The organism is Pantoea sp. WMus005, assembly GCF_013415305.1.
Classification (GTDB): Bacteria; Pseudomonadota; Gammaproteobacteria; order Enterobacterales; family Enterobacteriaceae; genus Pantoea; species Pantoea rara.
Map to the genome: position 1 here is coordinate 1 of NZ_JACBXU010000007.1, position 57671 is coordinate 57671.

53 protein-coding genes and 2 pseudogenes (1 of these 55 running past the window's edge) are annotated in these 57671 nt (G+C 48.7%); 35 read left to right on the forward strand and 20 right to left on the reverse strand.

Going from position 1 to position 57671, the window contains the following annotated elements:
• The first annotated feature begins 515 nt into the window (after nucleotides 1–515).
• From HZZ01_RS19305 to HZZ01_RS19330, 7 genes and pseudogenes are all read left to right on the forward strand, one after another.
• Nucleotides 516–797: a DUF1471 domain-containing protein gene (locus tag HZZ01_RS19305; protein ID WP_179899060.1), complete on the forward strand. Its 282-nt coding sequence runs from the start codon at nucleotides 516–518 to the stop codon at nucleotides 795–797.
• Nucleotides 797–1267: an SgcJ/EcaC family oxidoreductase gene (locus tag HZZ01_RS19310; protein ID WP_179899061.1), complete on the forward strand. Its 471-nt coding sequence runs from the start codon at nucleotides 797–799 to the stop codon at nucleotides 1265–1267. Before HZZ01_RS19305 ends, HZZ01_RS19310 begins: the two co-directional genes overlap by 1 nt.
• Before the next feature lie 289 nt (nucleotides 1268–1556).
• A pseudogene (locus tag HZZ01_RS21050) lies at nucleotides 1557–1655 on the forward strand (antitoxin); the annotation flags it as partial.
• A 47-nt stretch (nucleotides 1656–1702) separates the two neighbouring features.
• Nucleotides 1703–1939, forward strand: a pseudogene (locus HZZ01_RS19315) (type II toxin-antitoxin system RelE/ParE family toxin).
• Between the two features lie 510 nt (nucleotides 1940–2449).
• Nucleotides 2450–5752, forward strand: a complete 3303-nt coding sequence (locus HZZ01_RS19320) for a hypothetical protein (RefSeq protein ID WP_255434346.1) — start codon at nucleotides 2450–2452, stop codon at nucleotides 5750–5752.
• Nucleotides 5742–6200: a response regulator gene (locus HZZ01_RS19325; RefSeq protein WP_179899063.1), complete on the forward strand. Its 459-nt coding sequence runs from the start codon at nucleotides 5742–5744 to the stop codon at nucleotides 6198–6200. The genes HZZ01_RS19320 and HZZ01_RS19325 overlap by 11 nt, the downstream gene beginning before the upstream one ends.
• On the forward strand, nucleotides 6197–7366 hold the full coding sequence (locus HZZ01_RS19330) for a response regulator (RefSeq protein WP_179899064.1): 1170 nt from the start codon (nucleotides 6197–6199) through the stop codon (nucleotides 7364–7366). The genes HZZ01_RS19325 and HZZ01_RS19330 overlap by 4 nt, the downstream gene beginning before the upstream one ends.
• Before the next feature lie 629 nt (nucleotides 7367–7995).
• Here HZZ01_RS19330 and HZZ01_RS19340 read toward each other — a convergent pair.
• On the reverse strand, nucleotides 7996–8325 hold the full coding sequence (locus HZZ01_RS19340) for a hypothetical protein (protein WP_255434352.1): 330 nt from the start codon (nucleotides 8323–8325) through the stop codon (nucleotides 7996–7998).
• 397 nt (nucleotides 8326–8722) lie between these two features.
• Here HZZ01_RS19340 and HZZ01_RS19345 point away from each other — a divergent pair, with 397 nt between their 5' ends.
• The gene (locus HZZ01_RS19345; RefSeq protein ID WP_179899065.1) at nucleotides 8723–9418 is read left to right on the forward strand and encodes a haloacid dehalogenase type II; all 696 of its coding nucleotides are present in this window, start codon (nucleotides 8723–8725) and stop codon (nucleotides 9416–9418) included.
• Nucleotides 9419–9515: 97 nt separating this feature from the next.
• Here the strand turns inward: HZZ01_RS19345 and arnF are convergent, their stop codons facing one another.
• From arnF to arnB, 7 genes are read right to left on the reverse strand one after another with little or no spacing between them, the layout of a single operon-like run.
• Entirely contained in the window at nucleotides 9516–9881 is a 366-nt protein-coding gene (gene arnF / locus HZZ01_RS19350; RefSeq protein ID WP_179899066.1) for a 4-amino-4-deoxy-L-arabinose-phosphoundecaprenol flippase subunit ArnF, read from the reverse strand.
• Nucleotides 9878–10198 carry a 4-amino-4-deoxy-L-arabinose-phosphoundecaprenol flippase subunit ArnE gene (arnE, locus tag HZZ01_RS19355; RefSeq protein WP_179899067.1) on the reverse strand — a complete coding sequence of 107 codons (321 nt, stop codon included), beginning with the start codon at nucleotides 10196–10198 and terminating at the stop codon, nucleotides 9878–9880. The genes arnF and arnE overlap by 4 nt, the downstream gene beginning before the upstream one ends.
• The gene (gene arnT, locus HZZ01_RS19360) at nucleotides 10199–11866 is read right to left on the reverse strand and encodes a lipid IV(A) 4-amino-4-deoxy-L-arabinosyltransferase (protein ID WP_179899068.1); all 1668 of its coding nucleotides are present in this window, start codon (nucleotides 11864–11866) and stop codon (nucleotides 10199–10201) included. It lies immediately after the preceding gene.
• Nucleotides 11866–12768, reverse strand: coding sequence for a 4-deoxy-4-formamido-L-arabinose-phosphoundecaprenol deformylase (gene arnD, locus HZZ01_RS19365; protein ID WP_179899069.1), 903 nt, complete (start codon nucleotides 12766–12768; stop codon nucleotides 11866–11868). Before arnD ends, arnT begins: the two co-directional genes overlap by 1 nt.
• Nucleotides 12768–14747 (reverse strand): bifunctional UDP-4-amino-4-deoxy-L-arabinose formyltransferase/UDP-glucuronic acid oxidase ArnA, encoded by a 1980-nt coding sequence (arnA, locus tag HZZ01_RS19370; RefSeq protein ID WP_179899070.1) that lies wholly within the window; start codon nucleotides 14745–14747, stop codon nucleotides 12768–12770. Before arnA ends, arnD begins: the two co-directional genes overlap by 1 nt.
• Nucleotides 14744–15727: an undecaprenyl-phosphate 4-deoxy-4-formamido-L-arabinose transferase gene (gene arnC, locus HZZ01_RS19375; RefSeq protein WP_179899071.1), complete on the reverse strand. Its 984-nt coding sequence runs from the start codon at nucleotides 15725–15727 to the stop codon at nucleotides 14744–14746. Before arnC ends, arnA begins: the two co-directional genes overlap by 4 nt.
• Before the next feature lies 1 nt (nucleotide 15728).
• A complete protein-coding gene (gene arnB, locus HZZ01_RS19380) occupies nucleotides 15729–16865 on the reverse strand; it encodes a UDP-4-amino-4-deoxy-L-arabinose aminotransferase (RefSeq protein WP_179899072.1) in 1137 nt (378 codons plus the stop codon).
• 709 nt (nucleotides 16866–17574) lie between these two features.
• On the opposite strand from arnB, the gene HZZ01_RS19385 reads away from it, so the two are divergent.
• Entirely contained in the window at nucleotides 17575–18144 is a 570-nt protein-coding gene (locus tag HZZ01_RS19385) for a YceI family protein (protein ID WP_179899176.1), read from the forward strand.
• A gap of 33 nt (nucleotides 18145–18177) precedes the next feature.
• On the opposite strand, the gene HZZ01_RS19390 is transcribed toward HZZ01_RS19385, so the two are convergent.
• From HZZ01_RS19390 to HZZ01_RS19405, 4 genes are all read right to left on the reverse strand, one after another.
• Entirely contained in the window at nucleotides 18178–18963 is a 786-nt protein-coding gene (locus HZZ01_RS19390) for an anti-sigma factor (protein ID WP_179899073.1), read from the reverse strand.
• The gene (locus HZZ01_RS19395; RefSeq protein ID WP_179899177.1) at nucleotides 18960–19460 is read right to left on the reverse strand and encodes an RNA polymerase sigma factor; all 501 of its coding nucleotides are present in this window, start codon (nucleotides 19458–19460) and stop codon (nucleotides 18960–18962) included. The genes HZZ01_RS19390 and HZZ01_RS19395 overlap by 4 nt, the downstream gene beginning before the upstream one ends.
• A gap of 36 nt (nucleotides 19461–19496) precedes the next feature.
• Nucleotides 19497–20039, reverse strand: a complete 543-nt coding sequence (locus HZZ01_RS19400; protein WP_179899074.1) for a tetratricopeptide repeat protein — start codon at nucleotides 20037–20039, stop codon at nucleotides 19497–19499.
• A 142-nt stretch (nucleotides 20040–20181) separates the two neighbouring features.
• Entirely contained in the window at nucleotides 20182–21195 is a 1014-nt protein-coding gene (locus tag HZZ01_RS19405) for a Gfo/Idh/MocA family oxidoreductase (RefSeq protein WP_179899075.1), read from the reverse strand.
• A gap of 108 nt (nucleotides 21196–21303) precedes the next feature.
• Here HZZ01_RS19405 and HZZ01_RS19410 point away from each other — a divergent pair, with 108 nt between their 5' ends.
• The 3 genes from HZZ01_RS19410 to HZZ01_RS19420 all read left to right on the forward strand — a co-directional run bounded on the left by HZZ01_RS19410 (nucleotide 21304) and on the right by HZZ01_RS19420 (nucleotide 23630).
• The gene (locus HZZ01_RS19410; RefSeq protein WP_179899076.1) at nucleotides 21304–22314 is read left to right on the forward strand and encodes a LacI family DNA-binding transcriptional regulator; all 1011 of its coding nucleotides are present in this window, start codon (nucleotides 21304–21306) and stop codon (nucleotides 22312–22314) included.
• Between the two features lie 437 nt (nucleotides 22315–22751).
• Complete coding sequence (locus tag HZZ01_RS19415; protein ID WP_179899077.1) at nucleotides 22752–23189, forward strand: PACE efflux transporter; 438 nt, start codon at nucleotides 22752–22754, stop codon at nucleotides 23187–23189.
• A 237-nt stretch (nucleotides 23190–23426) separates the two neighbouring features.
• Nucleotides 23427–23630, forward strand: a complete 204-nt coding sequence (locus tag HZZ01_RS19420) for an Hha/YmoA family nucleoid-associated regulatory protein (protein ID WP_179899078.1) — start codon at nucleotides 23427–23429, stop codon at nucleotides 23628–23630.
• Between the two features lie 180 nt (nucleotides 23631–23810).
• Here HZZ01_RS19420 and HZZ01_RS19425 read toward each other — a convergent pair whose 3' ends face one another.
• On the reverse strand, nucleotides 23811–28037 hold the full coding sequence (locus HZZ01_RS19425) for a S6 family peptidase (protein ID WP_255434358.1): 4227 nt from the start codon (nucleotides 28035–28037) through the stop codon (nucleotides 23811–23813).
• Between the two features lie 659 nt (nucleotides 28038–28696).
• Between HZZ01_RS19425 and HZZ01_RS19430 the strand changes: the two genes are divergently transcribed.
• Nucleotides 28697–28876, forward strand: a complete 180-nt coding sequence (locus HZZ01_RS19430) for a hypothetical protein (protein ID WP_179899080.1) — start codon at nucleotides 28697–28699, stop codon at nucleotides 28874–28876.
• Nucleotides 28877–29465: 589 nt separating this feature from the next.
• Here HZZ01_RS19430 and HZZ01_RS19435 read toward each other — a convergent pair.
• Nucleotides 29466–30101 carry a LuxR family transcriptional regulator gene (locus tag HZZ01_RS19435; protein ID WP_179899081.1) on the reverse strand — a complete coding sequence of 212 codons (636 nt, stop codon included), beginning with the start codon at nucleotides 30099–30101 and terminating at the stop codon, nucleotides 29466–29468.
• 36 nt (nucleotides 30102–30137) lie between these two features.
• Complete coding sequence (locus HZZ01_RS19440; protein WP_179899082.1) at nucleotides 30138–30728, reverse strand: helix-turn-helix domain-containing protein; 591 nt, start codon at nucleotides 30726–30728, stop codon at nucleotides 30138–30140.
• A 1029-nt stretch (nucleotides 30729–31757) separates the two neighbouring features.
• Between HZZ01_RS19440 and HZZ01_RS19445 the strand changes: the two genes are divergently transcribed.
• From HZZ01_RS19445 to HZZ01_RS19495, 11 genes are all read left to right on the forward strand, one after another.
• Complete coding sequence (locus HZZ01_RS19445) at nucleotides 31758–32075, forward strand: hypothetical protein (protein ID WP_179899083.1); 318 nt, start codon at nucleotides 31758–31760, stop codon at nucleotides 32073–32075.
• A gap of 9 nt (nucleotides 32076–32084) precedes the next feature.
• Nucleotides 32085–32312 carry a hypothetical protein gene (locus tag HZZ01_RS19450; protein ID WP_179899084.1) on the forward strand — a complete coding sequence of 76 codons (228 nt, stop codon included), beginning with the start codon at nucleotides 32085–32087 and terminating at the stop codon, nucleotides 32310–32312.
• A gap of 103 nt (nucleotides 32313–32415) precedes the next feature.
• Nucleotides 32416–32946, forward strand: coding sequence for a fimbrial protein (locus tag HZZ01_RS19455; protein ID WP_179899085.1), 531 nt, complete (start codon nucleotides 32416–32418; stop codon nucleotides 32944–32946).
• An 18-nt stretch (nucleotides 32947–32964) separates the two neighbouring features.
• The gene (locus HZZ01_RS19460) at nucleotides 32965–33744 is read left to right on the forward strand and encodes a molecular chaperone (RefSeq protein WP_255434359.1); all 780 of its coding nucleotides are present in this window, start codon (nucleotides 32965–32967) and stop codon (nucleotides 33742–33744) included.
• A gap of 26 nt (nucleotides 33745–33770) precedes the next feature.
• Nucleotides 33771–36356 (forward strand): fimbria/pilus outer membrane usher protein, encoded by a 2586-nt coding sequence (locus tag HZZ01_RS19465; RefSeq protein ID WP_179899086.1) that lies wholly within the window; start codon nucleotides 33771–33773, stop codon nucleotides 36354–36356.
• A 39-nt stretch (nucleotides 36357–36395) separates the two neighbouring features.
• Nucleotides 36396–37430, forward strand: a complete 1035-nt coding sequence (locus tag HZZ01_RS19470; RefSeq protein ID WP_255434360.1) for a fimbrial protein — start codon at nucleotides 36396–36398, stop codon at nucleotides 37428–37430.
• Nucleotides 37431–37486: 56 nt separating this feature from the next.
• Nucleotides 37487–38143, forward strand: coding sequence for a response regulator transcription factor (locus HZZ01_RS19475; protein WP_179899088.1), 657 nt, complete (start codon nucleotides 37487–37489; stop codon nucleotides 38141–38143).
• A 37-nt stretch (nucleotides 38144–38180) separates the two neighbouring features.
• On the forward strand, nucleotides 38181–39503 hold the full coding sequence (locus HZZ01_RS19480) for a TolC family outer membrane protein (protein ID WP_179899089.1): 1323 nt from the start codon (nucleotides 38181–38183) through the stop codon (nucleotides 39501–39503).
• 25 nt (nucleotides 39504–39528) lie between these two features.
• Complete coding sequence (locus tag HZZ01_RS19485) at nucleotides 39529–40788, forward strand: HlyD family secretion protein (protein ID WP_179899090.1); 1260 nt, start codon at nucleotides 39529–39531, stop codon at nucleotides 40786–40788.
• A 17-nt stretch (nucleotides 40789–40805) separates the two neighbouring features.
• Nucleotides 40806–42968, forward strand: a complete 2163-nt coding sequence (locus HZZ01_RS19490) for a peptidase domain-containing ABC transporter (protein WP_179899091.1) — start codon at nucleotides 40806–40808, stop codon at nucleotides 42966–42968.
• A gap of 13 nt (nucleotides 42969–42981) precedes the next feature.
• Nucleotides 42982–43413: a DcrB-related protein gene (locus tag HZZ01_RS19495; protein ID WP_179899092.1), complete on the forward strand. Its 432-nt coding sequence runs from the start codon at nucleotides 42982–42984 to the stop codon at nucleotides 43411–43413.
• A gap of 75 nt (nucleotides 43414–43488) precedes the next feature.
• On the opposite strand, the gene HZZ01_RS19500 is transcribed toward HZZ01_RS19495, so the two are convergent.
• Together HZZ01_RS19500 and HZZ01_RS19505 are read right to left on the reverse strand one after the other, a co-directional pair.
• On the reverse strand, nucleotides 43489–43986 hold the full coding sequence (locus HZZ01_RS19500) for a FidL-like protein (RefSeq protein WP_179899093.1): 498 nt from the start codon (nucleotides 43984–43986) through the stop codon (nucleotides 43489–43491).
• A complete protein-coding gene (locus tag HZZ01_RS19505; RefSeq protein WP_179899094.1) occupies nucleotides 43983–44816 on the reverse strand; it encodes a transcriptional regulator in 834 nt (277 codons plus the stop codon). The genes HZZ01_RS19500 and HZZ01_RS19505 overlap by 4 nt, the downstream gene beginning before the upstream one ends.
• A 396-nt stretch (nucleotides 44817–45212) precedes the next feature.
• Here HZZ01_RS19505 and HZZ01_RS19510 point away from each other — a divergent pair, with 396 nt between their 5' ends.
• The 3 genes from HZZ01_RS19510 to HZZ01_RS19520 all read left to right on the forward strand — a co-directional run bounded on the left by HZZ01_RS19510 (nucleotide 45213) and on the right by HZZ01_RS19520 (nucleotide 48452).
• A complete protein-coding gene (locus HZZ01_RS19510; protein ID WP_179899095.1) occupies nucleotides 45213–45827 on the forward strand; it encodes a TetR/AcrR family transcriptional regulator in 615 nt (204 codons plus the stop codon).
• Between the two features lie 237 nt (nucleotides 45828–46064).
• A complete protein-coding gene (fabF, locus tag HZZ01_RS19515) occupies nucleotides 46065–47348 on the forward strand; it encodes a beta-ketoacyl-ACP synthase II (protein WP_179899096.1) in 1284 nt (427 codons plus the stop codon).
• Between the two features lie 219 nt (nucleotides 47349–47567).
• Nucleotides 47568–48452, forward strand: a complete 885-nt coding sequence (locus tag HZZ01_RS19520; RefSeq protein WP_179899097.1) for an ROK family protein — start codon at nucleotides 47568–47570, stop codon at nucleotides 48450–48452.
• A gap of 12 nt (nucleotides 48453–48464) precedes the next feature.
• Here HZZ01_RS19520 and HZZ01_RS19525 read toward each other — a convergent pair whose 3' ends face one another.
• The gene (locus HZZ01_RS19525; protein ID WP_179899098.1) at nucleotides 48465–49418 is read right to left on the reverse strand and encodes a LacI family DNA-binding transcriptional regulator; all 954 of its coding nucleotides are present in this window, start codon (nucleotides 49416–49418) and stop codon (nucleotides 48465–48467) included.
• 284 nt (nucleotides 49419–49702) lie between these two features.
• Here HZZ01_RS19525 and HZZ01_RS19530 point away from each other — a divergent pair, with 284 nt between their 5' ends.
• From HZZ01_RS19530 to HZZ01_RS19545, 4 genes are read left to right on the forward strand one after another with little or no spacing between them, the layout of a single operon-like run.
• Nucleotides 49703–50032 carry a PTS sugar transporter subunit IIB gene (locus tag HZZ01_RS19530; RefSeq protein WP_179899179.1) on the forward strand — a complete coding sequence of 110 codons (330 nt, stop codon included), beginning with the start codon at nucleotides 49703–49705 and terminating at the stop codon, nucleotides 50030–50032.
• On the forward strand, nucleotides 50029–51357 hold the full coding sequence (locus tag HZZ01_RS19535) for a PTS sugar transporter subunit IIC (RefSeq protein WP_179899099.1): 1329 nt from the start codon (nucleotides 50029–50031) through the stop codon (nucleotides 51355–51357). The genes HZZ01_RS19530 and HZZ01_RS19535 overlap by 4 nt, the downstream gene beginning before the upstream one ends.
• A 20-nt stretch (nucleotides 51358–51377) precedes the next feature.
• Complete coding sequence (locus tag HZZ01_RS19540) at nucleotides 51378–52778, forward strand: glycoside hydrolase family 1 protein (protein ID WP_179899100.1); 1401 nt, start codon at nucleotides 51378–51380, stop codon at nucleotides 52776–52778.
• Nucleotides 52775–53089 (forward strand): PTS lactose/cellobiose transporter subunit IIA, encoded by a 315-nt coding sequence (locus HZZ01_RS19545; protein WP_179899101.1) that lies wholly within the window; start codon nucleotides 52775–52777, stop codon nucleotides 53087–53089. The genes HZZ01_RS19540 and HZZ01_RS19545 overlap by 4 nt, the downstream gene beginning before the upstream one ends.
• Nucleotides 53090–53164: 75 nt before the next feature.
• Here the strand turns inward: HZZ01_RS19545 and HZZ01_RS21060 are convergent, their stop codons facing one another.
• Both HZZ01_RS21060 and HZZ01_RS19550 read right to left on the reverse strand, forming a co-directional pair.
• Entirely contained in the window at nucleotides 53165–53287 is a 123-nt protein-coding gene (locus HZZ01_RS21060) for a hypothetical protein (protein WP_255434364.1), read from the reverse strand.
• Between the two features lie 8 nt (nucleotides 53288–53295).
• Nucleotides 53296–54084 carry a MipA/OmpV family protein gene (locus HZZ01_RS19550; protein ID WP_179899180.1) on the reverse strand — a complete coding sequence of 263 codons (789 nt, stop codon included), beginning with the start codon at nucleotides 54082–54084 and terminating at the stop codon, nucleotides 53296–53298.
• A 129-nt stretch (nucleotides 54085–54213) separates the two neighbouring features.
• On the opposite strand from HZZ01_RS19550, the gene HZZ01_RS19555 reads away from it, so the two are divergent.
• From HZZ01_RS19555 to HZZ01_RS19570, 4 genes are all read left to right on the forward strand, one after another.
• Nucleotides 54214–54909 carry a response regulator gene (locus tag HZZ01_RS19555; RefSeq protein WP_179899102.1) on the forward strand — a complete coding sequence of 232 codons (696 nt, stop codon included), beginning with the start codon at nucleotides 54214–54216 and terminating at the stop codon, nucleotides 54907–54909.
• Nucleotides 54906–56075, forward strand: coding sequence for a cell wall metabolism sensor histidine kinase WalK (locus tag HZZ01_RS19560; RefSeq protein ID WP_179899103.1), 1170 nt, complete (start codon nucleotides 54906–54908; stop codon nucleotides 56073–56075). Before HZZ01_RS19555 ends, HZZ01_RS19560 begins: the two co-directional genes overlap by 4 nt.
• Before the next feature lie 93 nt (nucleotides 56076–56168).
• Entirely contained in the window at nucleotides 56169–57302 is a 1134-nt protein-coding gene (locus HZZ01_RS19565) for an efflux RND transporter periplasmic adaptor subunit (protein WP_179899104.1), read from the forward strand.
• Nucleotides 57299–57671, forward strand: the 5' portion of a protein-coding gene (locus tag HZZ01_RS19570) for an efflux RND transporter permease subunit (protein WP_179899105.1). 2672 nt of this gene lie beyond the right edge of the window; 373 of the gene's 3045 nt are visible here — the first part of the coding sequence; the start codon lies at nucleotides 57299–57301; the stop codon falls past the right edge of the window. The genes HZZ01_RS19565 and HZZ01_RS19570 overlap by 4 nt, the downstream gene beginning before the upstream one ends.

Sequence of the window (57671 nt, forward strand, 5' to 3'; positions counted from 1 at the left end):
GGTGGGATACCAGGGTCTGCATTCCCTTATAGCTCTGTAAATCTGATATTCACTTAAGAAATCTCAGATGCATCAGGTATGCGGTGTGATTTGATGGCTGTAATTAACCTTAATGAATACCCTGTAATCCCGGATATATAATTAATAAACCCATGCGTCCTCATCAGGCACATTTCATCAAATCCAGAATAAAAACATATTACTACTTTGCTATTAAGTGATTTATTTAATCATTAAATTTTTTATTTCTGTACCAAAGTGTCAAATGGCCATACTTCTCTCTACCCGGATATCTTTATTTACTGAATGTTAAAAACAATGAAACTCATTAAATTTATTATTTTTACGGCAGTTTTAAATTTTTATGGAACCTGACATTATCACGCATGCCAGTATAAAAACCTAATTATGTACATTTTGCAGATTTAAGTTTGGCTACAACTGTTTTTTCGCTATTTTGTTCATCAGTTCTTATCAGGCATTTAATCATCCTTACTGATGTCGAGGTTCAATCCATGAAAAAAGCAATCTTATTACTCTCATTACTTGCACTAACAGGGTCGTCATTTGCTGCCACACAGGTTCAGCGTGCTGAATTGGGTAATTATTCGATTAAAGATCGTATATCAATTTCGGGCGTTCGTGGTGGAAAATCTCATGCCGTTAATGCCATGAGTCATGCAGCAGATAAAAAAGGTGCAGGATATTTCTTTATTACCTCGCTCAGCACAGGTGGTGACTCCAGCCAATGGCGTGGTACAGCGATTACGCTGGAAAAAAATGAGGTGTCAAAATAATGAAAAAAAGTTTACTCGCACTGTGCCTTTTTGGCCTTTTCACCGCACCCGTGATTACGTTAGCACAGCAACCGGTTACCTGTGTAAAAGTGTCTGAACAGGATGTCGCCAGCCTGTTTGAAACCTGGAATAATTCTCTGGCAACCGGTGACGCGACTAAAGTCTCTGAGTTATACGTCAGCGATGCCGTTTTGCTGCCAACAATTTCAAATAAGGTGCGCCTGACCGACGAGGAACGTATTGATTACTTCAGAGACTTCCTGAAAAAAGGCCCAAGCGGTAAAATCGACTCTCGCACTATTCGCATAGGTTGTAATAAAGCGATTGATACCGGTGTTTATACGTTTACCTTTAAAGATAATTCGCACGTCACAGCACGTTATACTTTCACCTATGTCTGGGATGGCAAAGGCTGGAAAATCTCTACTCACCACTCCTCAGCCATGCCAGAGCCTGTCAGCAAGCCATAACAGTATTATTCATGCAGAGTGAAAGCCAGCGTCATGCTAAGACGCTGGCTTTGTTACATTCCATATTTAGTGACTCAATTAATATCAACGCTGGATTACATCTGCTGCATTTCGAAATGCATTTATCTCACGAGCATATGTATATCATTGAGTCTCGTCATTCGGGAAACAGACAAGGTATGGCATCCATTTTTTTATTAGCTAAGCTTCGAACATTGTCTTACTAAACGTTTCTACAGTTGCTGGTCATAGTGCGCTGACAATAACCAGAGCAGGCGATGTTTATTAACAGATGCATGATGCCGTTGACGATCAGGAACTGGTTAAGCTGGCCCACGAACGAAGTAACCAGTCTCTGCCTGATGTGGATCTGGATGCGCTTTTGTAACTTATACCGTCAAATTCAGAGAAGAGGCCTTTAAAGAGTGGCAGACGCTGCAAAAATCTCTCCAGCAGCAGTCTGCCTGAAAGATGAAGTAATGTTGTGACATTCCCCATATTCCTTCTGCCAGACTTCGTGATATTAATGATTACCATAAAATCACACTCAGAGTGTCCATGTTTTGCCTGGTTTATCATGTGATAGACGGTCAGCTGCTGATTGCCGTTGTGGCTGTCGGTAAACGCGAGCGCAGCGATGTTTATCATCTTGCCAGCGAGAGGGTGCTGTAGTGAGTAAAGACACGGCGGTATGAACAAACATGGTAGAGAAGACCATCAAACGCCTACAGGATCTATCTCTATTTTTTGTCTTTATTTAGATAAAAATAAGGATTTTTTATCTTAAGGTTGCTTAATCTTATCTTTAGAGTTAAATAATGATAATTATATAAGATTAAAATTCTCAGTAAGTACCAAGTCAGTAGATGAGTACTAGGCCTCTCTCTTCTTAAAGCTTATTAAATTATGTAAGTGTCTTAGCCTAAGCGCTATCGTAAACAGGGGAAGGGTACGCAGAGGTGGTTGATAAAGTGTTTGAACTAGCTATAGGAATAAAAAACAGCGAAGGCTTGGTCTGCCACATACTTTTGAAACTCAAATCCTGATCACAATAAAAAAATTAGAAAAAAAATTAATTTCATTAATGAAATGTGCTATAAATATTAATCATGAATCCCCCCCCCACTTCTCCTTGTAAAATCAACCAGTTAAAATTATTTAGCTAAAAATATGGGAAACAAAATGATTGGAAATAGAATTAGAGACCGAGCAAAAAAAACTCATGAAGTAGTTGCAAGCGTATTAAATCCTATAAATTTCAAAGTCTCGAAAAAAGAGGCAAAAGTAAAAGCGTTCAGTGATTTTGTATATAATGCACCAAAAATAAATTTCGACAAATCAATCGATATAATTTTAAAAGATAATGATATTTTTGAAACACTAAATCAATCAAAATGTGAAACCAATATAATTCTTAGCAAACAAATATTTTCAACAAGAAGCATATCTAAAGAAAGATTATTAACTCTTTTCAATGCAATTTTTCATAGAGAACGCGATAAATTAAAATGCTATCTGGAAAGAAAGGAAATAATCGAAGAACTATTCCTTAAAGGAATTTATACTCAAGTTGAGAGTATGCTGGATGAAATAGTGCAAACCGCTGGGAACTCATTGTGGGAAGTTAATTTGAGAGTTGCCGTGTTAACAGCAAGGAAAGATTACAAACAAATCGATGAACAATTAGAGCAAGCAAAAATAAATAATGCGTCAGAATTATTTCTAGAAATTCATAGAGTCACAGCATGGAAATCGCATAGTGTCGACCCCAATTTAGTTATTGAAACTATGGTAAGGCGCCCTAACAAAGAATATATTGAAGGCGGTGCACTCGATTTAGCAGCGTTCCACTGCATCACTTCCCTACAATGCTCTATTTATGACGATGTCGATCTACAATTATCACTAGGTTGGTTGCAAACACTCCCTCTTATAGATCTCTATGAGAGCCTAAAGAAAATCGCCGTACACGGAATATGCAAAAAAAACCTCGATCCAAAAGTATCACTTGGACTACTTGAGATATTTATAACGGTCAGAAACTCATATAAATGTGACAATTTAGATTTAATCATTAATTCTTTGAAGCAAGGAACTCCTCTTGAGAAAAAATCAATAACTGACAATGACATTGAAGATTATACAAAAGGAAACTATAACACGTTACTAGATCGCTTTGAGGCAGATTTTGCAAGTTGCAAAAATTTGGTAACTAAGGTGAATATGATTGCAAAGGCTTATGTATACACTAATAGGAAACCGACTTCCTTACCTGCATTACTAGCTAGTGTAATTGATAATCTAATATCGATTTATTCCTTAAAAAACACTAATCAAAACATCTTACAACAAATAAACCTGGCATTAACTTACTCATCCCTTGAGTTATCTGATCATTTGATAATAAGTATTATAAAATCGGCACCCTTCTATTTCAGCAATGAAAAATCTAAAGATATAACTTATCGATCAAATTACTTAAGTTTTTCCCTAACACCTCTTTCTCATAGCTTACATACCCCTCCCTCAATATTCGTATATGAGAAAAACTACACTCTACCCGAGCATAGGGAAGTTAAGAACAAAGCCATAAAATACCTCCTGAACAATTATGAAGAAAGCTGGGACTTAATCGAGAAATATGGGGCATTGACACCAATAAAAAAGGATGTAATTGAGCTAAAAGTAGAATATTTCATTTCAAATGAAGATCTGGATGGTTTAACCGACTTTGCATCAAATGAATTAATATTAAACTCAAACGCAAATATTTGCCTACCCTTGTCTGAAATATCTAAGTTTATAGAACAAGAAAGCCTTTACTCTTTAAATGCGGTCATATGTAGCTACTACTTTAATAAATTCTCTATGAATGATGAAACTGAAATACTCAATGAAGTTTTCGAGGAATATATAGTCTCTCAAGGGGTGAAAAGGCCTAGTGAATTAGTAACAAGCAACTTAAACATTAAGGAATTATTCTTTTTAAAAGAGATAGCGAAAATTGACGTTATGGATTACTTAGGATGCTTTGAAGATGATAAAGATCTCAAGATAGAAAGAATAAATATTTTAAATAAACTTGTATCCTCAGAATACTTAAAACAGAATTCAATTGACAGTGAGTGCAAGTATATAGTTGATGATATACTTATTGAGAGCGAAGCAGCTAAATTTAATAATGCAAAAATATTTGTTGACACTAAATTTATTTTAGAAAAAACAAAATTTGATTTAGACTCTCTCCTTGCTAAATATTTTATCGATCAAGAAACAGATGATTCCAGTAAAGAAATGCAATATGAAATCGAGTCGATGACCATTTTAAAGGGTGATAAAAATATATTGGTCACTAGATTTTTCAATACTTTGTTACTTGAGTTCATAAATAACATTGAAGTTGGCTTGGATATTAATCTTAGCTCTGAAATTAGACATGGGTTCTTTGGTAACTTGATCTGCTCCGGACCTCAAAATAGAAATTTGTTAACTGAACTTGATGAGCATGGTAATTATAAATCCAATGAATATTGGATGAGCTACTACAGTATAATAAGCTCAGGAATCATGGAAAAAATAGACAGTCTTTTGATGGATTTTAGTAAGGAGTTCAACAATCTAATCGACTCAGCTGAACATTGGATGAAAACAGCATTAAATAAAGACGATGATGATGATGATAGAATTTTCATTATAGACATTTCTTTAGATGATTTCAATCAAGTTAAATACCTAATCGAGTCTTATCATTCAACAGATGAAGTAGCAAGTTATGTATTCAAAATATTCAACGATAAGCTTGAAGTATGCTTATCGGAAATGAAGAGTAAATTAAATATTGAGTTCGTTACTAAAATGGATGATATGTTTTCCCTATTAATTGAAAACATAAATATATCAAAGGGAGGGACATCCATGAGCCATTTGATTGAAGAATTACAAATGGCCAATACTGAAGTAAAAGAATGCATCAGAACTGTATGCGAATGGTTTTCTTTCAAGAAGTCTACTCATTTCGAGTCAATTGAAGTCAAAAAGCTGATTATGCTTGCTGACCGATGCTTCAAGCAAATCAATAATTGCGATATTCGTATTAATGTATCTTCAGAAATCACTCAGATGATTGAAGGAAAGCATCTTTATGCTCTAGTATTCACGATGATAAACTGCTTTAACAATAGCTTCAAATATATGGATGGTTCAAAGACAATTTGGGTGAGTATTACAGGCAACACTAAAGGTAGCTACTCTATTGAAATATCAAATATAATGAACGTCATTTCCAAACACCAGTTAGATGGTGGTAAATTTGATGAAATTCTAAGTACATTAGCAGAGATGAGCAAAAACGAACTACTGACAAACGAGGGTGGTTCTGGGCTTTATAAATCACTTCATTCACTTAAGCTAGCTTCAAGCAAATTTAGCCTAACACCAAAAATTGATGGGAATAATTTTTTAGTGGAAATAAATTATGCCAATTGAAATTCTAGTAGTTGAAGATAATGAGTTCAAAAGGAAGCGTATCGTCGAGGTTCTTAGCAATGAATTTGAAAGCGCTAAAATATCGGAATGTTATTCTTTTACCTCAGCATGGCAACTAATTCCGGAAAGAAAATATGATTTGATTGTTCTTGATATGAGTTTGCCGACTTTTGACAAAAAGGAATCAGATTCCAGTGGTAATTTTAGAGTTTTTGGTGGTAAAGAATTAGCAAGAAAGCTTACCAAACGAAAAATAACATCTCAATTTATATTCATCAGTCAATATAAGAATTTTAGTGATGATGTTAACTCTTATACATTCGAATCTCTTAAAAATGAATTAATTGAAAAGTATAAATCAAAATGTTTGGGATTTCTATATTATAGCAATACCAAAAGTGAATGGCGAGATGAGTTAATATTAATTGTAAAAGGGATTTCAAAATGAAATTACTGTTAGTTGATGATAATGAGAAGAGATCCTTAGAGATTACTAGACTCTTAAATGAAGTAGTTGGTTTAACTGATGCAGAGATATTTGCAGTAGACAATACCCAAAAAGCCAAAGATTTACTAAGGTTACATCACTTTGATTTTCTAATTCTCGATGTGGTTCTTCCCAAAAGGGATGAAACACCTCATGCCCGTTTTGGTTTGAGCCTTTTAAACGATATTAAGAAAAGACCAACTCTTAGTAAACCTTCTAAAATAGTTGGTATTACTGCACATTTCGAGGACATTGAGTTCTTCCGACATAGTTTCGAGCAACACTGTGAAGTGGTAATTGAAGCTTCAAGTCGAAACGTATACTGGAAGAAAAGAATAGTTGATGCTATAAAGTTTGAGTTTTCCAAAAATATTTCTAAAAGCACTTCTGATAAAAGCGTAACATGTATCACTGTTCATGGAATAAGGACTCGAGGTACATGGCAAGAAGATCTAAACAAAATAATCAATACTGCATCTAATTCCGTAAGCTTCGAGAGTTATAAGTATGGATATTTTGCAATTATTTCCTTTATGATACCATTTTTAAGAAACCTAAGAGTAAAGTATTTTTTTGAAGAATTAAAAAGTTTGAACCTAGAGGGCCGAGATGTCTATATATTCTCTCATAGCTTTGGAACATACATAGTCGTAAAAGCACTTGAAAAAATAATTAAAAATAAAATTAAATTCAATTTAAAACTCCTTGTGCTTTCTGGAAGTGTGCTGCCTTCTAACTATTCATTTAAAAAAATACTAGATAATTTTGAATCAACTGTAGTTAACGATTGTGGGTGTAATGATCGAATATTACTACTTTCCGAAGCTTTGGTGCCTAATACAGGGATGGCAGGACGAGTAGGATTTCATGGCCTAAACAATGATCGTTTCGTTAATAGATTTTTCAAAGGGGGACACAGCCACTATTTTGACAAGAGTAATTCCTTCATGGAAAAACACTGGCTGCCGTTATTCTCAACTCCTTCGAGCCTTAATGCAATAGACGAACGAACCGATAGAGTTTTAGTCTCAGGAATAGGCGAAAAATTAATTTCTTTACTGGGGAAAACTAAAGAAGTCATTTATCTTACATTAATATTCTTATTGATTTTTAAATGTTTCATCTAACACGTGGACAGAATCAATATCAGAGCTCTTGATGATCTCATTGCCATTTATTTTGGTCAGGACTATGACCTCTTTGACGACACTGAAGTGATCGAGCCTAAAATAGATGCCTTCTTCACTGCATCACACAAGGCTTGCAACAAGCGGTCATCGATAACATGGACTTGTTCCTGAGGGAGTGTGACGACCTGGAGGCAGATTTTAGAGCACATTACCGTGACACGTTCGTGCCTTAAAACTGGAGAACAACGCCGGCTAAATTTCTGGATTTAGTTAAAGCCCGAATTCGCGAACATCTGTAGGCTTCCGGACTTTTGATTTGAATGTTTAAAAGCATTTTCGATGTTACAGAAAGCAAATGAAACAGCTAAGCATCTTGATGGGCACATCTAAAAAAATGCCTTCCGTATGGGGGCATATCAGAGGACGATGGTCATTTTTGGCACCCATTGATGCTAGGGATTTGGCATCTTCCTGTTGATGAGCATTAGATGAAACTGCAGATAAGGTAAAGCAGGTCTAAGCTGCAATCAGACATGATATTGGCCAGATTTATGCCTGAGTCCTCCTGACTGTATCGTTCATTGCGGGCGCGCCTCTGAGTCAGGCGGGTTGTATACTTGGGCCCGTTATTCGAAGATGTTGCTGCCTTGGTTCGCCTCATCTCTGTGATTCCAAAGATCGTCCAATGCGTCCTGCATGCTCTCAAACGGGCCTGCAATACGCGATTCCTCAGAATCAGTGACATCCAGCTCCGTGTGGATTTCATCGTCAATGATGATAATTCTGCCGATGCTGATGGGACCGTGTGTCAGTTCGCCAGTGTTTTCGTCGATGTTGAAGTAGCCGTCAACATACTCGACTACCTCTTCAAACACTTCTTCGCCGCTATCCAGTCGGTTCTGATATTCCGCGTAATCTTCGTATTCGCTCTCGTGTTCTTCATCTTTGTTGCTCATGAGAATCCCTCTGAATAGGCCAGTTACATAGATAGCAATAAATCGGTAATTGCACATCATCCTTTAAGAAATTCTTTTTCTAGCTTTCCATTGATGCTTATTAGAACTAAAGCCACATATGAAGTTGTTAACAGTGATGGGCAATTGAAACATGCTGGCAGACAAGACCGTAGAGAACAGGTGATAACAATAAACAGCCACTGGAACGCATTCAGGTACATTATTTAACATAATAAGTATTTTGCGCACAATGAACACTCCCAGCATAGCTTCACTTTCCGTAGTTCAGTTTTAACTACCAAAGCCCCAATCTTGAGCAATCCTCTGCAGTATTCTACTTTCAGTCAGCGACCTTAACGCTTCACCAGTCACATTCATTAAACTAACCGGAGGCACGATGACCGACAGCTATTATCCCGCACCTTATAGCGGCACCCTGTTTTTCGATGTCAACGAAACCCTGCTGGATACAAAAGAACTGAACAAGGTGGTCGCGCAGCGTTTCGGCGACAGACCGGAGCGCGCCGAGGCCTGGTTTACTTCGCTTTTGCATCATTCACTGGTCGAGTCAGTGACGGGCAGCTGGCATAGCTTTGGTGAAATCGCCGAAGCCGTACTGGAGATGACGGCCACGAGGTACGGCGTCACTCTGCCAGCAGACGCGGCACCACTGTCTGACATTATTGCGGCCATGCCCGCTCACCCTGACGTAGCCCCTGGCTTGTCTGCATTGCAGCAGCAGGGTTTTACACTGGTTGCGCTGACCAACTCCTCTGCCGCCCTGGCTGAAAAGCAGCTCAGTTCTGCCGGGCTGGCTCCGCTTTTCAGCCGTATTCTCAGCGTGGAGCAGCCTCAGGTGTATAAACCCGATCTCAAAGTCTATCAATGGGCCATGAAAGAGATGGGTAAGCCGGTCGCTGAGTGCATGATGGTGGCGGCGCATGGCTGGGATGTCGGCGGAGCAAAACGTGCAGGAATGAAGACTGCATTTGTCAGCCGTAAGGGACAGGCGCTGTATCCGCTGGCGCCTGCGCCGGATCTGGTTGTCAGCGACATCAGTGCGTTAGCCACTAAGATCAAACCGCTCTGCTAACCAGCAGTTATCTGTTAATACCAGTACGCCTCTTATTAGCGTTAATCGCTGCCCAAAAACGCTAATAAGAGGTAAGTTTTATGGGAAAATACTCATTTCAGGGCTTAACCACAATGCACAGCAGACCGATTACAATAATCACCACACCCGACAGGCTATGCCAGCTGAATGCCTCATGGAATACTGGCACACAGACCGCCACCAGCCAGACCAGTACGTAACTCAGACTAAGCAGCGGATAGACCCGGTTGAGCGGAAAATAGTGCAGCGCCCGAATCCAGCAGAGCATGGAAATGCCATAGGCGCCCAGCCCGGCCAGCAACAGCAAAGCGGGCAGTATGGCGAAGGCGGGCAGCGACGTCAGGCTACTGACATCGGGCAGACGTGGCATTGCCCAGCGCATCATTAACTGTGCCGCTGAAACCAGCAGCACGCTGCATGCGACCCACCCGTACCCTTTCATAGCTGACTCGCCATCAGCGCCACACCCGTCACCACCAGCAGCGTGCCCGCAATCTGTCGCAGCGTCAGCCGTTCACGCCAGAGGATGCGTCCGGCCAGCGCAACGAAGATGAAGTTCAGGCTCAGCATCGGATAGGCCTGGCTGACAGGCACCCGCTGCAGCACCAGCAGCCAGAGGAGCATCGCTATACCCAACAGCAGCACACTCACACCAATCCAGCTCAGGCGAACCCGCCGCGTTGCCGCGTGGGTCGCCTGTTTCTGGCACAGTTGTGCGCTGCAGCTAAGCAGGCTCACCAATATAATCAGCAGCAGCATTTACTTCATCTGACTGTAATAGAGGCAGACCAGCCTGCCCTGCCGATAGACGGCGTCCGGCACCGGAACATCCTCGCCTATATCACTGTGTGGCGAATCAAACAGCAACAGCAATGACACACTTCCCGTGCGGCGATGTTCGGCAAGCCAGCCGCTAAAGTCCGCCTGAGAGACAAAGCGGGATTGCGCGTCCGGGTAGCTCAGCCCATATTCCAGCTCGCCTTTGGTGTCATAGAAACCGATGTCGCTGCGCTGCAGATGCCAGGCTGCGGCAGAGGCTACGCCAGGATTGTCCGCCAGGATAAAGCGGCTGGAGGCCAGACGCTCGCTGATCGTCGAGACAAAGTGCTGCGGCTGTTTGGCATCACGGATTTTGTCCGGAATCGCCGTGCCAATAAACAGCGCGACGCCCAGCGGGCAAAGCGCAGCCGCCAGCCAGCGGCGTTGTGAAGAGCGGCAGCTGTAGGCACCCACCAGGCCCCAGATGAGAAACGCCAGTGCACCCAGCGCCAGTTTCAGCATCTCGTGTGTGGCAAACAGCGGATGATGCGTCACGCTCCAGGGCGCGAGCACCAGCGCAACCGTTGCCAGAGTGAGAATGCCGAAAATCAGGTTAAGCCAGCCATTCACTTTTAATGCGCGACCAGTACGCTGCGCGGCGTTCAGACCATAGTGTGCCATCAGCAGCGACAGCGGGACAAAACAGGGCAGAATGTAGGTCGGCAGCTTGCCTTTTGCCAGGCTGAAAAACAGCACTGGCATCACCGTCCAGCTCAGCAGATAAAGCGCACCCGGATGTTGCTGACGCTCGCGCCAGCCGGTCATCAATGCGCCCGGTAACAGCGCAAGCCACGGCAGCGTGCCCAGCAGCAGAACCGGCAGGTAATACCAGAAAGGTGCTTTATGCTGCGCATTGTCTTCCGCAAAGCGCTGGATATGCTCAACCCAGAAGAAGTAGTGCCAGAAATCGGGAGCCTGATGATAGATGGCCAGCGCCCAGGGGGCGCTGATCGCCGCGGCAGAGAGAACCGCCAGCGGCCCGAAGCAAAGTAGCTCCAGAAGTCTCTTACGCCAAAGCACCCACGGCAGAATCGCCAGCACCGGCACTGCCAGCGCCAGAAAGCCTTTGGTCATAAACCCCATACCGCAGGCGAGACCCAGCAACAGAAAGCCGCCCGCACGACCAGCGCGTCCGCTCGCCTCCGTCGCCAGCCAGAAGCTGCACATCGCGGCGGCCAGCCAGAGCATCAGCATCGGGTCGAGCACCGCATAGGTGCCCACGCCATACACCAGCAACGAACTGAGGAAAATCAGGGAACCAACCGCGGCGGTGCGTGATGAACCAAACAGCCGCCTGCCGAGCCAGTAGATCAGTGCGGCAGTGATCGCCGTTGAGAATATCGATCCTGCCCGCACGCCAAAGTTGGTGTGGCCAAACAGCCATTGCCCCAGCGAGTTAACCCAGTAGCCAGCAATCGGTTTTTCAAAATAGCGCAGGCCGAAGAAGTGCGGCGTGACCCAGTTACCGGTTGCCAGCATCTCCCGGCTGATTTCCGCATAGCGGGTCTCATCCGGCTGCCAGAGGTCGCGGAATGTCGGCGGGATCAGGTAATAGAGAACAAAAAAGCTGAAAAAAAGTAGCCACTTCGTGTTGTTACGTATCCGCACTAGTTTGCCTCTTCAGTCAGTTTCTGGCAGCCCAGCCACCCTTCCCGTCCAGGGATTTCGCCTCTGACGACCCTGCCCACCGGTAAGGTGCTCAGATCGTCGGGCAGCAGCTCGCTTAATGGGCAGAACTGAATGCCATTGCGTGCCGCAGCAGTCAGCAGCTGGTCAAAGTCCGGGTAGCCAATGATCCCCTCGACTTCGGCATGCACGGTGTATACGGCGCCCTCGTCAGAAGCGAGCATTTTTGCCAGAATATAGTCGTTATAACCTTCTGCGCTGACCTCGCGGCCAACCACTTCATCCCATGTAGGCAACGTCACCGGAATTTGTACGGTACCGATCTGTCCATCCGGCAGCATGGGCCGGAATGGCCCGGTGCCGCGACAGTCGCTGTTGTAGTTAAAACCAAAATCCTGTTTAGCGGCGATCACCCGGCCATCGGCGCGCCAGCCTGCGACGGCCGAGCAACTGACAGGATGGCCGAGGATCTCACTCAGCGTTTCGGTGCCGCGCGCTATCTGCTCCACCAGCTTATCCTGCGGCCAGACGCCCGCCCAGGTCTGCCAGGCAAAATGGTCCCAGGCGTGCAGGCCCATCTCGTGATAGCGGGCGGTATCCTGAATGACATGCCGCAAGCCTCGTCCCATCAGCTTTCCCGGCCAGGCCGTTCCGGCGAGGAGAATATCCCAGCCATAGAGGGACGCAGCGCGTGATCGCAGCATCTTCACGAGAAATGCAGGTTTCACCAGCCGCCAGAGATGGCGGCCCATGTTGTCCGGTCCTACGCTGAAAAAAAAACTGGCCCGCACCGCATGACGCTGGAACAGCTCAAGCAGCGCCGGCACACCCTGCTTCGTGCCGCGCCAGGTATCTACGTCAATCCGCAGACCGATCTTCTTCATCACTTATCAGCCTGTTGCTCAATGGTGCGCAGGAAGAAGTCGAGCGTGTTGTCGATAGTGACATCCATGGTCACAGTCGGCGTCCAGCAAAGTAAGCGACGCGCATTGCGGATAGCGGGCTTGCGGTGTTCGACATCCTGATAACCTTTGCCATAGTAACTGCTGCTTTCTACTTCGCGGAAACCGGCAAACGGCGGGAACTGGCTGCGCAGCGGGTGGCGTTCGAAGCTTTCCAGCAGCTGCTCCGCCAGCTCTTTGATACTGGCTTCGTTGTCCGGGTTACCGATATTGATGATCTGCCCATCACAATTCTGCTGTTTGTTTTCGATGATGCGGAACAGTGCTTCAACACCATCGCTGATGTCAGTAAAGCAGCGCTTCTGCTTGCCGCCGTCGATCAGCTTAATCGGTGAGCCTTCCACCAGGTTGAGGATAAGCTGAGTGATCGCACGGGAACTGCCGATACGCGCCGCATTGAGGTTATCCAGACGCGGCCCCATCCAGTTGAACGGACGGAACAGGGTAAAGCGCAGTCCCTCTTTTTCGCCATACGCCCAGATCACGCGGTCCAGCAGCTGCTTGGATACGGAGTAGATCCAGCGCTGTTTGTTGATCGGCCCGACCACCAGATTAGAGGTATCCTCATCAAAGCTGTCATCGGTACACATGCCGTAGACTTCTGAAGTGGAGGGGAAAATGATGCGTTTTTGATACTTCACACAGTCGCGGATGATTTTCAGATTTTCTTCGAAATCGAGTTCAAACACGCGCAGCGGATTGCGGGTGTACTCAATCGGCGTAGCGATCGCCACCAGCGGCAGGATGACGTCACATTTTTTGATGTGATACTCAATCCATTCGGAATGAATAGCGATATCACCTTCGACAAAATGGAAGCGCGGATGATCCAGGAAGCGACTGATAGCGTCTGAACTGATATCCAGACCATAGACTTCAAAATGCTCATCCTGTAACAAACGTTCGGTGAGATGGTTACCGATAAAGCCGTTAACGCCGAGGATTAACACACGGGTACGACGCTGCAAGGCCGACTGCGGTTTTGAATAGAGCAGTGCGCCAGGCACCATGCCCAGACTCTGTGCCAGCTGGCTGCCGTTCATGTAGACGCCATGATCAGATTGTCCAGTCTGGATTTCCAGCGCGCCCTCGCCACAGGCGATAAGGAACGGTTGTTTAGAGAGCACGGTGCCTGGCTTCGCCTGATGTTGCTGCGGATGAACCCGGCTCTTCCAGACGATAAATTTAACCGAACCGGCAAAGGCGAAGGCACCCGGCCACGGATCGGTAACCGCTCTGACCAGATTGTGAATCGTCTCAGCAGGCTGATTCCAGTCAATACGGCCATCTTCGGCCGTGCGACGGCCCACACGGGTTGCCTGACTCTCATCCTGCGGCCACTCACTGACCTCACCCTTACGCAGGCGAGGTAATACATCGTTCAGCAACTGCTCTGCGGCCTGGGTCAGTTTGCGATGCAGCGTCAGCGCGTTGTCCGGATCCACAATCGCCACCGTCTGCTGCGCCAGAATATTACCGGCATCCGCGCGCGTCACCATGCGATGCAGCGTCACGCCCGTCTCACGCTCGCCGTTGACCAGCGCCCAGTTCAGCGGTGCACGGCCACGGTATTTTGGCAGCAGTGAACCGTGCAGGTTAAAAGCTCCCTTTTCAGCGCATTGCAGGATTTCATCGCTCAGCAGATGGCGATAATAGAAGGAGAAGATCATCTCTGGCGCCATGGTGCGGATGCGGTCAAGCCAGATCGGGTGATTCGCCTCATCCGGTGCATAGACCGGAATACCGTGCTCGGCCGCCAGACGGGCTACTGAGCCGAAAAAGTGATTTTCGGTCGCCACATCATTGTGCGTAAAAATGGCGGTAATCTCATAGCCTGCATTCAGCAGCGCATTGATGCCGACACAGCCCATGTCGTGATAGGCGAAAACAACGGTCTTCATGATTGAGTATCCTGTACTGAAGGCTCTTCTGGAGCCTGAACAATGCGTTGAACGAAATAGCGCGGACGCGCCCGAACGTCGTTATAAATGCGCCCGATGTACTCTCCGAGCAGTCCCATACCCACAAACTGGGCACCGATGAACATGAACAGGACGGCGAACAACACGAAGACGCCGTCTCCCGCCCACGCCGCACCAAAGAAAAGTCGCAGTACGATAAGCACCAGCGAGAAGGCGAAGCCGGAGAGCGCAATCAGGCTCCCCACCACGCTGAGCAATCGCAATGGCGTAGTGGTCAGGCAGGTCACGAGGTCGTACATCAGGTTGATCAGGCGCATAAAGCTGTATTTCGAATCACCAAAGGCCCGCTCGGCGTGGATCACCGGCAGCTCAATGGTGTGTCGGGCAAAGGTGTTGGCCAGAATCGGAATGAAGGTGCTGCGTTCATGGCAGTTGAGCATCGCCTCGACGATGTGGCGACGATAGGCGCGCAGCATGCAGCCATAATCTCCCATCGCTTTGCCGGTAACCCGCTGAATGAGGTGATTGAGCGTGCGCGATGCCTTGCGCCGGAACCAGGTGTCCTGGCGCTGCTGCCGGACGGTGCCCACCACGTCATACCCCTGACGCGCGGCATCGACAAGGCGCGGGATCTCTTCCGGCGGGTTCTGCAGATCGGCATCCAGCGTAACAATCAGATCGCCACGAACCTGACTGAAACCGGCCATGATGGCGGAGTGCTGACCGTAGTTGCGGTTGAGCAGCACACCTTTTATCCGGCTGCCGGGAACGACTGAGGCCTGTTCAATCAGTTCGGCTGAACGATCACTGCTGCCGTCATCCACCAGCAGAATTTCATACGCAATATTGATGGCGTCACAGGCGGCGGTGGTGCGGTTAAGCAGCTCCGGCAGGCTTTGCTCCTCGTTATAGACCGGGATGACCAAGGAGAGCATATTGATCGGTTTGATATCGCGCATCTCAGGCTCCCGCAATGTCATGTAAAGCCTGAATCACTCGCTCGACATCCTGATCCGTCATTGACGGAAACAGTGGGATCGAACACATCTGCTGGCTGTTAAGTTCACTGGCGGGCAGACGTAAGTCGGGATAGTGCTCGCGGTAATATCTGTGGGTATGCGCCGCACGGAAATGCAGACCGCTGCCAATATCCCGCGTCTTCAAAGCCTGCATGAAGGCATCGCGCGACAGGCCGCAGCGCTGTTCATCAATGCGGATAATAAACAGGTGCCAGGCATGCTGATGTGGCCAGGCAGGCAACGCCAGCGGTTCAAATGGCAGCGTGCGCAGCGCGTCAAGATAGCGTTCAGCAATCTCACGGCGGCGGGCAATAAAGCCCGGTAATTTCTGTAACTGCACCAGCGCAATAGCTGCGCTGATATCCGGCAGATTATATTTAAAGCCCGGCATCATCACTTCGGCCTGCGGCAGACGTCCCTGGGTCTGGCGGTCAAACGCATCCACCGCCAGGCCATGAAACTTCAGGCTGCGGATACGATCGGCGAGAGCGGCGTCATCAGTCACCACCAGGCCCCCTTCCGCGCAGGTAATATTTTTGATGGCGTGGAAAGAGAAAATAGCGGTACCGCGATGCCCGACCGGCTTTTCGCAATAAGTGGTGCCCACCGCGTGAGCCGCATCTTCGATGATGGCGATGCCATGCTGCTCAGCCAGTTGATAAATTGGGTCGAGATCGGCAGGCGCACCGGCGTAATGCACCGGAATGATGGCGCGGGTGCAGGGTGTTATCGCCAGGGCTATCCGTTCCGGCGTGACCATCAGGTTATCTGGATCGACATCAATCATCACCGGCGTGGCGCCCAGCAAGGTGATCAGGTTAAGGGTAGAGACCCAGGTCATGGACGGCGTGATCACCTCATCGCCTGGCCCGATTCCCATCGCCATCAACGTGACATGCATGCCCGCCGTGGCTGAACTCACCGCAATGGCGTGCTGGTTGCCGGTCAGCTTAACAAAGGCCTGCTCCAGCTCGGCGCATTTTGCGCCAGTTGTTATCCACCCAGAGTCAAATACCGCTTTAACAGCAGCTAGCTCTTCATCACCAAATGAAGGGCGGGAAAATGGCAAAAATTCCATGCTAAAACTCCTGCAGATCTAACCTATAAGCTGTCGCATGTTGTTAATCAGGGACAACGCCGGAATAAGAAAAGAAAAAGCACATTATCAACATCCGGCTATGGTGTTATTGACACCACGTTTTCCCTTTATGGAATTAAGGTTACCGGACCGCTAATACAAACTACCGTATGAAACTTAACTGAACATTAAATGAATAGCGTGAATGACAATAAAATCAAGGAGCAGTGAGTTAAGGGTTTCCGAAAAAGTTCATTATTAAATTGCCGATAGTGATTCTGACCTCAACTCTTTGTGATTTATTTATAATTTGTTTAAAAAGAGCTGATCCTTACTGTCATCAGGCCAGGAATCAGCACATCAGAGAAAAGTGACTTACTGATGAAAAAAATAAATTAATGATTTTATAGAGTATTTTTACTATTCCGATCCTGCTTTTATATTTGCAGAATATTTGAAAAAAATAGCACCCCGCTCATTCCAGGCAAATCACAGCGTAATAATAGCGTCTTAATGTATTCTTAATATTGTTAGTTATTAATACTCCGCCCTCACAATAATCATGACACTTTGGTGAATCTCTGGTGACAGTCAGTTAACATCTGTCAGATTATCTGTGCCTGCAGGGTAAAAACAGTACTGAAAAAAGTGAATAAGATCGCGGTTTCAGGCGTTAACGTTTGGTCTGCCTAATAAAGAGAAAATAGTGATGATACGTACCGCCTGTTTATGTACTCTGTTCGCCCTGTTCAGCCCGGTGCTTTATGCCGCACCGGTAACCTATGCCATAACGCCCGATAAAACATCGATTGGCCTCTCATGGCGCGCTTTTGGTCACGACTTTTCGCAGGCCAGATTGCAGGGCGTAACCGGCATGGTGACGCTCAATCCTGAAGAGGATCATGACGACCGCATTGAAGTGAATATTCCGGTGGGAACGCTGGTGGCTTCGAATAGCCTGTTAACCTGGCAACTGAAAAGTGACCTGTTTTTTGATGCAGAACGTTACCCACAGATTCACTTTGTGAGCAGCCGCGTTGCCTCACTGGGTGACGGTAATTACCGGATTTTTGGCGTACTGACGGTTAAAAACGTCAGCCGGCCAGTGGTGATGCTGGCCTCGCTGGACAGCGGAAAGACAATTGACCCGGCGTCTCGAGCGCTGGCGCTGCATGCCTCCACAGCTATCTCGCGTTCTGCCTTTGGCATGGATCGACTGGTCGGTGTGGTTGATGACCGCGTAAACATCGCGCTGACCATTACCGCGCAATCCAGATAACCTTGTTGCAGTCTCCGCTGCGGGAAAGCCGGTTTAACTGAGCGCGGTCTGCAATGTTTCTGCTGTGGCAGCCAGCTGGGCCGGTGGATTGCGGCCAATCAGCACATACTGATAGCCGTCACGCTTCCACCATGCCAGTTGCATGCCGTGGCGTTGTTCACGGGTAATCGGGTTCGTATCGTGCGGCGCGGGCGAGATACAGAGCGCCATCGGGCCATAATCTGCGTGCAGCCAGGCAATCTGCGCGATGGACGTCCGTTCGTATCGCAGGATCCGCACCATTTTCAGTTCAGCCCCTGGCAGGTGCAGTTGCTGCGGGTGCAGCTGCAATCCCAGATCGAGTCGGGTACGGTCCAGGCCTCTCTGCAGCATAGCGGCGTCATTGAGCGTATCAGCCAGCGTTTCAGCACTGTAAAGTGACATATAGCGTGCTTCCAGATCGCGGATATTCTGGCTTTCCTCTTTCTCATCATCTGACGGTCTTGCCATAAAACCGATGCTGCTGCCCACCAGCAAAAAGCTGACTGATGCCGCAATCAGTGCCCGGCGGCTGTAGCCTTTAGCGGGTATCGGCGCAGGTGTCGGGATGTCCGCCAGTTGCTGTGCCATTCTTGCCTGGGGTGCCTGTTCCAGTAGCGGCGCAAAAGCCTGCTCAAAATCGAGACTACTGTGCTGGAGTTGTTCTACCCGCGCGGCCAGTTCCGCATCCTCCGCCATCGCCTGCTCAAACTGCGCGGCTTCCTGCGGGGTCATCTCACCATCCAGCCAGGCGACTATCGCCTCATCGCGCCACGGTGGCGTAAAAGTTTCCCTGTTCATCTCCGTTTCTCCTGGGGTACGGGCGAGGTCGCTGGCTGTCTTGCCAGCGTGGTACGTGCAGCGGCCAGACGGCTCATAATCGTGCCAATCGGAACGGCCAGCGTCTCCGCCGCTTCCTTGTAGGTCAGTCCTTCGACATAAACCAGAAACAACGCATTGCGCTGCGCCTCGGGTAAGGCGTTAACCTGCTGCATAATGCGCTGGAAATGACGGTTGTCGTCGCTAATGGCGTGGTTATCTGCGGCCAGTAACGCATCGGGATCAACGAATCCCTGTCCCTGTCGCACCTTTCGCGCCCGTAAATCGCTGACCCAGATGGAGTGAAGGATCGAAAAAAGCCATCGATCAACACGCGTGCCCGGCGTGAACTGCGCGCTGCGTTCCAGCGCGCGTACGCAGGTTGACTGCACCAGCTCTTCTGCCATGTCACGGTTATGCGACAGCACATAGCCGTAACGCCAGAGTCGCGTCAGATGTTCCGCAAGGTGCTGACGGATGTCACTGTGAGTGATTTTTCGCTCCTCCCTGCCGCATCAGACCTCGGGATGGCCATTTATCGCGGCCTGCAGATCGCGGTACTCCTCGCAATCGATACCACAGATTCCGGCGATCGTTTTTAACTGTTCGCGCGCCAGATCGGGACGCCCTTTAATCATCCAGGCTTCGCCCAGATATTCACGCACTTTAGCGTAATGGGGATCGAGTGCAATGGCGCGCTGATAATAGCCAATACCTTCATCAGTGCGACCCAGTTTACGGGTGGCATAGCCACGATAGTTCCAGGCTTCACGGGTATCCGGGTTGTTAAGCGTATCCAGCAGGTTCAGTGCCGCCTGATATTCGCCCTTTTTCGCCAGATGATAAGCGTAACGCGTTTTATCGTCGTCACTCAGCTTGCTGGTTTTCTCAGGCACGCAGCTTTTAGTCTGGCTGTCATAGACCTGACCTTTGGGGCAGTCAGGCGTTTTTTTCTCACTGTCATTGTCACCCATCGCCATACTCAGCGGAGCGTGCAGCATCAGCATCAGCATCAGGGCAGGAACAGCAAGCAGAGAAAGACCAGAACGTGTTGTCATAATTTATCCTTATCGGGGCTGGGGAGCAGATGATAAAGCCTGCGGGATTCAGTCCGCTATCGCGGCGCTATACGGTAAACAGCTCAGCGCCGGTTTCTATTCGATAAAAATAAAATTATTTTTTGTCAGGTGCCTCGCCGCATCAGAACACGTGCTTTTCCACCTGACAGAAACGCCGTTCCGCCAGGGAGATGACCGCAGCTTCTGCAATCGCCTGTGCTTTCAGACCATCCTCCAGGCCTGGCAGATCCGCTATCTGCTCACCGTTTAGCGAGCGAATAAATGCATCCAGATGAGCATAATACGTTGGCTGCACCCGGCTGAACCAGTCGGGCAGCAACCCTGGCTGCTGAATCTGCGCACCCTGATAGCAGGTGACGCCGCGCTGGAACTGAGTAGATGACTCCAGCATTCCGAGCGGTCCCATCACGCTGATGCGTTCATCGTAGCCATAGCCGGTGCGGCGGGTATTATCGAGCTGCGCCAGCGCCCCGCTCTGCAGCCGCAATAGCAATGTGCTGGTATCAACATCGGCAAATTCACCGATCGAAGGCAGAGCCAGCGCGGCTCCCATGGCTGCCACCTCTGTCACCTCTTCTTCAGTCAGCCAGCGCAGCAGATCGAAAAAGTGAATAGCCTGATCGCGCATCTGACCCCCGGACGCCTGAAGATAGGCCAGCGGCGGCATGGCCGAGGAGCGGCAGACCATCTGAATCAGTTCCGGCGGACCTATCCGCCCTTCCCGAAGTTGTTGCTTCAGCTGCTGGTGGCTAACATCGAAACGGCGATTAAACCCCACCGTGACCGGCACGTTGTAAGGGAGGACATTAGCCACGGCCTTACGGGCGCGTTCAAGAGAGAGATCGACCGGCTTCTCACAATAGATTGCTTTACCGGCACGGGCAGCGGCTTCCAGCAAATCGGCATGGGTCGGCGTTGCGCTGGCGATCAACACCATGTCAATCTGCGTATCATTTATCGCCTCAGTGACAGACGCGGCCCGGGCACCGAAACGAGTCGCAAAAGCGGAAGCACGCACCGGTTCCGCATCCGCCACCCACACCAGTTCAACTCCGGGATGCGCCTGCAGATTCGCGGCATGAACTTCACCAATAAAGCCACATCCCAGCAGGGCAACACGTTGCTTTTTATTCATTTATTTGAACTCCATCATAGTCCGGCAGAAAGCTGCATCAGCAGAATAGCGCTGCGTTTTACACTGACGGCATGGTGTTTTGAGGTGTTTACCTCAAAGGAGATCGTTATGTCGCTGAAAGAGGTCGCCCGGCGGGCAGGAGTGGGGCTGGCAACCGTGGATCGGGTCCTTAATGAACGTGGCGGCGTCGCGCCGGAAACGGTTCACAGGGTGTTGCAGGCAGCACGAGAAATCGGCCTGAAGCGGACCCTGCCTGAGGAGCATCGTCATCCATGGCAGATAGAACTGCTGCTGAGCAGCAATGACTCGTTTTTCTTTAAGCAACTGGCGCAGGATTTTACGGCGTTCGCCTCGCATCTGGGCTATCGCCGGTTGACGTTGCATCGCACCTTTGTGCCTGAAGCACAGCCTGAGCGACTGTCAAAGCTCATCCAGGAGGGGGCTGTAACGCGGGATGGATTGATCGTTTTTGCACATGAGCATCCAGCAATCTATGAGGCGCTGGAACATTGCCAGAGGCGTGGCGTACCGGTGATCTCGCTGGTCACGGATTTGCCCGCTGCCGCGCGGCTCTGTCATGTAGGAATTAATCAGTTGCAGGCAGGACGCACCGCCGCTCAGCTGATGGGTAAAATGCTGCATCAGCCTGGTGAGGTGTTGATGGTCAGTGGGCACAGGGATTACAGCGCGCATCGTCAGCGCATTGAAGGATTTCGCATGCTGATTACTGAACGATATCCGCACCTTCAGCTTCGTGAAGTTCTTGCCGCTCAGGAAAATCGCGCCACCCTCAGTAAGTTACTGGAGAAGCAGCTTATCCAGAGCGGCAATCTGCAGGGAATTTACAATACCGGCCTGGGAAACACCGAGATTGGTCAGGCACTTGCCCGACATCGTCTGCAGAATAAGTGTATCTGGATCACTCATGAACTTTACGCCACCACCCGCACGTTAATGGCGCAGCAGAGCGTTGCACTGACGCTGGACCAGAATACCCGGCAACATGCTCAAATCGCCCTGCAGCTGATGCTGAATTATCTGGAGCATGGGGTGAAACCCGATGAGTATGCCAGCGGTAAAGTGGACTTCATGATTTATACCGCCGAGAACTCAATATGAGGTAAACCGTCAGATCGCACATTTCAGCGGTGGCCCGGCTGCTTAAATCTGTTTTAAGTGTCAGAGGATGGCCCTGCGGATAACGCGCGGTTAACCTCAGGCAGCATCAACTCTACTCTGCTCTGCTCTTCCGGATCGCCATCGCGTCTGAACGGTACATGTTGCCGACAGGCAGACTTTATGCCTGCTTACCATCTAAATATTAAAATATAAATCTATATACACGGAATTTTTTATTTTAATATTCCACTCCGCTTCAGGATTGTTATCATCGCCTCGAATCCGTCAGACCAGCACCGCGTGCAGCGAAAAACATAGCAGATTAACCACTCTGGTCCCGGCTAACTGAGAGGTGAATATAAGCGTCCTGGCCAGAGGGTTATCCTGAAATTATTCCGCACCCTCAACGGTGCCTGACTGATTAATGAGATCCAGGTTTGGAACACTATTTACCCCCGGTACGTACAACCACAGAGCGAGTGCTGCATGCCGTTCTCTTCGAAGTCATCGCTAATGTACTGGTTTTCATCATTCTGATTATTCTTGCCTCAGCAGCACCTTCGCAATCGGCATTACTGACCATCGTTTCATCAACGCTGGCAATGGGGTGGAACTATCTGTTCAACCTGATATTTGACAGCGTTCAGTTACGAAAAGGATTTAAAAAAGACTGGCGAATGAGGTGCCTCCATTCCATTTTATTTGAGCTGGGTCTGTTATTAATATTGATACCTTTTGCAGCCTGGTGGCTGAATATTACGCTACTCGCCGCGCTGAAACTGGAATGTGGACTGGTGCTTTTTTTTCTGGTCTATACCTATCTGTTCAATCTGGTATGGGATTACGGCAGGTGTGTGCATAAAAATAATCTTTAAGTAACATAAAAAAACCTGAGCATCTTAAGATAGCAAAACAGCTTTTTTAGCCTTCCGCTTAGTCGGGACAGTGAACCGTCCGAGGCGACATCACGCATCCGTGCGCACGGGCACACGTATATCTGTTGTCAGGAACGGATATCTTTTTCTGGCATCGTCGACATCACTGCGCGTCAGCTTAGTAAAGTTAAGACCGCGCATAAGCTCATTTCTACAGGTTAATTTCAGCAAAAAATCATGAAAAAAGTCTATTATCTGAATAAGTTAAGAAATTGCCCATCAACCGATATCCTGGATATCGTGACAAGCTATATGCGTAAAAAACTTCCTTCTGACGATCTCTCATCTTTTGAAGGCGCATATGATCATCGCAAAGCCGAAATAATAATGAACGAGACCTACAGTGAAGTCCCTTCTGAAGTATGGAGACTGGTATGCTAACCCGGTAAAACGGCGGAGGGTTGAAAAACATTAACTTATTTTTCGAGCGTTCGCACTCCGGTGGGATATTATTCGATCTTTCAGATGAGATATCTCTGACGATGGCTGATGAACAATACCACTCGATAATAAACAGAGCATCATCGCAGCCTGGCCATGATGCTCTGTTATTAAACGATATCAGAAGCGCAAGGCGAAACCGACCTGGCCGCTGTAATCGGTTTTAAACTCACCACCAAAACTGGTATCAACTTTCGCGATAAGAGAAAGGTCAGGCGTAATGACGCCCTGCAGCCCCACACTGCTGCGATAACGATTATCAGACCAGGCGCTGTACTGGCGATTCAAATGACGGTCGGAAAGCGTTGTGGTTGATCCGTTTTTACCTGGCGAATATTGATATTCAATACTCGCACTCAGATTTACGTTTGGTAGCAAGACACCCAGTCCGCGTTTCTGCGCCATAATGCCGGTGGTCGTAAAGTAAGGTGTCGCTGAACTCAGCGAAACTTCTGCATCCTTGCCCTGGAGAGTGTAGCCAGACATGACGCCACCGCTGACTCCCACGTAAGGTGAAATAAACAGCGTATCGTCAGACAGACCGAACTGATATCCCGTCCGCAGGCTGCCAGCCAGCATCTGACTCTCCTTTTTCACGCCATTAATATGCAGTGCAGGATCCAGCGATATCTCCTGATTGAGGTACATATAACGACTGGCTGCATCAATAAACCACCCGGCATCAGACTGCCAGGAGTAGTAAGCCCCTACAGTGGCCAGTCGATGCTTTTCACGGCCTCCCCCTTTAACCTCTCCATGGGTATAACTGGCACTGATACCCACTGTTTGCGTCTCTCTACGCGTATCCCATCCCACATTCAGTGTCTGCTGGTTAGCGTTCATCCCCAGAAAATGCCCTTTTCTCTGCTCGATGGTTGCCCATGATCCGCTGCTTTCTGGCGAGGCGCGCAGACTGTCAGTGCGGTTATGCAACTGGCTGACCGCTTCACTGAAAATATACTGCCGCGAGGCGATTAAGGCACGCGTGCGCTGGATGAGTGGCAGGTTGTCGTAAACAGAGAACCAGTCATCCGGGTTGAATGTCGGTTTTATGGCTTCCTCTTCTTCTTTTACTGTTTCCTCTTTGGCTTTTTCTTCAGCTTCAGCTTCGGCTTTTGCCTTTGCCTTTGCCTTTGCCTTTGCCTCTGCCTCTGCCTCTGCCTCTGCCTCTGATTTCGCTTTTGCTTCGGCTTCAGTTTTTGCTTCCTCTGCAGCAGCCTGGTCAGCCGCCGGATTTTCTGGTGCAGGCGTCACTTCCGGTGCGGGCGTTGGTTCTGGCTCAGGCGTCGGCTCTGGTGCTGGTTGTGGCTCAGGCGCTGGTTCTGGCTCAGGCGCTGGTTCTGGCACAGGTGCTGGTTCTGGCACAGGTGCTGGTTCTGGCACAGGTGCTGGTTGTGGCTCAGGCGCTGGTTGTGGCTCAGGCGCTGGTTCTGGCTCAGGTGCTGGTTCAGGCACAGGCGCTGGTTCAGGCACAGGCGCTGGTTCAGGCACAGGCGCTGGTTCAGGCACAGGCGCTGGTTCCGGCACGGGCGCTGGTTCCGGCACAGGCGCTGGTTCCGGCGTCACTTCAGGTACAGGTTCAGGTTCGGCCGATTTGTTACTTTCCAGCACCCATAAAACGCGGTCGTTATCGTCTTTCACCTGATAATTTGGGGTGTAAACGCTGAATCCACTGTAGCTGTCTGCGAAAGCGAAATAACTGTGTGAGGTGCCAGCGGGTGCATCAACCATTACCAGATCCTGGGTCAGCGAAACCTGCTCTTCGCTGCCGACCAGCAGACTTACGTCCAGCACGTTGTCGCCACCACTCACCGAGTTTTTTACAATCAGTTTGTCGCTTTCCAGCGTCGAGGGTTTTACCCCTAACATCAGATTTAACCCGGTCGCATCCAGCGAGTCGACATTCAGTGATTTCGCGCTCCAGTTGCCTGAAGGCACCATTGAAAGCGTCGAACCACGTTTTGCCAGAAGTGAACTGACATGACTGTTGCCGGTCATCGTCCAGTCCGCATTGGCTTCCAGTGTCATAAGGCTGCTACCCGTGGAGGTGACCGCCCCCTGATAATTCACCTTGCCCAGATATAGAGAACTGTTATTTGCCAGTTGAACATCCCCTTCCACCTCACTGGCAGGTAATAGTGCCAGTGCATCTGCGCTTCGGAGGGGCTGGCTGCAGGAAACATCATCAGAGTAGATGGCAGAATAGCAACGTAAGCTCTTCTCCACTGCCAGCTGACTGTCGTTATAGCCCAGAGAGAGGGTTGCGGATTCAGCGGCAACGATACTGGCTTTAACACCTGCATATTCGCCCACCTGGAAATGCGCACCGGTACCAACATTAATCTGATTGGCTTTAAACAGGGAGATGCTCCAGTCGTCATCAATGACAGTACCACCGGCATGTGCGACCGGCTGACCTGAAAGAACCACGGTGCCACTATTAACATTCAGGTCACCATCCAGGTTCATGCCACCGGTCAGGGCAGTGATCGCCGTGGCGTTGCGTGACAGAATATTAACGTTCATCACACCATTCAGCGCATTTTCCAGTGTTTCACCTAGAAAACCGCGGAAAACCTGAACATTGAGCTGTGTCAGACGATAATTAATGGCTTCATCGGCATCAGTGCCCAGATAAGTCCAGGTCGCTGTCGAAGATTTATCAGTCGGGAAATAACCGTAATCGGAGGTATTTAACTGAAAATACTCGGTATCTTTTGTGTATGGGTTGCTATACACATAGACATTGCTTGGTGTGCCTTTACGGTTACTACCCGTATAATTATAAAAGGGGACGTCTGCGGCGGTATAGCCAGTAATGTTGAGGGTTGACGGCTTATCGCTGTTGTTTACCAGCGTCGCACCACTGTCGGTATGGTTGATCTTTTTAAAACTAAGCGCATTACCATTTAAATCTAACCGGCCACCGCGATAGCCAAAATAGATCTGGTCAGCGGCAACCTGACTCTCATCGTTCAGCACAACCGTTGGCCGCCCGCTAACCAGAGTTACAGAAGAGAAAGCCTGCTTTTTTCCTGAGCTATCAGCTTGCTGATCGAGGATAACGGTACCCTCTCCCACATTCAGCGAACCCGGGTTAGTACCCACGGCATTAATATGCAGTGAACCCATGCCGATTTTATGCAGGGCATCATTGGCCAATCCATTTACCTGCCACAGGACTTCTTTATCTGCGTCAACTTCGATACCACCGCCAGCCCAGGTTGCATTGACACCATTCGCCGAGGTTACAGTGTAATTATTGGAAAACTGAAGTTTGCCTGCGCCCATATTGATTGGTGCATTCAGCGTGATAAGTCCGCCAGCCCCGTTGAAACGGAGATCTTTAGTCGCATCAAGTTCTTCGGCGGTTGCCTGAGAAGGGGCCACACTCTGATATTTATCAGCCAGCCCCTGCCATGACCAGGTATTACCAGCCTGGCTAAGCGCTGTTTTATCCCAGTAAATGGCCTCGTTTACATCACTATCTGTGATAGCTGGCGAGATACTTTTTTCCTGAACCGAAGCAATAAAATCACCCGGCAGATATCCCGCCACAGCCCGCCTGCGATAAAGGCTATTATCCTGATCGTAACCTACGTGAACCGCGACCAGTTTCCACCGCTGCTCCACTTCGTCCCAGGCAAACACCGGGCTACCGCTGTCTGCCCCACCGGTGCCAATAGAAAGAGGGGTCGTACCGACATCATCAGGACCCAAATTAAAATAACGCAAATATGTGTCGTAGGATATTTGACGCACGTTATCGGCACTGATAGTTCCGCCAGACTTCCAGTTATAACCGCCCGAGACCTGTATTCTCGCCGTTTGATCGTCATTAATCTGTTCCTGATTCCCTGCTCCTACCCGGGTGTACCATGCATAACGTGATTTGTAGTTTGCAAGAAAGTCTGCTTTCACAACAGTGTCATAAGGAGCAGCATCCGTGACCACTTTATTGAGTCGTGGCATATGGAAATCTTCAGAGGTGAGCTCATTACGATTAATAAGGCTGTAAGTAGCAGCGTATTGAGCGCCATTACCGAATGAGGTTGTTTTGTAACCGCTATTGTGTTTCACACTGACAATATAAGAGGGTGATATCAGCGTCGAAAATCCCAGCGAGGAAACGCCGCCAAAATCTGGCATAGGAAAGTCGAGAGTTCCCGATAAAGAGCCATCTTTTTTATAGACAGGTATATGGGTGGCACCTACCGTATACTTGCCCAGATTTTCAGCAAAATCACGATACTCCTGTACATCAATATCGTGTCGCATGATGCCCGCATAGGATTTAGTGCAGATAAAAAATGTACAGCACAGCGCTGCGCTTCCAAAATGCTTCAATGGATTACCCTCACGATACTATTATTATTTAAGAAATATTATTTAATAAATAAATAGTATCATTACGGCAATCTTTAGCTAAATCGGGCTTCAGCAGCAATATTGATATAAATCAAAAAATAACACTACTTAAGCATCATTAAGATTATAACTAACTGTATTATATGAAAATAAAAAAACATAACCAAAATAAAATGAATGTTATTCATTGTTTAATATACCGCAAAATGCCCATCAGTACAGAATTATAAAATGACCTCAAAATAATGTAACAATCACACGTTTGGATGAAAATTTAATTTATTATTTCGCTCAACGTTGAATAAATTGCTAATGCAACGCTCATAAATATGATTATTTAAACATCAGCGCAGACGTTCCCAAAAAAAATCCCTGAATATTATTCATGATGTTTATCATTTGAGCCGATGTCAGGCAGACATGACACGCCCGACCTTTGCACGCTTTTAGTCTGAGTGAGGCTGTAAAAGCCCGTTATGTCAGGAAAGCAGACAGTGGCGACAACATGAGGAGGAGTGCTGCGACGTAGAGAAATAAAGGCCGAACTCAGGTGAGAACAGCTAGAATCTGGTATTTATACTCCTTGCATTCGCCTGACTCTTTACCCGGTGTGTCTGCAGGCGAATGGGAATAATTTAGTGCAGATGATCGCGGTGAAACAGCGCCCACTGTTCAATTGGCTCTCCCGACTGACCGAAAAACTCGTAAAAGCAATGATGCTGGCCGGTGGAATGGGTATGTTGCCGATGCCCAGTTATGCTGCTGTTGTCGAAAGCCAGCGAGAGGAAGACGTTACCCTTGATGATAGCTACAGCTAAATCAATGTAGGCCGTTCTTATATGCTGAAATGATCATGAAAAAGCCAGCGGCGACGCTGACTTTGTACTTGTCTTAATTTATCGGAAGTTACAAATACCTTATCGCTTGCAAGAGTCAATGGCACAAACGTCATACCCCTACACCGATTATGGTTGAAAGCCACTATCGCACAAGTGGGGTGATTCAAAAGCTCTTTAGCGATCCAGATAATAACGCGCAATGTTGCCCGGGGAATTTCTGCTTACGTGTGTGCGATTCTTTGAGTATCCGCACAGATTGAGAAGGATTACAGCTATCCACGCCAGACTGAAATGCATCGGGAAGATGAAATACGTGTGCAGCAACAAAATAATTACTGTAAATGTAAATAGATAATAAAAAAATCATCCCTGACATGATTGCGATTATCATTTTAAAAGGAATGGTTAGTGATTTATCTTTTTTCCGCAGTTGCTTTCTCACAAAAACCTCTCAACGCTTAGCTGCCAGAAGGTAGCTTGGGCCTGCCATCATGCATCACAGAAAATCCGCGCATCTGAATTAACCCTTTAATTCGCAGGACGACTCACGCATGGGATGAATCAGCAGCTAAAATTTTGCAGACTCAATAACGCCCTTATAAAGCTCAAGCAAAGTCAGATCATTAATGAAGGCGTTAAAGGCCATATCACCACTTATCGAAAACTTCTTCATAACATTGTATTTATGTGCGTAAATTGTTTTAGTTGAAAGATTCAGGCGTTTAGCTGTCTGCCCCACGCTATACCCTTTCTTCAGAAAACTTAGCACCTGCAACTGGACTACTGTAATACGCGCAAAATCGCAATTCGAGCAATCCGTGGAGACAAATCCTCTAAAGTTTCCCTGTCTTACCAGCCAGAATCGGATAATTTTTTCAGAAATATCACGTACAGAATCAGTGCGCGGAATGATAAGCAAAGAGCGATAGCAAAGAGGCAAATGATCAGTAGTGATGTCTTCAATGCTTTCAACAAAAACCATTAAAATGCCACCAGGCTTCCGATCCCGATAGGCAGGTTGACACATATAAAGGCGCCACTGTGCAACACTAATCAGTATAAAGTCCGCCTGACATAAATTTTTCGCGTCATAGGCAGGTAAGAATTCTACTGGCGTATCAGATAACAGTGCCTCTTCAATAATTTTGGAGATGCCCAGCCGAAAGAAGTAATTCTCATTTGTACAAACGACTTTAAAATCCATTTTTCCCTTAAGCATCTCAAAAGTTAAATAAATAAATCAGGTGAATTTGCCATTTACCAAAGACAGCTCACCTTTATCTTTTAATTCTTTCAGCACTCTGCAAATGGAGCTTTTTGAAAGATGAGAACTATTTTCAATCAGGAAAAGAGCCGAAAATCGCTTCTTAAGATGAGGTGGCAATTTTCCCCAGCGGCCAATTAAAGAAATCACTTCATCATGTGAGTTATTCTTGGGCAGCTGAATGTAGTTCATCAGGTCTGAGTACTGACCAGACAGAATAGACATGGCATCGTTAAAGAGATCCTTCTCAAATACTAATCGCCAGAACACATCGTAATCGATGAAACTGACCTTCCCATAATCGATTCTTTCCAGATAGACAGGAGGTTCATCGAGTGCCGGAGTGACACCGACAACAAAGGGGGCCGACAGGATATTTAAAACCTTATTTTCGCTCTTTAGTTTCAGTAAGAAATCACCATCAAGAATGAACATAACCCGGCGTACATTATCTTTAGTAAGATGGTAACGACGCTTACCGCGTGAAATCTCATCTGGATTAGCAACCTGGGTATACCCGGCTAGCGCATCAATGATCCGCTCATGATTTTCAGTCACTCTATACATAATAATTAACTCAATCTAACTGACACGAAGTTAGTGATTAGTAGAAAAATTAGCAAAAATCCGTTTGTTATAGTCTCTCTTTTTCGCCTGGTGTATTTCTGATCGCTGGCTTTTCCTCAAATGTAAGCCATAGAAGAGGTCGTTATTGGTTTTACCATAGTAAAACCATTGCGATAAAATTCAACACCACAAACATGCAAAAAGGAGGAGAATAATGCCAACCAATGACATCAAAACCAGATATTTCACCGTTTTAAAGCCCTTTAATCAGTACATCAAACTAATAAGTAGAGACTTATTGATAGTGTTATAACTTTTTTCTTAAAAAAGGAATCAATCATAACCATATGAACACAAATGTTATAAAACCACGGTATTAAACAAGAAAATACAGTGTAACATTTGAAAAATTTGCAATATTATTCACATGACTATTCATAATATAATCATTGTTAATTTCTCCTTAAAAATAAAAGAACCATAATCTGATGGCATAAATTAAACCATATGATCCCCATAGCAGACATTTAAATCGCAAAGTTATTAGAATATAGTTTTATATTCTGTTTTTTTAAAAGATTTTAGGTTTAAAATCCAAACGAGTGAATTATTCTGAGTGGCTGGTTTTTACCTTTGATTGCATATGAAGCGCTCTTCGTCAGAACCCGACTATTCTAAGGAAAGAATATGAATTACCTGAAAAACCCTCACACGACTGAGTGCGTATCATTTTTACTACCTGAAAACCATAGTAGCACTACCAATCAGGACATCCGAAAATAACGCCAGAAATAATTTACTGGCAATGACGGTAAATTTACCCTACCTACCTAAATTACCATTAATGTAAATAACATGTAATGAGATAAAACTTTCTCACCCATTAAAAATTACACCAAATATCGATTATGGATATTTTACTATTTTATTTTTTACGGTCACCGAATCTAATAGCGCCGTTCGCTTGGAGCGGCATTTTAAAAATTCAATACTGATAATCTGAACAACTGAATAATATTGGAGATATAAATGAGAGAGTTAACATCTGTTGAAATGCAAAACGTTTCAGGCGCAGGTTTATTTGATTTTATTGGTTCGGTCGCAGTAGGTAGCGTTACTGGTATCACGTCTTTCGGTCTGAAGTGGGCTATGAGCGGCGGTAGCACTGGTGGCATTGCTGGTGCAGGCATTATCTCTGCCGGCGTCGGCCTGGTTGTCGGTGCCGTTGTTGGTCTGGTTGATGGTGCACTTTATGGCGCAGTCAATGGCTGGGACTCAACTGCGGGCTGGTTCAATCAGATTGTTGAAAACCAATTTGATGCCACTGCTCCGGTAATTAAAGCATAAGGAAGTACCATGCGAGAATTAAACACTAAAGAAATCGAAGGGGTTAGCGGCGGCTCACTTACCTCTTTAATTCTGGATTTTTTCAGGGGATTAGGTGACAGCTCAACGTCAACTGAGAAAACTGAATGGGTTCGGCCGGACTCAGTGCCAGCAGCAAACCCAATAAGTGGTAACGCTTTTGGTATGGGTATTGTAGGTATTGTCGCCGCAGTCGCGTTCGGCATGCTAATTGTCTGATTTTCTGATAAGAGCGTCACCCTTATCGGCAGAATGAACGGCTGCATTTAAATGCACAAGTTCAAAAATAAAAATGTTAATTATTTTATACAAAGGAAAGTATATGAAAAAGGTATCTATGGTTGCTATGGGTCTGCTGCTGGCTGCAGCTCAGGTTAATGCAGCAGAAGCTTCAGATGGCACCATTAACTTCACCGGCACCATTGCATCTCAGACCTGTACCGTAAGCGTTAACGGCGCAGGCAGCACTGCCACCGTTACCTTGCCAAAAGTTGCTGCTGGTGTCCTGGACGCGGCTGGTTCTGTTGCGGGCAACACCCGTTTCACTCTGTCACTGAGCGATTGCTCGGCCCAAACAGGTAATGTTTACGCTTACTTTGAGCAGGGCGCTGGTGTTAATGCAAATGGTCGTCTGACTAATACCGGAACGGCAACGGGTGTTGATCTGCAACTGCTGGACAGTGCTAATGTGGCCATCAATGCAGGTAGCACTGAGCAGTCTACTGCACCTAAAACTGTGGCTCTGACAGCGGGTGCAGGGACTTTGTCGTACTCAGCTCAATACTACGCTACTGCACCTGCAACAGCGGGTAGTGTTGCATCAACAGTAAATTATTCAATCAATTACCTGTAATTGATTAGGGTGGGGGCAATGCCCTCACCTCTCTTCCTCTTCATCATTCCTGTTAAAATCATGAAAAAAAAAAGCGTTAACTTTCTACTATCCTGCCTGCTAACCTGTGCAATGACGTCGTCTGCATTTGCCAGCGTGACGATTATTGGCACCCGGGTAATCTATCCAGCTTCTGATAAAGAGGTTACCGTTCGACTTGATAACCGGGGTGATCAGCCCGCGCTGGTCCAGGCATGGATTGACAGCGGAAATCAAAATGAAGCCGTAGATAAAATTGATGTTCCCTTTGTTTTACTTCCCCCTGTTTTCCGCATGGAGGCTAATAAAGGGCAAACGTTACGCATTGTATTTACTGGTGCCAACCTGCCCGCCGACAAAGAGTCTGTTTTCTGGCTTAACGTTCTGGATATCCCCCCTCGTGATAAAAGTCTGTCTAATCAGAATCAGTTGCAAATGGCGATCCGAAGTCGTATCAAAATATTCTATCGCCCGGTTCAGTTCGATACAGCGCAGGCTAATAAAGCTGCGTCAGGACTGGTGTGGCGTCATGGACAAAAAATTAACACCCTTTCCGCAATGAACAACTCACCCTTCTACGTTAACGTCTCACAGGTTAATGCAGAAGATAACACGGGCCATAAATTAGTCAGTGAAAAAGGTGAAATGCTGGCACCAGGTGAGACAAAAGAATTCCTGATAAAAGGCATGAACTCAAGTCAGATAAAAACAACATTTAACTATCAGTATCTGGACGATTTTGGTGCTGCACGTAAGGTTGAAACTAAAATAAACGAATAACTTTTGGTAATTAACCAGGGGAAGTTATGATGGCAAGGAAGATCCGTTCAAATAAACCAAATGGCAGAGTTTTATATCGATCATTCATGGCGCTCTTTTTGGCCGCAGCAACCCAATCCGCGTTTGCTGAGAATGCTTATGATTTTGACGAATCCTTTGTAAAAAATTTGCCTGGGGTAAAAGTAGATGTTGCCCGCTATGCAACAGGTAACCCCATTGATCCCGGCGTTTATACGCTGGATATTTTTTTAAATGGTCGTCAAATCAGTCGTGAAAATGTTCAGGTTGTACGTGAAGGAACAGGTACTAAGGCCTGTCTTTCCTATGACCTGGTAAAAAGCCTCTCAATCAAAGACACCGTTTTCAGTTCTGAACAAGCTGAGGAATTACGTTCGGGTAAACAGTGTATATCCCTTGAAGAAGTGGTCAGAGAAAGTCATGCTGCAATTAACTCTGCGGATATGCAGATGGACATATCCATTCCACAGATATACCTCCTGCGTTCAGCACGTGGTTATGTCGCACCCGAATTCTGGGATAAAGGTGAAACGGCATTTACACTCAACTATGACACTAACTATTACCGTTCTGTTAACGACGGTCGTGAATATGATTCTTTTTATGGCAGAGCGCTGGCAGGCTTTAACCTGGGTGGCTGGATGTTCCGCCATGACGGCTCATTAAGCTGGCGACGCCAGCAAGGTGATGAATCACATAATTATAATGCAATTAACACCTATGTTCAGCGTGATATCCCGCAACTGAAGTCACGTCTGCTCTTAGGTGAAGGAAACACCAGTGGCGAACTCTTCGATACTCTCTCATTTCGCGGTGCGCAAATATCGACAGTTGATCAAATGTGGCCTGATTCGCAACGGGGTTACGCACCTGAGATTCGGGGTGTTGCCCGTACCAGTGCTCAGGTAACCGTCTCGCAAAACGGCAGTAAAATTTATGAGACAACGGTATCACCGGGTCCTTTTAACATTACCGATCTCTACCCTACCGGTTACGGTGGTGATTTAGATGTTATGGTAAAAGAAGCGGATGGCAGCGAAACACGTTTTTCTGTGCCCTATGCAGCCATGACAAGACTGAAACGTCCCGGTATGACGTTTTATTCTGTGACGGGTGGTGTATCGCGTAAAGATAATATGGCCTATACGCCTTCTGTTTATCAGGGCACCATCCAACATGGTTTTACCAACAGTCTGACGGGCTATACCGGTATCCTGGGATCAGATAACTACATATCGGCGCTGCTAGGCGGTGCATTTGGTTTACCCATAGGAGCCATCTCTCTTGATGTCACCGGGGCTCAGACCAAATATGGCAATGAGAAAAAGCAGGGCGTGAGCTATCGCGCAACTTACAGTAAAAAAGTACCCCAGACTGATACGAACTTTACACTCGCCGCGTATCGATTTTCATCTTCCGGCTATTACAGCTATGACAATGCTTTGCAAATTAATAATTATTACAAGAAGAAAAAAAATGATGGAATAAATTATCTATCCCGTCCTAAACAACGCTTTTCATTGACTGCCAGCCAAAATTTTGGAGATTCATATGGGAATATCTATCTTACTGGTTTCGTTCAAAATTACTGGGAAAGTGTCGGTACAAACACCCAGTTTCAATTAGGCTATAATAATAGAGTTGGTCGCGTATCCTATACATTATCAGCAAACCGATTATTATATTCAACAGGCGGGCACGATACCCAACTCTCATTGGACCTCTCAATACCACTTGGTAGCGAAAGTAAAAATTATGTAACAGCAAGTGCCACGCATAATAAAGAAGGCGTGACGGCACAAACCGCCGTTAACGGTGTCCTGGGTGAATATGACCAATACAGTTATAACGTAGGTGCCGCACGCGACATTGATAATAAAAAATCAGGTTCAGTAAGTGGACAATATCGTTCGCCTTACAGCATGTTGACAGCGTCATATACCCAGGGAGAGAACTACTATTCTGCTTCTGGCGGCGCCAGCGGAGCCGTGGTTGCCCTGCCTGATGGCATTAACTTTAGTGCTTATCAGTCGACTACATATGCCGTGGTGACAGCAGATGATGCTGAAGGTGCAAGGGTACTCGGTTATCCAAATATAGTATTAAACGGAAGCGGCAGAGCAGTAGTACCCAATCTGAATCCGTACAGAATAAATGAGCTGGCGATTGATCCTAAGGGTATTCCGCTTGACGTTGAGCTGGAATCAACCCAACAGCGTGTTATTCCGGTTGAAGGTGCAGTGGTCAGACTGGATTATAAAACCACTAAGGGGAAACCACTATTAATAAGGGCGAATCAGCCTGATGGTAATGCATTACCTTTTGGTGCGTCAGTGAATGATGAAAATGGCAATCTGGTGACGACGGTTTCACAGGGTGGCCAGATTTACGTCAGAATAAACAAAGATGTCAGTCGTCTTCATGTTTCATGGGGGAAAGCGCGAAATGATAATTGCCTGGTTAACCTTGAGTCTGGATCAATTCAGTCCAGTGACAATAAAACACTGGCAAGACTGACGACAACCTGCAGCAATGACCCAATGCAGCCAGTTCGTTACGCTTCCAATACCGATAATAAAGATAATCAGGGTTAATGAGGTGACATCATGTGTTTACTATCAGGAAAGAAAATAATGCGACTCACTGGCTCTGTTTTATTAACAATAAGTCTGATGCTGATGACTATTTTTAACGTTAATGCTGCGGGCACATCAACCGATGTGACATTGACGTGTAAAATGACGACCACGCGTTCGTTGATTGACGTGAAATCATTAGGCATCAACATTTCAGCCGCTGTGCCGGTGGGCACAATTGTTTATAGCGGCACAGCAACGGCTAACTTCCAATGCGCGCTGAGCAATTTGCAGCAGTATGCAGCTGGGTTGATCGGCGAAGTTTATTTTAAACGTAAGGCGATACCAGAGAATGCTCTCGGCTATGGATTAACACTCTATACCGGCTATGGTGGTGAGATGGGTACCGAAGTAGCAAGTATTCCAACCGGTATAAAGATTAGCACATATGCTTTAACCAGCGGTGGAACCATCGGTGCCTATACGGAGGTCTCTCTGAACGTACCTTATCAAATTGTAAAGACATCCAATACTATGACGCCATCGACTTACCTCAAAAGCTATGTGAACCCATTTGATGTTGGTTCGTTAGTAAAAGGTACCGATGAGACCTTTAACTTCACCAATATCAAAACAGGTTTCACTGTAAAAGATCAGACCTGCTCAGTCGCGGGTAATACCAATCTACCAGTACCATTGGGCAGCTACACCACCAACCCCAGCAGTGGCTTAGGCTCAGGAATAGGCCAGACCAGCGCTACGACAGCGTTTAATATTCGGCTGAACTGTGAGGCTCTGCTATCAGGGACATTTGACGTTATGATGCAGCTCGATGGTGATGCGTCCAGTGGACTCTCAGAGGCTGGCGTGGTCGCGCTTAATACAACTTCGACGGCCAGTGGTGTCGGGGTACAAATTCTTAATGAAAATCAGCAACCAATTGCACTCGCAACACCGTTTAACATTGCGAGTTACCCACTCTCATCTGCTTTAATCACGGTGCCCCTCTATGCGCGTTATTATCAGACAGCAGCGAAAATAAATCCTGGCACAGCAAATGCGGTAGCGACATACACGCTTAGTTACCAGTAATTAGCAGGGCTCTGCAGAGCCCTTCTTCAAATTTTATCTACAGAAAAGGATTGTCTGTGTATAAATTCGGGAAAGAAAACAAGCTTAGACTTGGTGTGTCTGATGAAAGTCCATTTATTCTTCACTCCATTCAAAACATACTCATAAACGAGTTTTTAGAACTTGATATTTTTGCTTATCCGGTTGAATGCGATAATTTACTTCCTATCCTCAAAGAGGATGCCCCAGACATATTAATAACGGACTTTTGCTTTAATCTGGAGGGTAATGATGTCAATGGAGTACGGAAAATAGAGCAGATACATAAACAAAATCAGAACTTAAAAATTATTATTTTCACTGCACAAAACAGCCAGGCTATTTTGAAAGGGTTATTACGAATCCCGGTTAATGCCATTGTGCACAAACGAGATGACATTCGTGATTTAGTCAAGGCATTCAATTGGGTTTGCTCATCTAATTCAGGAATATACTACTCAGAGCAGATGAAAAAAATTGTGTTTTCTGCACCCGCAGATCCGGCACTTTTATCGCCATCAGAAGTAGAGGTCATTCGCTTATTCGCCATTGGATATAGCCTGATGGACATAGCAAAAGCGCGTAAACGCAGCATAAGCACTGTTGCAACACAGAAATATAACGCCATGCGTAAGCTTCAACTGCAATCAAATACAGATTTGATTAAGTATGTTTTTGCACAGAAACTCATTTAACCCCCTTGCACAAAGATTTTTATATATAGCGAAAATCATGAAATCCCATAATCTGAACATTGCATTGCTGGCACTAACCTGTGCTCCATTTTGCACATTGGCAACCAGCCTCGAGCAAGCTGCTCAGGCTGCATTGACCTATGACTCTGCATTACAATCCAGCCAAATGACCAGTGCTGCAGATAAACAAAAATACTGGCAGGGTATGGCTGGAATGCTGCCAACATTAACACTGGAAGGAAACTGGGATCGTCAGGAACAGCCTGATAAAAAATATCAGAGTGGGGTAACTAACCATAGTTACGATCTTAGCGTCCGACAGCCGCTGTTTGATATGAGTAAATATGCCGGATGGCGTAAAGGTGTTGCTATTGCCAACACGGCTGAGGCACAGGCAAAACAGGCTGAAGAGAAGTTACTTAATTCCATCAGCAATGCTTATTTTACGGTGCTATATCAGCAGGAAGTTTTGCAGGCAGCAAAAGCCGCCAGCCATAATTTTAACCAACAACAGCAAAAACTTCAGACCGGTCTAATCAATGGGCAGAATACCCGTACGGAACTGGATGAGGCAAAGGCTAACTTCGCGCTTGCACAAGCTAAGGAAATAGAGGCCGGTAATCAACTGTTGCTGGCAGGAGAGGCATTTCGGCGTTTATCCGGTATCAGCCCGGACAGTATAGAGCCAGTTAATTTCCAGTGTCTTAAAGCATCGCCCTATTCTTCTCTGACTGAGGCAATCAATGCCAGCCAGCAACGTAACAGCGATATTAAGATTGCCTTGTTTCAGACTGATCAGGCAGACGCAGATGTGCTGGCAGCTGATGGCGCGCACATGCCAGTGGTTTCACTCTATGCGCGATATGGCAAGAACTGGAGCCGTAACGACGACGACGACAATATCCTGTATGACGCGATTTTTGGGACGAACTCAAAGAGTAATAACCTGCAGTACGGCGTAAACGTATCTGTTCCGTTGTTTGCTGGCGGCAGTCAGGTTTCACAATCTTTTGAAGCGGCCTATCGTCGTCAGGCGGCAAAATATTCCACGATGGAAGCGCAACGCAAAGCAGCAACCGATACCCGCTCTGCATGGCTGAGCCTGACCAATGGCAAAGCCTTAATCAGTGCTCAGAAGAATGCGGTCGACTCAGCACGTGAAAAAGTTGTGTCGGTCCGGTATGGACGGGAAATGGGCTTCCGCACGGTTAACGACGAACTGGATGCCCAGCAAAAATATTACGCCGCACTCAAAGACCAGGCTGAAGCCCGTTTAAGTTATCTCAACGCCCTGATCAATCTGGCACAAAGCACCGGATCGTTATCACCCGACATGCTGAAATTCTTTCAGTGCCGTTAATCCTTTAATCATGATGAATCAATAAATGGAACAGTCACTCTTCCGCCAGGAGGCACTTGATGCCGCTAACCGGGGTAACCTGGGCATCGTGGCACTTTATTGTCCACCCTATCGCTGGCTTGTTATTTCCGTGGTGATTTTTATTACTGCTGTTACTGCCCTCTTTTTCATATTTGGCAGCTACACCAAATATGAATCCTCTACCGGTGAACTGCTGCCTGAAAATGGCATGTTAATCGTTCCGCCTCCTGTTAGCGCAACAGTGGTGGATATTCCGGTTAAAGAGGGACAGCGGGTCAAAAAAGATGATGTGCTTATGGTGTTGTCGTCAGAAGTCTCCACGCAGATAGGACAGACTCGTCAGGTTATCGCCGAAAATCTGGTGGGTCAGCGGGAACGACTTCAGCAGGATCTTCAGACACTAGCCAAATTGCATGACGTCGAAATGAAAGGGTTATCCGACACCATCGCCAGTCTGAAACTTCAGCGGGAACAGCTGAAACTACAGCTAACACACCGTCGCAAACAGGTGGCGTTAGCAAAACTGCAACTGGATAAACTCAACGCAATGCACCTGGAGGGGTATGCCTCAAACCGTCAACTGGAAGAGCAGGAATCAAATCTTCTCGACAGCCAGGCGCGTTACCAGGAGTACCAGCGTCAGCTGCTGGATACGTCGCAAAAAATTGTTCAGGCTGAGCAGCAACTGCATGAAAAGCCGCTGGATGATGAGAAAAAACGTAACGATATCGAACGTCAACTGGCAGATAACCGTCAATCACTGGCAGAAAATGAAGCGCGCCGATCCATTGAGCTTCGTGCGCCGAAAAGTGGTTATGTCGGCTTGATCATGGTTAAAAATGGTCAGATGCTGAACGCTGGCCAGTCGGCCGTCGCGATTCTGCCCAATAACACCAATCTTGTTGCCCGCATCATGGTCAACACGCAATCCATTGGCTTTATCCAGCCAGGTCAGCGTGTCGTGCTGCGTTATAAGGCCTTCCCCTACCAAAAATTTGGTCAGCAATATGGCAGGGTGCTCGAGGTCTCGCGAACGGCCCTCTCTCCTCAGGAAGTCACCACCTTAACCGGTAAAAACAATATTCAGGAACAGCAGTACCGGGTACTGGTCTCTCTGGATAAACAAACTATTTCTGCTTATTCGCAGAATGAAAAACTTAAGCCAGGTATGGCGCTGGATGCCGACTTTATTGTCGACAAACGTCGTCTCTATGAATGGGTACTGGAGCCGATTTTCGCGCTGGGACACAAAATTTCTCTCTGATTTAGAAGGTCTGTTCTGTGTTGTTATTAGAGAAACTCAATTTTAAATGGTTTAACCGCTTACCGATGATTCGTCAGTCACAGGCAACGGAATGCGGGCTGGCTTGTCTTGGCATGGTGGCTAATTATCATGGTCATCAGATCGACATGATCACGTTACGTCGCCAGTTCGCCACATCACTCAAAGGCGCCACACTGGCTGATGTCATCGCTATGGCACAACAACTCAACATGACTTCCCGCGCACTGCGAGTGGAAATGGAAGAGCTGTCTAAACTGCGCATGCCCTGCATTCTGCACTGGGAACTGAACCACTTTGTGGTATTGAAGAAAGTACGTGGCAATAAAATTACTCTTCACGATCCTGCGCGCGGGATCAGAGAACTGACATTTAAAGAAGCATCGACTGCCTTCACCGGCGTCGCGCTGGAGTTGGTTCCCTCTTCCACCTTTGAAGTAAAAGAAGAGAAAGAAAGCATCTCCATGATGAAGCTGGTGGGCAGCGTGACTGGCGTAAAGTCTGCCTTTGCTCAGGTGCTTATCCTCTCAATCGCACTGGAGCTTTTCGGCGTCCTCGGCCCCTTCTTTATGCAGTGGGTTATGGATATGGTGCTCGTTTCGGCTGACTACTCTTTGCTGTCGTTGCTCGGTGTGGGCTTTATCATGATCGCCCTGTTTCAGACTATCGTCACAGCCCTGCGCTCGTGGGTCATGAGCTGGTTCTCGAGCCAGCTGAGTGTGCAGTGGACCGTAAACGTCTGCCATCATATGTTAAAGCTGCCGCTGGAATGGTTCGAGTCACGCCACGTCGGAGACATTCTCTCTCGTTACGGTTCGCTTAATACGATTCAAAGTACGCTGACATCCCGTTTTATCAGCACCGTACTGGACGGTGTCATGTCAATCGTCACGGTCGTCATGCTTTTCATTTATAACGCGCAACTGGCGTGGCTGGTCATTGGACTTTTTCTCGCCTATGCACTGCTGCGCTTCATGGCCTACGATCCGGTTCGCCGCGCTAATGAGGAACAAATCATCAGCTCGGCCCGAACCCAATCTTCTCTGCTTGAAACGCTGCGCGGGATCCAGGCGGTCAAAACAAATAATAAACAGGTGCCCCGACTCTCGGCTTACATGAACTTTCTGGTGGATACCACCAATAAAGGCATCGTGTTACAGAAGCTCAATATCCTGTTTGGTTCGGCTCAGGGATTGCTGACCTCAGTGGGTCGGGTGGTGCTGGTCTGGCTTGCTGCGCTGCAGGTCCTGGATGGCAATTTCTCTGCCGGTATGCTGACCGCCTTTATCAGCTTTTCCGATCAATTCATGAGTCGTGGTTCGGGTCTGATCAATGCCATCATCGATTTCCGTATGCTGAGAATGCATGGTGAACGCCTGGCCGATATTGTTCTTTCTGAAACCGAAGCCAGTTCTGAGGGCAATCCTGGTCTGACAGGTAAGGAAACCGACAATGAGCCAGACGTACCGCAGGATATCAAGCTTATCAATATCCGTTTTCGCTATGCGCCGACTGAACCCTGGGTTGTCGATGGTGCCAATCTGGAGATTAAAGCAGGTGAGAGTCTTGCCATCGTGGGGCCATCCGGCCAGGGCAAAACGACGATGGCCAAAATTATTCTTGGCCTGCTGCACCCGGAAGAAGGCACGATCACCGTGGGTGGCATGGACATCACTCAGACGGGACTTGAACATCATCGTAATCGCATCGGCTGCGTAATGCAGGATGACATTCTCTTTTCAGGCTCAATCAGCGAGAACATTAGCTTCTTTGACAACGAGCCCGACCACGCAAAGATTACCCGCGTGGCCCGTGTGGCTCAGATTCATGGCGATATCATGAAAATGCCGATGAATTATCAAAGCCTGGTAGGCGATATGGGCTCGTTTTTATCGGGGGGCCAGTTGCAACGTATCCTGCTGGCGCGCGCGCTCTATCGCGATCCACAAATCCTGGTGCTGGATGAGGCCACCAGTCATCTGGATATCTATAACGAAGCGCAGATCAACAACGCAATTAAGCAGATGAAGATTACCCGAATCATCATTGCACACCGCCCGGAAACTATACGAAGTGCCGATAAAATCGTCCTGTTAAATAACGGTAAGCTCAGCGAAGTCACCGCAGAGCAGTTATTTGGGCAGGCAGAAAGCCATAATTAAACGGAGATGACCCATGGATAAGACTATTTGCCGCTTCACTGAAGGCACAATCACCCTGCCGGAAGGCTATTGCGAGCGAACACTGAACACCCTGGCTGATACACGATCTGCTCTGCCACCCATCACTATTTCCCGTGATAAGTTAGGCAACCATAACAATCCGGAAGAGTATATTCTTAGCCAGCTCGCTATCCTGCAAAAACAGATGAAAGACTGGCAACAGGAAGCTCATCAGCCCGTGGCTTTAGGGAATAACCTGACGACGGGTATTATGATCACTTATGACTTTCTGCGGCCAGATAATCTTCGTCTTTATCAAAAACAAGCCGTATTCACGCTTAACATGGAAGATATATTGATTTTCTCTCTGTCAAAAGCGAGCATCATAACAGATACAGACATTCAGCTTTTCTCTGATACTCTGAAAAGCTTCCGTACCTGGTAACCGGCAATCACAGATAAAACAGACCGGAAGAGTACGTGCTCTTCCGGTCTGCGTTTAAGCTATCAGTTACTGCGTTTAGTAACGCTGACAGGTGAAAAGATAGGAGAGTGGCCCGCCAACCAGATACGCTTTTTTATCGACCTGAGTAATATCCAGCTGAAGATAACCAGGATCAAGAGTGATCTCAGCCAGCAGCAGATTAAATACGGCATCCTGCGTCGTATCGTTAGCCGAAGTAATAATCGTTCTTATTTTGTAGCGGTAAGTGTCACTATCAATTTTATTACCGGCACTAAGCGCAATACGTCGATTAACCGTTGTGACCTGATCACCAAAAGTCACCTGTCCATTCAGTAACAGATACCCCGAATCAGAATTAATAAAACGCAGATCCTGGGAAACAGCAAACTCAATCTTTTTATTGTCATTGCGACTAAGATCGTAGCGGTTGAACGCTGAGCAACGGAAAGGCAGATCATTTTCACTGGGTTTAAAATAGTTAATTCCTGCAAAGGTCACCAGCAAGAGCATAGCCAGCGTTATCGTCAGCGTGAAAGTGGCTTTCCGTTTCAAAACATTCTCCAGTCAAGATAGTAGAAGTTGTCGCAGGAAACGATATGACCACTGCTGTTCAGGTTACATACAGAAAGAATGGTCCTGCCATAATCTTTTGTTGTGAATGCCGTGTTTTTATCGAAAAAGATGCGTCGTCCCGGTAAACAGGATTGATTATTCTCTTTTAGCATTTCAAGAATTTGCTTCTCCAGTGACTTTCGTTCAAACACATCTAATCCCGGAATAATAACCGCTTCACAGCCGCCTTCCAGTTTAATGTTGTTCATAGAGGCGCTCTTTTCAGCAGGCTGACGTGCAGTGAAATACCAGAAAGCACTTCCCAGCAACACCAGCATGATCAGGGCGAACAGGGCCTGTCTGAGGATTAGAGCAGATTTTTCAACAACAGGCTCTGCGATAACGGGAGCCGGTTGCACGATCTGCCCCTCCGCGACAGACACGACCTGCTCTGCGGGCATGTCATCAACCTGAACCGGCGTCGCAACAAAAGCCGGAGACGATTCGCGTTCTATTTTGATGTCAGTATTGAGTCGAATGCCGATTTTCGGAATGGTGATGATCAGGTTTTCACAGCCATAAGCTGCAAGTGCTCTGCGCAGAATACTCAGATACTGATTCAGATTGCTGTTTGATCCGCGCAGACCATATTTATCCCAGACTTCGGTCAACAGAGTATCGCGCGACAGTATTTCACCGTCAGAATTAAGTAACTGCTCAAATAGCCGACCCGATGAAATACTCAGACTCAGCGTTTCCTGAGTAGGAAGATGGCTCAGCGTACAGTCATCTGAATTGTAGGTAATCTGTTCATCGATAATATAAATCATTAAGAAATCACTGAATTTACGCTGATTCGCGACAGTATAATTCAGCTTATTTAAAGAAGCACTAAAGAGACCTGAATCAGTTAACTCACCGTGGTGAATTTACATTGGCACTAAAATGTGGCTTTCAGGCAGGCACTGGGTTGATGTCTCTGGCTTTACGCCCTGGAACGACTCGTCTGCGCCCTGTCATCTGCGAAAGTGGCTGCATTATCAGCGCTTTTAGCAATCACATTTCAGCCGCGACGCCAGCGGCATGCTGAATGTGCAGGTTAACGACCATCAGCACTCTTCATCCGCCGCAAATCATGGATTTTGCCAGCAACAGGGCATAAAATGTGACTACTTATAACAGTAGTCACTTAATTGTTCACCCACTCCGATTATCAGGCGATAACAATGACCCAATCCGTAACGGAAAATGGCACACGCGGCCCGGCCGGGCACAACATTCGTGACCAGATTGTTGATGCAGCCATGCAGCACTTCGCGCACTACGGCTATGAAAAAACCACCGTCTCTGACCTTGCCCGCGCAATCGGCTTTTCAAAAGCCTATATTTATAAATTTTTTGAATCCAAACAGGCGATAGGGGAGGTGATCTGTTCTACCCGGCTGGCGATGATGATGCAGCGCGTGGACGTCGCAATCTGCGATGCACCTGGCGCATCGGAACAGCTGCGGCGGCTGTTTCGGACGCTTACCGTCACCGGCACTGAACTCTTTTTTCACGAACGCAAACTTTATGACATTGCCGCCGTGGCGTCGCGCGATCGCTGGCCCTCAGCCAGGGCACATGAAGAGCGACTGCTTAGCCTGATTCAGCAGATTCTGCGTCGCGGGCGTGAAGCGGGTGAATTTGAACGTAAAACCCCCGCTGACGAAGCGGCAGAGGCCATCTATCGGGTGATCAAACCCTACGCCAATCCGTTATTGCTGCAGTACAGCCTCGATGACGCGGAAGAAGCCTCTGCACAACTGGCCGCCCTGGTATTACGTAGCCTTGCACCCTGAGCGATGCGCACGCCGTGACTATTGACTTAATTAGTCACAAGATTAACTATAGCAACTTGTTTTTTCATCACGCTGGATTCTGATGCTGCTGCACTTATCTCATTCTGCGATGTTTCATCTCTGCGCTCGCACAGCGCACTACCCTGTGCAGGGCCTCGCTATTTGCGCTTCAGGCGCGTTTCAACTATCCGCGTCAGCATGTCAATCGCTGACCGGACAGCTTACGGGAGCAACTACATGAGTGAATCATCCTCATCACAACGCATCGTCATTACCGGCACGGGCATCGTTTCGCCGTTAGGTTGTGGCGTTGAAAACGTCTGGGCGCGATTAACGGCGGGTGAGTCCGGTATCCACGTTCTGCCCGACACGCTCACTGCCGGCACCGGTATTTCAGTAGGTGGCTGTGTGCCCGGTATTGATGAAGACCCGCTGGCGGGATATGACCCGGAGTCGTTCATTGCGCCGAAAGAGCGTAAAAAAATGTCGCGATTTATTGAATTTGCGCTGCTTGCAGCAGAAGAAGCCCTGACTCAGGCGGGCTGGCATCCTGAAGATGAGGGCGCGCGTGAACGCACTGCCACCATTATTGCCTCCGGCGTTGGTGGTTTTGGCGCTATTGCTGACGCCGTACGCACCACGGATGCGCGCGGTCCGCGCAGACTCTCGCCCTTCACTGCCCCGTCGTTTCTGGCCAATATGGCCGCCGGTCATGTCTCGATTAAATACGGTTTTACCGGTCCGCTGGGGGCACCTGTTACAGCCTGTGCCGCAGGCGTACAAGCCATTGGTGATGCAGCAAGATTAATCAGAAGCGGTGAAGCGGACATTGCGATTTGTGGCGGGACTGAAGCAGCGCTGGATCGCGTGACGCTGGGCTGTTTCGCGGCAGCGCGTGCCCTGTGCGCAGGCTATGAGGATCACCCGCATCACGCCTCACGTCCGTTTGATCGCGACAGAAACGGCTTTGTGATGGCCGAAGGTGCTGGTTTGCTGGTGATTGAGTCGCTGGCCCATGCCCAGGCACGGGGTGCGACGCCACTGGCGGAGATTATTGGTTATGGTACCAGTGCCGATGCTTACCATCTTACCGCAGGTCCGGAAGATGGCAGTGGTGCTGCGCGGGCAATGAGAACTGCTCTGCGCCAGGCGGGTATCAGCGCGGACGACGTCCAGCACATTAATGCTCATGCGACCTCGACACAGGTTGGCGATCACGGCGAACTGGCCGCTATCCAGGCTGTATTTGGCGATAATTCACAGGTCGCGATCTCGTCAACCAAATCTGCCACCGGCCATCTGCTGGGTGCAGCGGGCGGCGTTGAGGCGATATTCACCCTGATGGCACTGCGTCAGCAGCTTATCCCGCCGACGCTGAACCTTCATCATCCCGATGACGCTGCAGGCAATCTTGACCTGGTGGCGCTCAATGCACGCCCGGCCGAACTGACCTATGCCATGTCGAACGGTTTCGGCTTTGGTGGCGTCAACGCCAGCCTGCTGCTTCGTAAGTGGCAATGACGTCTTAGTGACGACTCAACCTGCGCCACCAGCCACACTGGCCGCGCAGGGTTCAACTCTCCGGAACATGACGCTTCGCTGGATAATTCCAGAGGCTACCCTTTTGCAATAGCTTTATAAATCTGTACCTTCCCTGACAAAAAATGCCGTCCTCCCGACGCCTGCCCTTTTCTTTCAGCACTACAATTAATCGAATGAAAACAACCTCAGAGAACGTTGATGAAAATTGCAGCTTTCGATATTGGTGGTACCTCTTTAAAAATGGGCGTGATTGATGAACAGGGGACCATTCTGTGCAGTGACAGTGCGGATATTTCCCATAACTCACGCGACAAAATACTTGATGAAATCCTGCAATGGCTTGAGAAAAATCCCGGCTGTGCAGGCATTGCCGTCAGCACGCCCGGTTATGTTGATGCAAAAGCCGGATATATTGCGATGGGTGGCACCATTCGTGACTTTGACCAGTATCATCTGAGCCAGTGGCTGACAGAAAAAACCGCGCTGCCTGCCACAGTCGAAAACGATGCACACTGTGCCCTGCTGGCGGAGCAATGGCTGGGAAAAGCGAAAAAACGCAATGATTTTCTGATGTTGACTATCGGCACCGGCTTAGGCGGAGCGGCATTTTGCAACGGCGCGCTGATCCGGGGTAACCGAAACAGGGCGGGCGAGTTTGGGTGCCTGCTGACGTCGCGTCCCACCAGCAGCAATATTGAACGCCACACCATGAGCCAGAGCTGTACCATGACGGCACTGCGGGAGAATTACAGCCAGCTCACCGGTCGGCCCACCGACGACGTCAGTGGTAAAGATGTCTTTGACGCTTATGACCGCAATGAAGAAGCCGCGCAGCAGGTGGTCAATAAATTCTACCAGGATCTGGCGGCCTGCTTATATAACCTGTTCAGCGTGTTCGATCCGGAGATGATATTTATCGGTGGGGGAATGACCGGGCGTGAGCCATTCCTCAGTGAACTGGCTGAGCAGCTGGCAAAATATGATCTTGATATCCCGATTGATACTGCGACCTACGGCAACGACTCCGGCATGCTGGGCGCAACCTGGCATTTCCTGCAGCGCAGGCAGCATAATCTCGCTTAACCGCGCAGATTATTAGCGCTGTCGCCAGTCGGGAATAATTAAATCACCCCGTAATACTGCGCTGCCCAGCACCTGCTGGGTAGTGGCAGTTAACCAACTGACGATTCGTGACGCCATCGCATCAAGCGAATATTCAATAGCCGGAATAGTGGGCAACCCCGGTAAATTAACTGAACCTGCAAGGCTAAATACCATTATGTCGTCCGGCACCGCTTTTTTGAATGCCTGTAACTGGCCGATGACATTCTGTGCTTCCATTTCGTTCGCCACCAGCAATGCATTAAAATTTCGGCTACCGGCGTTATTCAATAGCATCTGAATCGCTACAGATGATGAGACCGCATCGCTAATCACCAGATTACGATTAAAAGGTAAGACATTATTTTCCAGCGCCACTTTGTAGCCCTGCAAGACCTGCCCGGCCGTGCTACTGTTCTCTGGCTGGATGACAGCGATCTGACGGCGCCCCTGATTGATCAGGAAGTTGCAGGCTGTCTCTGCGGCAAAAGCGTGATCAAATTGCAGACTGTTTGGCCCTTCCGCTTCGGCACAGTCGACCAGAATCACATGCTCATCGTCGATATTAAGCGGAAAATGCGCGCCGATGATCAGCACATCATCGCACAGGCCGCAACTCAGCTCGTCAAGGGCTGTCAGGATTTCACTTTTACTGCGGGCAAAGCGCAATAGCAGATGTTTTTGATGCTGGCGTAGTTGCTTCTCCAGCGCAAAAAGCCATGCAGTAATCTGGTTAACATTTTCCTGGGCACAGATCACACCAATACAGTGCGTAGTCTGACTGAATAATGACTGGGCTATCACGTTAGGCCGATAATTCAACTCTTCAACGGCTTTTAATACAGCCAGCCGACTGGCTTCCTTTACGCCACGTGAACCGCTCAACACCCGGGAAACTGTGGCTTTAGAAACCCCAGCCAGCCGCGATACATCGTTGATAGTAGACATTTTTCTCCCCTGAAAAGGCGGCCAGTTATAATCAGCGTAGTCCGGCTGTGCATGTGTTTGCCGCCGGAAGTATAGCCATTTCAGTTTCACATGGAAACCGAATTTCCATATGTTCGCATTACCTTCGCTTACCCACCTATTTTTGTGATCCTAATCGAAATAAAAATATCCTTAAACCCTGCTTATTGATGGGCATCACACTTCTTCTGACTTTTCATGGAAACCGGTTTCCATATGATATCCAATTAGCCTCACTTCAGTGTCTAAGGCAGGGAACAGTAACCATGTACAGAATCATGTTGTGTTGTTCAGCAGGCATGTCTACCAGCATGCTGGTGCGAAAAATGGAGGAAGCGGCTGCTCAGCAGGGAATAGCTGCCGAGATCAAGGCGTTTGGCGTGGCGGAGTTTGATGAGCAGTTTTCCCATTATCAGGTGGTTTTGCTTGGGCCACAGGTAAAATACATGCTGCAAAGCCTGACGGAAAAAACAGCAGGCCAGAGTATCCCGGTACAACCGATCGATATGATGGATTACGGCATGCAGCGGGGAGACAAGGTGCTGGATTTTGCCCTGTCGCTGATCGCAGCAGCAAATGAAAAGGCGGATTTATGAGCTCACTCTATCAGTCGATGATTGCAGTGATCGAGCAATCAATTACGCCACTTGCCGGCCGACTGGGTCAGCAAAAGTATGTGATTGCCATTCGTGATGGCTTCACTGCCGCCCTGCCGTTTATGATCATTGGCTCATTTATGCTGGTGTTTATCTTTCCCCCCTTCTCCGCCACCAGCACCAACAGTGTGGCCAGGGCCTGGCTCGACTTTTCCGCCACCTATCGTGACCAGTTGATGCTGCCGTTTAATCTCAGTATGGGCGTGATGACCTTTTTTATCTCGGTAGGTATCGGGGCCAGCCTGGGGCGGCAATTCGCGCTGGATCCGGTGATGTCAGGCCTGCTGGCCTTTATGGCTTTTTTGCTGGTGGCAGCGCCTTACTCCAATCACACAATTTCCACTGAGTATCTTTCCGGTCAGGGCATTTTTACCGCGCTGATTACGGCCATTTACGCTACCCGCGTTTACGCCTGGCTGAAGCACAACAACATCACTATCCGTCTGCCAAAAGAGGTGCCAACTGGCGTAGCACGATCGTTTGAGATTCTGATTCCGGTGGTGGTGATTATCGGCACCCTTCATCCGCTGAACCTGTTTATTGAAGCTAAAACAGGCATGATCATTCCACAGGCCATTATGCATCTGCTCGCTCCCCTGGTTTCCGCATCTGACTCTTTACCTGCCATTCTGCTGTCGGTGCTGCTGTGTCAGATCTTCTGGTTCGCCGGCATTCACGGCGCGCTGATTGTAACCGGCATCATGAATCCCTTCTGGATGGCTAATCTCTCTGCTAATCAGGCCGCCCTGGCGGCAGGTACTGTGTTACCACACATTTATCTGCAGGGCTTCTGGGATCACTATCTTCTGATCGGTGGTGTCGGATCGACTTTACCCCTGGCTTTCCTGTTACTGCGCAGTCGCGCCACCCATCTGCGAACTATCGGCAGGATGGGCATCGTGCCAAGTTTTTTCAATATCAATGAGCCCATCCTCTTTGGCGCACCGATCATCATGAACCCTCTGATGTTTATTCCCTTTGTCTGCGTGCCAATGCTAAACGCCGTACTGGCTTATACCGCCACCCGGATGGGCTGGCTGGCTCAGGTGGTTTCGCTCACGCCGTGGACGACGCCCGCGCCAATTGGCGCCTCCTGGGCGGCTAACTGGGCAATCAGTCCTGTGGTCATGTGCCTGGTCTGCATGGTGCTTTCTGCGCTGTGTTACCTGCCGTTCCTGCGAGCTTATGAACGATCGCTGATAAAAAATGAGCAGGAAAAGGCGCAGTCGCCTGCTTCGCTGGCAGAAACCGCCGGTACATCCTGATTACTTAAGAGAGAGGCATCATGCACTATACATTTCCTGATTCGTTCTGGTGGGGCAGTGCCAGTTCCGCTTTGCAGACTGAAGGCGATAGCCTGAACGGTGGCAAAAGCGCCACCATCTGGGATCACTGGTATTCACAACAACCCTCACGTTTTCATCAGCAGATTGGCCCGGGTGAGACGTCCACTTTTTATCAGCACTGGCACCAGGATATCGCCCTGCTGAAGCAACTGAATCACAATAGTTTTCGCACCTCCATCAGCTGGTCTCGGTTAATCCCTGATGGCACCGGCGACGTCAATCAGGAGGCGGTGGTCTTCTATAACCAGGTCATTGATGAACTGCTGGCACAGGGTATTACGCCCTTTATTACGCTGTTTCACTTCGATATGCCGATGGCGATGCAGGAACAGGGCGGCTGGGAGAATCGTAAGGTCGTTGCAGCATTCAGTCGCTACGCCCGTCTCTGCTTTGAGCTGTTCGGCGATCGTGTCCTGCACTGGTTTACCTTTAATGAGCCGATTGTGCCCGTCGAGGGAGGGTATCTTTATGATTTCCATTATCCCAATGTGGTGGACTTTCGCCGCGCGGCGACGGTGGCCTACCATACCGTGCTGGCACATGCCTCAGCGGTTCGGGCTTTCCGGGCCTGTCACACGGCCGGAGAGATCGGCATCGTGCTGAATCTGACGCCCTCCTATCCCCGGTCACAGAACCCGGCGGATCTGACGGCCGCTCATCATGCAGACCTGCTGTTTAACCGCAGTTTTCTCGACCCGGTTTTACGCGGCGAATTTCCGGCGGATCTGGTTGCGCTACTCAGGCAGTACGACCAGCTACCGCTGACGCAGCCTGAGGACAGCGTGCTGATCGCTGACGGCATCATCGATCTGCTGGGGGTCAATTACTATCAGCCACGACGGGTGAAATGCCGCGATAGCGTGATCAATCCGGCAGCCCCTTTTATGCCTGAATGGTTTTTTGACAGTTATGAGATGCCCGGAAGGAAGATGAACCCTTATCGGGGCTGGGAAATTTACGAGCCTGGCATCTATGACATTCTCACCAACCTGCGGCTGAATTATGGCAATCCTCGCTGCTTTATTTCAGAGAACGGAATGGGTGTCGAGGATGAACAGCGATTCATTCAGGCAGGGCAGATACAGGATCACTACCGCATCGACTTTGTTGCGGAACATCTTAAGTGGGTGCACCGGGCGATTGGCGAGGGCAGCCAGTGTCTCGGTTATCATATGTGGACCTTTATTGATAACTGGTCATGGTGCAACGGCTATAAAAACCGTTACGGATTTGTCCAGCTTGATATCACCAGCCAGAAACGCACAGTGAAAAAAAGCGGTGAATGGTTTGCTGCCACTGCTACCCGTAACGGTTTTACCCATCCGGAGAATTTAGCATGATCGATCAGGAAGAGGCTGTTATGGAAATTATTGTTAATGCAGGCCAGTCGCGCAGCCTTTGCTTTGAGGCATTACAGGCGGCGCGTCAGGGCAAAATTGAACAGGCGCGGGATCTGCTGCACGAGGCGGATACCTTTACCCGGCAGGCACATAAAATGCAAACCCGACTGATCGAACAGGATGCAGGGGAAGGCCGGCAGCCCATGACCTTAATTATGGTTCATGCTCAGGATCACCTGATGACCTCGATGCTGGCTCGTGAACTCTCTGAAGAGATCATTCATCTTTATCAACGCGAACAACGAACCTGATGCCGTTAGCAGAAAGTAAAAATTTATGGCGCAGTCACGCTGCGCCTCACAGCAGCAAATAGCCGCTGTCGTACCTTATCCCCGCACCGGCGCATCGAACAGACTCAGCGCCACAACAATCACTGCATATACCAGCAGATACAACAGAATCAGCGCAGCAAGCAAACAACGGTGGCTGCGCATCCCGTTTTTTTTCATGGCGCCATTCAGAAGGTATAGCTCAGTGCCAGGGTAGCAGAGGCACCGTTGTGCCGCGCGACAATCGGGCTATCTGAGGCATGCTTGTCCAGCCAGGTGTAATCACCGATGACACTGGCAGCCCAGGCTGGCGTGAACTGATGGCTCCAGGTCAGGCTGGTGTCAGTACCATAAAATCCACCCGCCGCGTCATAGCGTTCAAATCCACTGCGGGCACTTTGCTCGCGGTTAACACCGTACCAGGTGTTCATATAACGTCCGTCGCCAAACAGTCCCGCCACCTGCAGTGCCACAGTATCGTCGCTGGTCTGCCAGGGGATAAGCGTAACCGAAGTCCGATACTGCACGCCCTGACTGTCACTCAGGGGCAGCGTCGCTTTGCCCTCCAGCACAAACCACGGCGTGACTGACCATCCCACCGCCAGCGCGGTGTTGACCGTGGCATCGATCTTACCCATACCCCTGAGCCGGTCGTCACCGTCGCGCCATGAGGAGTTCCGGTCAGATCGACCCAGCCCATAGCCCAGCGTATGTTCCAGATAAAGCCCATTATCCGCCTGAAGATCGTAGCCAATCCCTTTCTGCGAATCGAGAAAGAAGGCCCCGTCGCGCGCCTGAATAATTGGGGTCAGCTGCCAGTGCTGCTTATCTGCGCCGCTGTAGCGCGGTGCATTGATGCCTGCAATGCCCAGCGTCACGCTGGGCGGCGGCGTGGCACTGTCATCTGCTCTGACGGCTGCGGCACTTAATCCCAGCGAAAAACAGACCATGTGAAGCGTTATTTTTCCGGTTATCATCATGTTTCCTCATTATCACATCAGGTGCGGAGCTGAGGGATTCAGTGCCGCGTCACTGGCCGGGAGTATGCGAGGCGAGTGTCAATGAATGACCAGGGATTTATGAAGAAACAGTCAAGGTGATCTGAAATGCAGTTAAAACGTGTCCTGATTATTGAAGATGACGCTGACGCGGCTGGCGTCCTTGAGGCGTACCTGAAACGTGAAAATTATGAGGTTATGATTGCCGGTGACGGTCCTGGCGGGCTGGATGCCGCCAGACGCTGGCAGCCCGATCTGATCCTGCTGGATATCATGTTGCCTGGCATGAACGGCACCGAAGTGCTGGCCGCACTGCGACGTCGCGACGATACGCCGGTGATCATGGTGACGGCGATGAGCGATGCGCCGGACCGCATCGGTGCACTCCGCTATGGCGCGGATGACTATGTGGTCAAGCCCTATCATCCGGGCGAAGTCGTGGCGCGCGTGCAGGCGGTGTTGCGCCGCAGTCAGAATAGCGCGCCGGTCACCGAAATCCTGCGCTGGGCCGATCTGGTCGTCGACCCGATCGCCCTCACTGCTGTCATTGAATGCGACAGCGGCACACCACGCCGTCTCGATCTGACACCCACTGAATTTTCCCTGCTGGTCACCCTGATGCGTGCGCCGACGCGTCCGTTTACCCGTCTGTTTCTGCTGGAGCACTGTCTGCCAGAAAGCGATGCGCTGGAGCGGGTGGTGGATACACACGTCTACAACCTGCGCCGTAAACTGGAAGCTGCAGGCATCTCTGACGTGTTACCGGCGGTGCGTAGCGTGGGTTACCGGTTCAGACAGCCATGAATAAAAACATCTACAACTCTCTGTGGCGCTGGATCTGCGTCAGGGTCATGTTTCTGGCGATTGGCAGCGTCATCCTGATCGCCTTCTGTATGTGGCTGCGCTTCGCGGTACAGGCGTACTGGGTCTATTACCGTATGCCACCCGCACTGCTGGAAGAGTTTTCACAGCTACGCCGCCATCCTGCCAGCGACCCGGCACGCTTTCACCAGATCGTTGATCAATGGTGGGGGCTCACGTTTTCTGATCCGTCGCTGGCCTCCTCGGACTGGTTTACTGTGATTGCGCTGGTGGCCGTCACCATCCCGTTTATGGTGTTTATGGCACTGCGTTTCGCGCGTCCACTCTCCACGCAGTTCAGCCAGCTGGCGACTGCGGCGCGAGCGGTATCAAAAGGGGAGTTTGGCCGAACGGCGGCAGTGGTGAAAGAAGCTCCGCAGGAGCTGGTGCGCTTTACCGAAGATTTTAATCAGATGACCCAGCAACTGGCGCGTTACGAGCGCGAGCTGCGCACCTCACATGTGGCGATGGCACATGAACTTCGCTCACCACTGACGGCGGCGATGGGCCGGTTGCAGGGTATTCTGGATGGCGTCTTTCCAGCGGAGCCACAGCAACTGGCAATGATTATGAAGCAACTGACGCAGCTCAGCCGACTGATCGATGAACTGCATTTGCTGTCACTGGCGGATGCCGGTCAGCTGGTCCTGAACCGGGAGCGGTTTAATCTCAGTGAGTTACTGCGCGAGCGTACGGGCTGGCTGCTGCCGCAGGCAGAACAGGCAGGTGTGACCATCAGCGTGATCGCACCAGAGGCTCTCATGCTCGATGCCGATGCGTTCCGCCTGGGCCAGGTGGTGACTATCCTCTGTGAAAATGCACTGCGCTACGCAGCGGATGGGGGTGCATTGCTGATCACCGCCAGCCAGAACGATCAGGCGGTTACCCTGACTTTCCGCGATTATGGTCAGGGTGTAGAGCCGGACTTCCTGCCGCAGCTGTTTGTTCGCTTTACCCGGGCCGACTCCTCACGTGCCCGCCACTCCGGCGGCAGTGGTCTGGGGCTATCGATAGCCAAAGCGATCGTCGAGGCGCACGGCGGGTCACTTCGCGCCACGTTACCCGCCGACGGCGGCCTGTTAATCGGGGTAACGCTGCCGGGGAGATAAATTGTTCTGGCTTGACCATTTCTTGATGGTTCATGCAACGTTTCTGGACACAAGCCGGGTTCAATGAGCACAACTCATTAAAGGAACCCGGCTATGACTGATTTAATCCCGGATGCTGCCCGCCAGGTGTGGCGTCATCTCTTCAGTGTTCAGATCTTTGCGCCAGTGGTGTTTGTGCTGCTCGGCGTGCTCATCATGACCGGCTGCCGGGATAATAATTCGGCCCCGCCTGCCGCCCCGCTCCGCCCCGTTAAAACGGTGATTGCCCCGCCACTCAGCAATGATTCGTCACTGGTGCTGACGGGCGAAATCCGCCCGCATGAAGAGGTCGCACTGGCCTTCAGGCTGGATGGGCGGGTCGTGAGTCGTGCGGCTGAACTGGGCGACCGTGTCAGCACCGGACAACCGCTGGCTGCGCTGGAAAATAATCAGTCACGAAATCAGCTGAGCAGCGCGCGTGCCGATCTTGACAGCGCCCGCGCCGCTGAACGGGTTGCCGCACTTAACCTGCATCGAATGCGGCTACTGATGCCCGGTGGTGCTATTGCCCGCAGCCAGCTTGACAGCGCCCAGGGGGACTGGCAAAGCGCGCAGTCCCGCCGTCTCAGCAGCGAAGCAGCACTGAAAAATGCCCAGGATACCCTGAGCTGGACTCAGCTCACTGCACCCACCGCAGGCCGGATCACCGCCATTACGGTTCAGCCAGGTCAGGTGGTCAGCGCCGGACAAAACGTGATGACGCTGGCCGCAGGTGATGCCCGCGATGCGGTGTTTGACCTGACCGCGCCTGCGCTGTTACGGCCTGACAATCTGACACCGCTGAAAGTTACGCTGCTGGCCGATCCCGCCATTCAGGCCAGTGGTACGGTACGAGATATCAGCCCACAGGCCGATCCACAGACGCGCACGTGGCGACTGCGCATATCGTTGAGTCATCCACCTGAGGCGATGGCACCCGGCGCCACGGTCACCGTCAGCCTGCCGGATGCACAACCGCCAGTGATCGCCCTGCCTGCCAGCGCCCTGACCCGTTTCGCAGACAAACCTGCATTGCTGGTCGTTGATGCCACGTCACGCTTACAGCTTCGTCCGGTAGTACTGGCCCGCTTTAACGCGCAGCAAATCTTTGTGACTGCCGGGATCCAGCCGGGCGAGCGCATTGTTACGGCCGGTGTCAGCACCCTGCAGCCCGGCGAAAAAGTGACGCTTACGCAGGAGGCACCATGAGAAAAACGGCTGGATTTAACCTTTCTGGCTGGGCGCTGGCGCATCAACAGCTGGTGATCTTTTTTATGCTGCTGGTAATGGCTGCGGGTGTGCTGAGCTACCAAGGTCTGTCGCGCAACGAAGATCCGGCGTTTACTATCAAAACCGCCGTCATCTCAGCTCAATGGCCGGGCGCTGACGTGGACAATACTGTGCAACTGGTCACTGACGTGCTGGAACAGAAGGTACAGGAGATTCCGTCACTGGACGCGGTAGAGAGTGAAACCCGCGCCGGACAGACGGTGATTTATGTCAACCTGCGTGATGATACACCGCCCTCTCAGGTGGCGGGCATCTGGTATCAGTTGCGTAAAAAGATGAAGGATGTGG

What these genes read in the sequence shown, in the direction of transcription:
- HZZ01_RS19400 (WP_179899074.1), bottom strand. Translation starts at nt 20,039, where the DNA reads ATGACAACACGTTCTGGTCTTTCTCTGCTTGCTGTTCCTGCCCTGATG.
- arnA (WP_179899070.1), bottom strand. Translation starts at nt 14,747, where the DNA reads ATGAAGACCGTTGTTTTCGCCTATCACGACATGGGCTGTGTCGGCATC.
- HZZ01_RS19390 (WP_179899073.1), bottom strand. Translation starts at nt 18,963, where the DNA reads ATGAACAGGGAAACTTTTACGCCACCGTGGCGCGATGAGGCGATAGTC.
- HZZ01_RS21060 (WP_255434364.1), bottom strand. Translation starts at nt 53,287, where the DNA reads ATGAAAAAAAACGGGATGCGCAGCCACCGTTGTTTGCTTGCTGCGCTG.
- HZZ01_RS19545 (WP_179899101.1), top strand. Translation starts at nt 52,775, where the DNA reads ATGATCGATCAGGAAGAGGCTGTTATGGAAATTATTGTTAATGCAGGC.
- HZZ01_RS19550 (WP_179899180.1), bottom strand. Translation starts at nt 54,084, where the DNA reads ATGATAACCGGAAAAATAACGCTTCACATGGTCTGTTTTTCGCTGGGA.
- HZZ01_RS19405 (WP_179899075.1), bottom strand. Translation starts at nt 21,195, where the DNA reads ATGAATAAAAAGCAACGTGTTGCCCTGCTGGGATGTGGCTTTATTGGT.
- arnF (WP_179899066.1), bottom strand. Translation starts at nt 9,881, where the DNA reads ATGAAAGGGTACGGGTGGGTCGCATGCAGCGTGCTGCTGGTTTCAGCG.
- HZZ01_RS19465 (WP_179899086.1), top strand. Translation starts at nt 33,771, where the DNA reads ATGATGGCAAGGAAGATCCGTTCAAATAAACCAAATGGCAGAGTTTTA.
- HZZ01_RS19565 (WP_179899104.1), top strand. Translation starts at nt 56,169, where the DNA reads ATGACTGATTTAATCCCGGATGCTGCCCGCCAGGTGTGGCGTCATCTC.
- HZZ01_RS19340 (WP_255434352.1), bottom strand. Translation starts at nt 8,325, where the DNA reads ATGAGCAACAAAGATGAAGAACACGAGAGCGAATACGAAGATTACGCG.
- HZZ01_RS19520 (WP_179899097.1), top strand. Translation starts at nt 47,568, where the DNA reads ATGAAAATTGCAGCTTTCGATATTGGTGGTACCTCTTTAAAAATGGGC.
- HZZ01_RS19345 (WP_179899065.1), top strand. Translation starts at nt 8,723, where the DNA reads ATGACCGACAGCTATTATCCCGCACCTTATAGCGGCACCCTGTTTTTC.
- arnD (WP_179899069.1), bottom strand. Translation starts at nt 12,768, where the DNA reads ATGAAGAAGATCGGTCTGCGGATTGACGTAGATACCTGGCGCGGCACG.
- HZZ01_RS19505 (WP_179899094.1), bottom strand. Translation starts at nt 44,816, where the DNA reads ATGATTTATATTATCGATGAACAGATTACCTACAATTCAGATGACTGT.
- HZZ01_RS19385 (WP_179899176.1), top strand. Translation starts at nt 17,575, where the DNA reads ATGATACGTACCGCCTGTTTATGTACTCTGTTCGCCCTGTTCAGCCCG.
- HZZ01_RS19325 (WP_179899063.1), top strand. Translation starts at nt 5,742, where the DNA reads ATGCCAATTGAAATTCTAGTAGTTGAAGATAATGAGTTCAAAAGGAAG.
- HZZ01_RS19420 (WP_179899078.1), top strand. Translation starts at nt 23,427, where the DNA reads ATGAAAAAAGTCTATTATCTGAATAAGTTAAGAAATTGCCCATCAACC.
- fabF (WP_179899096.1), top strand. Translation starts at nt 46,065, where the DNA reads ATGAGTGAATCATCCTCATCACAACGCATCGTCATTACCGGCACGGGC.
- HZZ01_RS19535 (WP_179899099.1), top strand. Translation starts at nt 50,029, where the DNA reads ATGAGCTCACTCTATCAGTCGATGATTGCAGTGATCGAGCAATCAATT.
- arnB (WP_179899072.1), bottom strand. Translation starts at nt 16,865, where the DNA reads ATGGAATTTTTGCCATTTTCCCGCCCTTCATTTGGTGATGAAGAGCTA.
- HZZ01_RS19330 (WP_179899064.1), top strand. Translation starts at nt 6,197, where the DNA reads ATGAAATTACTGTTAGTTGATGATAATGAGAAGAGATCCTTAGAGATT.
- HZZ01_RS19540 (WP_179899100.1), top strand. Translation starts at nt 51,378, where the DNA reads ATGCACTATACATTTCCTGATTCGTTCTGGTGGGGCAGTGCCAGTTCC.
- HZZ01_RS19560 (WP_179899103.1), top strand. Translation starts at nt 54,906, where the DNA reads ATGAATAAAAACATCTACAACTCTCTGTGGCGCTGGATCTGCGTCAGG.
- HZZ01_RS19450 (WP_179899084.1), top strand. Translation starts at nt 32,085, where the DNA reads ATGCGAGAATTAAACACTAAAGAAATCGAAGGGGTTAGCGGCGGCTCA.
- HZZ01_RS19320 (WP_255434346.1), top strand. Translation starts at nt 2,450, where the DNA reads ATGATTGGAAATAGAATTAGAGACCGAGCAAAAAAAACTCATGAAGTA.
- HZZ01_RS19435 (WP_179899081.1), bottom strand. Translation starts at nt 30,101, where the DNA reads ATGGATTTTAAAGTCGTTTGTACAAATGAGAATTACTTCTTTCGGCTG.
- HZZ01_RS19445 (WP_179899083.1), top strand. Translation starts at nt 31,758, where the DNA reads ATGAGAGAGTTAACATCTGTTGAAATGCAAAACGTTTCAGGCGCAGGT.
- HZZ01_RS19305 (WP_179899060.1), top strand. Translation starts at nt 516, where the DNA reads ATGAAAAAAGCAATCTTATTACTCTCATTACTTGCACTAACAGGGTCG.
- HZZ01_RS19495 (WP_179899092.1), top strand. Translation starts at nt 42,982, where the DNA reads ATGGATAAGACTATTTGCCGCTTCACTGAAGGCACAATCACCCTGCCG.
- HZZ01_RS19525 (WP_179899098.1), bottom strand. Translation starts at nt 49,418, where the DNA reads ATGTCTACTATCAACGATGTATCGCGGCTGGCTGGGGTTTCTAAAGCC.
- HZZ01_RS19480 (WP_179899089.1), top strand. Translation starts at nt 38,181, where the DNA reads ATGAAATCCCATAATCTGAACATTGCATTGCTGGCACTAACCTGTGCT.
- HZZ01_RS19455 (WP_179899085.1), top strand. Translation starts at nt 32,416, where the DNA reads ATGAAAAAGGTATCTATGGTTGCTATGGGTCTGCTGCTGGCTGCAGCT.
- HZZ01_RS19440 (WP_179899082.1), bottom strand. Translation starts at nt 30,728, where the DNA reads ATGTATAGAGTGACTGAAAATCATGAGCGGATCATTGATGCGCTAGCC.
- HZZ01_RS19310 (WP_179899061.1), top strand. Translation starts at nt 797, where the DNA reads ATGAAAAAAAGTTTACTCGCACTGTGCCTTTTTGGCCTTTTCACCGCA.
- HZZ01_RS19510 (WP_179899095.1), top strand. Translation starts at nt 45,213, where the DNA reads ATGACCCAATCCGTAACGGAAAATGGCACACGCGGCCCGGCCGGGCAC.
- HZZ01_RS19530 (WP_179899179.1), top strand. Translation starts at nt 49,703, where the DNA reads ATGTACAGAATCATGTTGTGTTGTTCAGCAGGCATGTCTACCAGCATG.
- HZZ01_RS19555 (WP_179899102.1), top strand. Translation starts at nt 54,214, where the DNA reads ATGCAGTTAAAACGTGTCCTGATTATTGAAGATGACGCTGACGCGGCT.
- HZZ01_RS19460 (WP_255434359.1), top strand. Translation starts at nt 32,965, where the DNA reads ATGCCCTCACCTCTCTTCCTCTTCATCATTCCTGTTAAAATCATGAAA.
- HZZ01_RS19485 (WP_179899090.1), top strand. Translation starts at nt 39,529, where the DNA reads ATGGAACAGTCACTCTTCCGCCAGGAGGCACTTGATGCCGCTAACCGG.
- HZZ01_RS19470 (WP_255434360.1), top strand. Translation starts at nt 36,396, where the DNA reads ATGCGACTCACTGGCTCTGTTTTATTAACAATAAGTCTGATGCTGATG.
- arnE (WP_179899067.1), bottom strand. Translation starts at nt 10,198, where the DNA reads ATGCTGCTGCTGATTATATTGGTGAGCCTGCTTAGCTGCAGCGCACAA.
- arnC (WP_179899071.1), bottom strand. Translation starts at nt 15,727, where the DNA reads ATGCGCGATATCAAACCGATCAATATGCTCTCCTTGGTCATCCCGGTC.
- HZZ01_RS19410 (WP_179899076.1), top strand. Translation starts at nt 21,304, where the DNA reads ATGTCGCTGAAAGAGGTCGCCCGGCGGGCAGGAGTGGGGCTGGCAACC.